Source organism: Microcystis flos-aquae FACHB-1344 (assembly GCF_014698375.1).
In the GTDB taxonomy this organism is placed as follows: Bacteria; Cyanobacteriota; Cyanobacteriia; order Cyanobacteriales; family Microcystaceae; genus Microcystis; species Microcystis aeruginosa.
This window is the reverse complement of the sequence record NZ_JACJSW010000099.1, coordinates 1-41,044: the sequence shown is the minus strand read 5'-3', so window position 1 is coordinate 41,044 and position 41,044 is coordinate 1. Positions and strand designations below refer to the sequence as shown.

General features: G+C 44.8%; 38 protein-coding genes and 1 pseudogene. 20 read left to right on the top strand and 19 right to left on the bottom strand.

Annotated elements, in window-relative coordinates:
* Nucleotides 1–476: 476 nt before the first annotated feature.
* Nucleotides 477–1,196, bottom strand: a complete 720-nt coding sequence (locus H6G48_RS08040; protein WP_079206768.1) for a TerC family protein — start codon at nt 1,194–1,196, stop codon at nt 477–479.
* A 189-nt stretch (nt 1,197–1,385) separates the two neighbouring features.
* On the opposite strand from H6G48_RS08040, the gene psaM reads away from it, so the two are divergent.
* The 3 genes from psaM (at nt 1,386) to H6G48_RS08025 (ending at nt 3,515) form a co-directional block, all read left to right on the top strand.
* The gene (gene psaM / locus H6G48_RS08035) at nt 1,386–1,478 is read left to right on the top strand and encodes a photosystem I reaction center subunit XII (protein WP_012264462.1); all 93 of its coding nucleotides are present in this window, start codon (nt 1,386–1,388) and stop codon (nt 1,476–1,478) included.
* A 162-nt stretch (nt 1,479–1,640) separates the two neighbouring features.
* Nucleotides 1,641–1,991 (top strand): slr1601 family putative cell division protein, encoded by a 351-nt coding sequence (locus H6G48_RS08030; RefSeq protein ID WP_147073229.1) that lies wholly within the window; start codon nt 1,641–1,643, stop codon nt 1,989–1,991.
* Between the two features lie 396 nt (nt 1,992–2,387).
* Nucleotides 2,388–3,515: a THUMP domain-containing class I SAM-dependent RNA methyltransferase gene (locus H6G48_RS08025; RefSeq protein WP_190720796.1), complete on the top strand. Its 1,128-nt coding sequence runs from the start codon at nt 2,388–2,390 to the stop codon at nt 3,513–3,515.
* Here the strand turns inward: H6G48_RS08025 and mdh are convergent, their stop codons facing one another.
* From mdh to murD, 4 genes are all read right to left on the bottom strand, one after another.
* Nucleotides 3,516–4,493: a malate dehydrogenase gene (gene mdh, locus H6G48_RS08020; protein ID WP_190720792.1), complete on the bottom strand. Its 978-nt coding sequence runs from the start codon at nt 4,491–4,493 to the stop codon at nt 3,516–3,518.
* 26 nt (nt 4,494–4,519) lie between these two features.
* Nucleotides 4,520–4,735: an NAD(P)H-quinone oxidoreductase subunit O gene (gene ndhO / locus H6G48_RS08015; RefSeq protein ID WP_045361132.1), complete on the bottom strand. Its 216-nt coding sequence runs from the start codon at nt 4,733–4,735 to the stop codon at nt 4,520–4,522.
* 217 nt (nt 4,736–4,952) lie between these two features.
* On the bottom strand, nt 4,953–7,604 hold the full coding sequence (locus H6G48_RS08010) for a family 10 glycosylhydrolase (protein WP_190720789.1): 2,652 nt from the start codon (nt 7,602–7,604) through the stop codon (nt 4,953–4,955).
* 186 nt (nt 7,605–7,790) lie between these two features.
* Nucleotides 7,791–9,140 carry a UDP-N-acetylmuramoyl-L-alanine--D-glutamate ligase gene (gene murD, locus H6G48_RS08005; RefSeq protein WP_190720784.1) on the bottom strand — a complete coding sequence of 450 codons (1,350 nt, stop codon included), beginning with the start codon at nt 9,138–9,140 and terminating at the stop codon, nt 7,791–7,793.
* Between the two features lie 160 nt (nt 9,141–9,300).
* On the opposite strand from murD, the gene H6G48_RS08000 reads away from it, so the two are divergent.
* Together H6G48_RS08000 and prfB are read left to right on the top strand one after the other, a co-directional pair.
* Nucleotides 9,301–10,413, top strand: coding sequence for a DUF3747 domain-containing protein (locus H6G48_RS08000; RefSeq protein WP_190720780.1), 1,113 nt, complete (start codon nt 9,301–9,303; stop codon nt 10,411–10,413).
* A gap of 182 nt (nt 10,414–10,595) precedes the next feature.
* Nucleotides 10,596–11,703, top strand: a protein-coding gene (gene prfB, locus H6G48_RS07995) for a peptide chain release factor 2 (protein ID WP_125731851.1) whose coding sequence is annotated in 2 segments (ribosomal slippage) — nt 10,596–10,667 and nt 10,669–11,703 — 1,107 coding nt in all. Because the reading frame shifts where the segments join, the coding sequence is not laid out codon by codon here.
* Nucleotides 11,704–11,897: 194 nt separating this feature from the next.
* Here prfB and H6G48_RS07990 read toward each other — a convergent pair.
* A complete protein-coding gene (locus tag H6G48_RS07990; protein WP_190720778.1) occupies nt 11,898–13,316 on the bottom strand; it encodes an ATP-binding protein in 1,419 nt (472 codons plus the stop codon).
* Between the two features lie 139 nt (nt 13,317–13,455).
* Here H6G48_RS07990 and H6G48_RS07985 point away from each other — a divergent pair, with 139 nt between their 5' ends.
* Nucleotides 13,456–13,707 carry a hypothetical protein gene (locus H6G48_RS07985; protein ID WP_002739055.1) on the top strand — a complete coding sequence of 84 codons (252 nt, stop codon included), beginning with the start codon at nt 13,456–13,458 and terminating at the stop codon, nt 13,705–13,707.
* 92 nt (nt 13,708–13,799) lie between these two features.
* Here the strand turns inward: H6G48_RS07985 and hemH are convergent, their stop codons facing one another.
* A complete protein-coding gene (gene hemH, locus H6G48_RS07980; protein ID WP_190720775.1) occupies nt 13,800–14,963 on the bottom strand; it encodes a ferrochelatase in 1,164 nt (387 codons plus the stop codon).
* 119 nt (nt 14,964–15,082) lie between these two features.
* Between hemH and H6G48_RS07975 the strand changes: the two genes are divergently transcribed.
* From H6G48_RS07975 to H6G48_RS07960, 5 genes are all read left to right on the top strand, one after another.
* Nucleotides 15,083–15,706: a class I SAM-dependent methyltransferase gene (locus H6G48_RS07975; RefSeq protein WP_190720772.1), complete on the top strand. Its 624-nt coding sequence runs from the start codon at nt 15,083–15,085 to the stop codon at nt 15,704–15,706.
* A gap of 99 nt (nt 15,707–15,805) precedes the next feature.
* Complete coding sequence (locus H6G48_RS07970; RefSeq protein WP_190720770.1) at nt 15,806–16,360, top strand: YqeG family HAD IIIA-type phosphatase; 555 nt, start codon at nt 15,806–15,808, stop codon at nt 16,358–16,360.
* Nucleotides 16,361–16,612: 252 nt separating this feature from the next.
* Nucleotides 16,613–16,843 carry a hypothetical protein gene (locus H6G48_RS26190; protein ID WP_242034574.1) on the top strand — a complete coding sequence of 77 codons (231 nt, stop codon included), beginning with the start codon at nt 16,613–16,615 and terminating at the stop codon, nt 16,841–16,843.
* A 33-nt stretch (nt 16,844–16,876) separates the two neighbouring features.
* Nucleotides 16,877–17,368, top strand: a complete 492-nt coding sequence (locus H6G48_RS26185; RefSeq protein ID WP_287737650.1) for a class I SAM-dependent methyltransferase — start codon at nt 16,877–16,879, stop codon at nt 17,366–17,368.
* Between the two features lie 58 nt (nt 17,369–17,426).
* Nucleotides 17,427–18,215 (top strand): ECF transporter S component, encoded by a 789-nt coding sequence (locus tag H6G48_RS07960; protein ID WP_125731853.1) that lies wholly within the window; start codon nt 17,427–17,429, stop codon nt 18,213–18,215.
* 198 nt (nt 18,216–18,413) lie between these two features.
* Here the strand turns inward: H6G48_RS07960 and ilvC are convergent, their stop codons facing one another.
* Nucleotides 18,414–19,406, bottom strand: coding sequence for a ketol-acid reductoisomerase (gene ilvC, locus H6G48_RS07955; RefSeq protein ID WP_190720765.1), 993 nt, complete (start codon nt 19,404–19,406; stop codon nt 18,414–18,416).
* Nucleotides 19,407–19,915: 509 nt separating this feature from the next.
* Here ilvC and pilM point away from each other — a divergent pair.
* The 4 genes from pilM (at nt 19,916) to H6G48_RS07935 (ending at nt 24,782) form a co-directional block, all read left to right on the top strand.
* Nucleotides 19,916–21,031 (top strand): type IV pilus assembly protein PilM, encoded by a 1,116-nt coding sequence (gene pilM / locus H6G48_RS07950; protein ID WP_190720762.1) that lies wholly within the window; start codon nt 19,916–19,918, stop codon nt 21,029–21,031.
* Between the two features lie 9 nt (nt 21,032–21,040).
* A complete protein-coding gene (locus H6G48_RS07945; RefSeq protein WP_190720759.1) occupies nt 21,041–21,811 on the top strand; it encodes a PilN domain-containing protein in 771 nt (256 codons plus the stop codon).
* A complete protein-coding gene (locus H6G48_RS07940; protein ID WP_190720756.1) occupies nt 21,808–22,581 on the top strand; it encodes a pilus assembly protein in 774 nt (257 codons plus the stop codon). Before H6G48_RS07945 ends, H6G48_RS07940 begins: the two co-directional genes overlap by 4 nt.
* A gap of 71 nt (nt 22,582–22,652) precedes the next feature.
* Nucleotides 22,653–24,782, top strand: coding sequence for a secretin N-terminal domain-containing protein (locus H6G48_RS07935; RefSeq protein ID WP_190720753.1), 2,130 nt, complete (start codon nt 22,653–22,655; stop codon nt 24,780–24,782).
* A 453-nt stretch (nt 24,783–25,235) separates the two neighbouring features.
* Here H6G48_RS07935 and H6G48_RS27420 read toward each other — a convergent pair.
* The 3 genes and pseudogenes from H6G48_RS27420 to H6G48_RS07920 form a co-directional block, all read right to left on the bottom strand.
* Nucleotides 25,236–25,388, bottom strand: a pseudogene (locus H6G48_RS27420) (transposase); the annotation flags it as partial.
* A gap of 349 nt (nt 25,389–25,737) precedes the next feature.
* A complete protein-coding gene (locus tag H6G48_RS07925; RefSeq protein ID WP_190720750.1) occupies nt 25,738–25,914 on the bottom strand; it encodes a hypothetical protein in 177 nt (58 codons plus the stop codon).
* Between the two features lie 339 nt (nt 25,915–26,253).
* A complete protein-coding gene (locus H6G48_RS07920) occupies nt 26,254–27,339 on the bottom strand; it encodes a class I SAM-dependent methyltransferase (protein ID WP_190720748.1) in 1,086 nt (361 codons plus the stop codon).
* 268 nt (nt 27,340–27,607) lie between these two features.
* Between H6G48_RS07920 and aqpZ the strand changes: the two genes are divergently transcribed.
* Nucleotides 27,608–28,369 (top strand): aquaporin Z, encoded by a 762-nt coding sequence (gene aqpZ / locus H6G48_RS07915; protein ID WP_242034573.1) that lies wholly within the window; start codon nt 27,608–27,610, stop codon nt 28,367–28,369.
* A gap of 37 nt (nt 28,370–28,406) precedes the next feature.
* Here the strand turns inward: aqpZ and tsaE are convergent, their stop codons facing one another.
* Nucleotides 28,407–28,877 (bottom strand): tRNA (adenosine(37)-N6)-threonylcarbamoyltransferase complex ATPase subunit type 1 TsaE, encoded by a 471-nt coding sequence (gene tsaE, locus H6G48_RS07910; protein ID WP_190720742.1) that lies wholly within the window; start codon nt 28,875–28,877, stop codon nt 28,407–28,409.
* Between the two features lie 340 nt (nt 28,878–29,217).
* On the opposite strand from tsaE, the gene H6G48_RS07905 reads away from it, so the two are divergent.
* Nucleotides 29,218–30,417, top strand: coding sequence for a lipid-A-disaccharide synthase-related protein (locus H6G48_RS07905; RefSeq protein WP_190720739.1), 1,200 nt, complete (start codon nt 29,218–29,220; stop codon nt 30,415–30,417).
* On the opposite strand, the gene H6G48_RS07900 is transcribed toward H6G48_RS07905, so the two are convergent.
* The 3 genes from H6G48_RS07900 to H6G48_RS07890 all read right to left on the bottom strand — a co-directional run bounded on the left by H6G48_RS07900 (nt 30,414) and on the right by H6G48_RS07890 (nt 32,719).
* On the bottom strand, nt 30,414–31,994 hold the full coding sequence (locus H6G48_RS07900; protein ID WP_190720736.1) for a glycoside hydrolase family 3 N-terminal domain-containing protein: 1,581 nt from the start codon (nt 31,992–31,994) through the stop codon (nt 30,414–30,416). The genes H6G48_RS07905 and H6G48_RS07900 overlap by 4 nt on opposite strands.
* Nucleotides 31,995–32,087: 93 nt before the next feature.
* A complete protein-coding gene (gene rbfA / locus H6G48_RS07895) occupies nt 32,088–32,480 on the bottom strand; it encodes a 30S ribosome-binding factor RbfA (protein WP_190357356.1) in 393 nt (130 codons plus the stop codon).
* 41 nt (nt 32,481–32,521) lie between these two features.
* Nucleotides 32,522–32,719 (bottom strand): DUF751 family protein, encoded by a 198-nt coding sequence (locus H6G48_RS07890; protein WP_002737592.1) that lies wholly within the window; start codon nt 32,717–32,719, stop codon nt 32,522–32,524.
* A gap of 558 nt (nt 32,720–33,277) precedes the next feature.
* On the opposite strand from H6G48_RS07890, the gene H6G48_RS07885 reads away from it, so the two are divergent.
* Nucleotides 33,278–33,574: a hypothetical protein gene (locus tag H6G48_RS07885; RefSeq protein WP_190720733.1), complete on the top strand. Its 297-nt coding sequence runs from the start codon at nt 33,278–33,280 to the stop codon at nt 33,572–33,574.
* 460 nt (nt 33,575–34,034) lie between these two features.
* Here the strand turns inward: H6G48_RS07885 and H6G48_RS07880 are convergent, their stop codons facing one another.
* Nucleotides 34,035–35,597, bottom strand: a complete 1,563-nt coding sequence (locus tag H6G48_RS07880) for an iron uptake porin (protein ID WP_190720731.1) — start codon at nt 35,595–35,597, stop codon at nt 34,035–34,037.
* Nucleotides 35,598–35,868: 271 nt separating this feature from the next.
* Complete coding sequence (locus H6G48_RS07875) at nt 35,869–36,432, bottom strand: thylakoid membrane photosystem I accumulation factor (RefSeq protein ID WP_190720727.1); 564 nt, start codon at nt 36,430–36,432, stop codon at nt 35,869–35,871.
* 444 nt (nt 36,433–36,876) lie between these two features.
* Here H6G48_RS07875 and H6G48_RS07870 point away from each other — a divergent pair, with 444 nt between their 5' ends.
* Both H6G48_RS07870 and H6G48_RS07865 read left to right on the top strand, forming a co-directional pair.
* Nucleotides 36,877–37,371 carry a J domain-containing protein gene (locus tag H6G48_RS07870; RefSeq protein WP_149986933.1) on the top strand — a complete coding sequence of 165 codons (495 nt, stop codon included), beginning with the start codon at nt 36,877–36,879 and terminating at the stop codon, nt 37,369–37,371.
* 9 nt (nt 37,372–37,380) lie between these two features.
* Nucleotides 37,381–37,653, top strand: coding sequence for a DUF3143 domain-containing protein (locus H6G48_RS07865; RefSeq protein WP_004163459.1), 273 nt, complete (start codon nt 37,381–37,383; stop codon nt 37,651–37,653).
* Between the two features lie 588 nt (nt 37,654–38,241).
* On the opposite strand, the gene arsS is transcribed toward H6G48_RS07865, so the two are convergent.
* A complete protein-coding gene (gene arsS, locus H6G48_RS07860) occupies nt 38,242–39,219 on the bottom strand; it encodes an arsenosugar biosynthesis radical SAM (seleno)protein ArsS (protein ID WP_190720723.1) in 978 nt (325 codons plus the stop codon).
* A 197-nt stretch (nt 39,220–39,416) separates the two neighbouring features.
* Nucleotides 39,417–40,391: an arsenosugar biosynthesis arsenite methyltransferase ArsM gene (gene arsM, locus H6G48_RS07855; protein ID WP_190720720.1), complete on the bottom strand. Its 975-nt coding sequence runs from the start codon at nt 40,389–40,391 to the stop codon at nt 39,417–39,419.
* Between the last annotated feature and the right edge of the window lie 653 nt (nt 40,392–41,044).

The window sequence follows — 41,044 nt, the reverse complement described above, 5'->3', positions numbered from 1 at the left end:
GCCATTTTCAAAGGGAAAATGTACCCAGTAGCGTCTTTTCAATTTTTTCTGAGAAGCGACCTGCAGTAAGGGTTTTGTTAATTTTTTAGTATTTCTGTATGGGGGAAGTCCAGTTATTCAAAAAAGTGCCAAAACCGTTTTCTAGTAAGGCTTTCAGTAATATTCAGCAAACCCTAGATAGGGTTTGCTGAATAAATGTGAAATATTGACGAGGTAAGGGGTTTGGGGCTTTTTTGGCGAAGCAGGTGCAAGATTTTCAAGCTAGTGACTCAAAAACCTTGCATCTTGATCGGTTGGCATCCTGTAGGGGCGAAGCATTCGGATAGAAAATCTACGGTTTCAGCGATAGGTTATTGCCCGAATGCTTCGCCCCTACTTTTTCAGCAAACCCTAGATAGTCAACAGCTTAACTGATAACTGATTCAAGGCTGTCTCCTGAATACTGGCTCGGAGAATACTGACTCCTGATGATTATTTTATGGCAATTTATCAGATTGGATGGTATCACTCTCTATTGGTTCTCGATCGTTGCGTTTTGAGAAACCCCAAGCAAAGAGGATAGCAATTAAACTAATCATAATCCATTCCGGCGGCACAAAATCGGGACTAATCACCCGCAACAGCAATCTTAAACCCACCAAACCGACGGTGACAAAACCAGCATCTTCTAGGTGGGTGTATTCCTCTAACCAGCGAATAAATAAACCCGCCATAAAGCGCAGGGTAACTACTCCGATCGTACCACCAAGCAGGATCAACCAAGTATCATCGGCCACGGCGATGGAAGTGGTGACACTATCGAGGGAAAAAGCTAAATCAGTAACGGCAATTAGGGGGATAGCTTGCCAGAGAGAGTGAAACTGGAGACTATGATGGCTGTGATCCTTGTCTTCAGGGGAGGCAAAGTAATTAAAGACTAACCAGAGCAAATATACTGCTCCCAAAAGTTCAAACTGCCAGTATTTAACCACCCAGGTGGCGGTAAGAATCAAGATCATACGGAGAATATAGGCGAAAACTAAGCCAATATTCAAGGCCTGACGTTGACGCTGATGATCTCCTAATCCCTGTGCTATGGAAGCGAGAGCAATGGCGTTATCTGCTGATAATACCGCTTCTAGGGCAATGAGAACCAACAGAATTAACGGGGTTTTTAGACTAAGGGTTAGAGATGAATCAAGGAGCGAGTCTAACATTGAGGCCGCAGGTAAAAATAAATGTAATCATGGCAATACCTCAGCTTAACGCTTTTACAACTTTCTTTTCTAGGGGAGATAACCGTCATCGGGGGGGGGAGATATGAAGTCTTGTAACGAAATGATGCAGAGGACCCCGATGATGTCGGAAAGTATTGGATGAATATCTTTATGAGGAGATAATCAGCAATGCTTTCTGATACTCAAGTTTTAGTCGCTCTGGTAATTGCTTTAATCCCCGGGATTTTGGCTTTTCGTCTAGCGACGGAACTTTATAAGTAAAGTCGCTTTCAATAAACCCTGATCCCGTCTGACCTAGCTATAGGATAGACCGATTGGGGTTTTTTCAGTGATCAGTCATCAGTTACCAGTTATCAGTGATTGGGTGTAACTTGAAGGTAATTAGCCACTTTTCTGACCGATTTTACTTATACTCATAAATCTATGACCGCAGGAACACGAAACCAAACCGACAAAAAAACACGAAAAAAGCCAAAAAGCGGCAATAAATCCCAAACCTGGCAAGTTATCGAGATTTGGATGCGAATTATTGCCTATAGTGCCATTTCCATCACGGCAGTTTTTGCGATCGCTCGTTTGCTACCCTACCAACAGATCCAACAGGCAAAACTGGAAGAAGTGCGTTTGGCAGCCCAAGAAAAGGAGGAACGCGTCAATCAATTGCGCGGTCAATTTACTCGCAGCTTCGATCCTAGTCAAGCGCGGCAAGTCATGGGGGAACAAAGTCCCCGACGGGATCCTAATCAAAGACGCATTTTTTGGGTTTCTCAGTAGATTAGCTGCCCGTGCATCTCAATTACTTGTTAAGACTTCAGGGGAGAGGAGAGAGCCACAGAGTCGGTCTGAGCATTTGTCAGGATAAAACTAATGACCACAGCGACACAATTATTAAGCATTTCTGCCTTGACAAAAGAGGATTATTATGCTCGTGATTGGGTAAAATTTTCCGATGCACTAAATCCTGTGGCATTAATCGATTTTAACTGACTTGAGGGAATCAGATAGGAATTTACAAGGAGATGAAAATTAAAATCTTTCTGTGAAAACTGATAACTCACATCTGATAACTCACATCTGATAACTGATAACTGATAACTGATAACTGATAACTGATAACTGATAACTGATAACTGATAACTGATAACTGATAACTGATAACTGATAACTGAAATGACTCGATCCTATTTTGCTACTACCGCGAGGGGACTAGAAGAAATTGCCGCTAGGGAATTAGAATTCCTAGGGGCCAAAGAAGTGAAACCAGTATTCACCGGAGTCCATTTTCAGGGGGATATCTCCCTACTCTATCGAGTCAATCTTTGGTCAAGAATTATTTTTCGGGTTTTGGTTCCCATTGCCGAAATTCCCTGTGGGGATGGGAAGGAACTGTATGATGGCATTCAAGCCATTGATTGGCGCGATTATCTCAGCAGTGAGGAAACTTTAGCGGTACAATGTACGGGAACGAACGATCGCCTCAATCACACCCATTACACCGCTTTAAGCATCAAAAACGCTATTATCGACCAACAGCGTCAACAGGGGAATCCCCGTTCTTTTGTGGATACAGAAAATCCCGACCTGCAAATTAACGCTCATATCGAGAAAAATCGCTGTGTGCTTAGTTTAGATAGTTCTGGGCACAGTTTGCATCGTCGCGGGTATCATCGGGCCATGGGAGTCGCACCTCTGAAAGAAAGTCTCGCCGCTGCTTTGGTAGAATTATCGGCATGGCAGGATGATATGGCGCTTTTAGACCCTTTTTGTGGTTCGGGAACCATTGTCATCGAAGCGACGTTAAAAGCTTTAAATATTGCCCCCGGTTTATCTCGTTCCCAGTTCGGATTTCAGAAGTGGCCAGACTATCAACCGGATTTATGGCAATCTTTGGTTAAGGAAGCTAAAGAAAAACAAAAATCTCGGCTAAATGCGCCAATTTATGCTAGTGATGCCGATTACGAGGTTTTGCATCAGGCCGAGGATAATGCCTATTTTTGTCAAGTGCAGGAGCATATTAATTTTAGCTTGCAAAGCATCACCGACTTAGAACCGGCGAGCGATCGAGGGATTATTCTCTGTAATCCCCCTTACGGCAAAAGATTGGGCAATACCGAAGAATTAGGGGCCTTATACAAATCCTTCGGTGATGTCTTAAAACAGAGGTTTAAGGGTTGGACAGCCTATATTTTATCGGGAAACAAAGAACTGACCAAACAAATCGGTCTGCGTTCTTCCCGTCGCACTCCCTTGTATAACGGTTCTTTGCCCTGTACCCTCTTAAAATATGAGTTGTATTAGCTACATCAAAACCTTGAGACTGTCAAGAGCTAAATGAACATTTTGACGAACTGAGGCGGCAGAAGTGTGTAGATCCAGACGTTCAGCATCGGTCAAACGCACTTCCAGAATACTTTCCACTCCCCGACAGCCTAGGCGACAGGGAACCCCCAGATAGACATCCTGTAAACCGTATTCACCCTTAAGATAGGCTGCGGCCGGCAGTAAACGGGATTGATTTCTCAATATCGTCTCGACCATGGTACAGGCAGAGGAAGCAGGGGCGTAATAAGCGCCGCCAGTTTGCAGTAATTTGACGATTTCAGCCCCACCGTTGCGAGTTCTCTCCACTAGACGATTAATTGTTATCTCGTCCATTAATTCGGTAATCGGCACACCACTGACGGTACAGTAACGGGGTAGGGGCAACATTAAATCACCGTGACCACCCAAGACCATGGCATGAACGTCGGCGGTACTAACCCCCAATTCCATGGCGATAAAGGTTTGTAAACGGGAAGAATCGAGGACTCCCGCCATTCCCATCACTCTTTGGGGCGGTAAACCGGTTGCTTGCCAGACTAGATAGGTCATCACATCCAGGGGATTGGTGATGACGATAAAAATGGCTTCCGGAGAATACTTGAGGCATTTAGTGGCGGCCTCAACGACGATTTTGGCATTGACATTCATGAGATCATCGCGACTCATGCCCGGTTTTCTGGCTAATCCGGCCGTAATCACGACAATATCCGAGCCTGCCGTGTCTTCGTAGTTATTAGTGCCGATAATCTCGCTGTCGTGCAGTTCTATGCCCTGAGCTTCCATCAAATCTAGGGCAATACCCTGGGGTAAACCATTGACGATATCGAGGAGAACTACATCGGCGAGGTTTTTTTCGGCGATGCGTTGGGCCAGGGTGCGTCCGACGTTACCAGCACCAATAACCGAGACTCGGGGCGATTGACAGGGGAGGAGTGTATCGTAGAAGTCAACCATGGTTTATGGATGAGGCAATATCCTCATCAGGCGGGTTCCAGTTGTTCGAGCTTTAGCCACACACTGGGGGTAGGAACATAGAATTTAATCAAAGCATAATCATCTTTTATATCCAAGACTTCTGCTGTCGAGTTGAACATATAACTGGGTAAACGGCGATCGCTGGCTAGGGCTTCGAGGCTATTTTCTAGGTTTCCCGTCACCACGCGGACTAAAGCTCCTTTCTTAATTGTAGCTGCCATGTTTTTCTCGTTAAATTTGCTTGGGGGTTTTCTTCCATAAATTGTTACATATTCGGGCGGGCCTCTGACAAGAGGGTGTGGGGTGTGGGGTGTGGGGTGTGGGGTGTGGGGTGTGGGAATGATGAATTATGAAGTGGGGAGGTGGGGAAGTGGGGAAATTGAACTAAAACCCTAAAACCCTAAAACCCCAAAACCTGCCTCCTACCTTTTGCCTTAATTAAAACTCAACCATTTGACCATAACTTAAGAGACTTTGTAGGGTGGCGAGGCGATTTTCCCAGACCTGTATTTGATAGGCAGATAAATCTTTTTGTCTGGACATCACAGATTTAAATTTATAGCTAAATCGCTTTAAAGCATTTTGAGTTAAAGTCAAATTGCGAGGGCTGGGATTATTAGCTAATTGCTCTAATAGATTAGCCATTTCGTCCACTTCTTGCCCCCAAGCTTTTAAGGTTCCCTCCTCCATTGCCCATAAATTATTTATTATTAAAAAACTCCACTCTTGACGCAGGGAATTAAACCTCGCCGCCGCCGTTTTGAAGGGTTGACGGTGGGGTAAAGGTTCGGTTTTTTTCGTAATTATCGATCCCTGAATGCGATTAAGAATTGTTTGCAAGTTGGGATTGAGATTTTCTGTGGCAAAAAGAGCGAATCCCGAAGTGGGAAGATTGCGAATAAATTGTAGTTGATCGATCGTGACTTGATCGGGTACTTTTAACAGACGGATACCGGGTATAATCAGAGCATTTCCTGCAATTTGGCGATCAAATAAAGACTTGGTTTTATCTTCTAAAGTCCCTGTATCGAGAGCATAAGTCATTAAAAATATCAGGTCTATCCATTGATTTTGACCCCATTCTTCCCAGTTTTGTTGAATACGATATAATCGTTCTTTTTGTTCTAGGGGAAACACCGCCGCCGACATTTTTAAGTGGGGGCGAATCTGTTTTAAGCGAGTAGAAACCTGCGAGACAAAAGTATCAACCTGACGGATTTTAAAGCTAGTCCATTGTTCCCATAAAGCACCCCGGGGATTTAAAGTAATTGGATCAACTCCCGTCATTTGTTTAAATAACCAGCGGCCGGATTTACCATAACCATAGGTTTGATTAGAATCTTGACTCTGGAAGGGATAGCGAATATAATCTAACTGCAAGCCATCCACATCATAATTCTTGACAATTTCCTCGTAAAGAGATAAAAGATAGTTCTGTACCTCGGGATTAGCAGGATCAAAAAAGGCCTTTTTCATGCCTTGACTGTAATCAAAAGAACCACCACTTTTATTAGTTGCCCCCCAATCGGGATTACGGGATAAAACCGGACCTAGATAATCTAATGGTTGCTCTAATACTTTATTATGAGCTTGATTAGCCGCCGCAAAAACCCACACCCAGGCGTGGATTTCCATATTGCGTTCATGGGCTAATTTAACGGCAACTTTTAGGGGATCCCAACCTCTGGTTAAAGGGTTTTGTTCGGGGGCAACTTGACTGGGATAAATAGTATAACTAGCATTAACTGTCTCGAAAAAGACCACATTAATACCCGCTGCCGCCATGCGATCGAATACTTTAGCTAAATCCTCCTCGTTTTTAGTTTCTACGATCGTGCCTCGATCTAACCACATTGCCCGTATTTCTGGTTGGGCAAATTGTCGATTAGTGGGATAATTATCCCAAAGATTTCGCCGCGCTTGTAACCAAAATTCCCGCGCTTGCGTATAGGAACCCTGAGCAATTAAATTCTGAAAATTATTTAAGGTTCCTTGGGCATTTTCTAGGGCTAAACGGAATCGTCTGGCTGTATCTGAGGTGGGGGAATTTTTCCCGCGATTATGAAATGCTTGTGCTAAGGATTTATCAGTATTGGATATATTACTGTTGCTGGCTTCTAAAGCTAAGAGAGTCACCCCATAACGCCCGATTAATCCCTGCAATTCCGCCGTCATCTGGCTAATTTGTTGAGGAGTTAGGCTGGCTCTGGGGGGAATTGCCTCGGTACTCGGACTTAATCTCGCCGTTTCACTGGGGGGATTTTCTGAAATCTGCGGTAGAGGGCGACGGGGTGCGATCGCAACGCGCTCGCTACGGGAGATCGCTGTTGGGGTATTATTAATATTATTAACTATTGTTGAGCTTCCTTGACAATAGGGCGCAATTGTGCTATTGGAAGAACTGCGATTAATGCCGTAGCGTTGCAGGGCGGTTTCTAGCCAAGCACTATCGAGGGCGAGATTAGCGACGGCATCGCTGCCCCAGCGCCAACCGAGAAAGATCGAGTTATTATTGAGGACAACGGCGGGGGGATTGTTGCGCGCCCCCCAGACGGCAACGGTTTGGCTATTAACTCCCGTGGGGATAACCACACCACCGAGGAGACTGCTGGCTAGAGGTTTTTGGTTTTTCAGTTCACCCAAATTAGTCGGCCGCAGGGTGTAAGCTTGGGAGTGAGGATAAGCCCAGTAAGCCCCAAATAGCGATCGCAATTGATCGCGCACAGCAGGTTCCGAAAGATTCCCCGCCGGACCGGTGACAATAATTTTACCACCGCGATTAAGCCAACGACTCAAGACATCAGCTTGTAAACCGGAAATAGTCTCGACGTTGGGGATGATTAGAACCTTAATTTTATTTAGATCCGCGTCGCTTTGCCACTGATTACTCTGGAGAATGCAGTAATTAACCCCGACATTTTGCAAACGTTCGGTTATAGCTGTCCATTGATTGGCATTTTCTTGACTTTTTAACACTGCCACCGGTGTCGCTAAAACTGGGATCGGCAGCAAGACACCCACACAGGACAAAAGACAGGCAATTAGGGGCTTGTTAAAAAGATGATCAAGATGGAAGGACGATCCCAGCACGTTTTTTCTCTTAATTTTTTTGGTTAACTCCTCCTGATTTTACCCAACTTAGCCGAAAAAGAGGATCTTTGGCAACAAAAATTGCGTCTTAGTCGTCGGCAACAGGGTTTTAGGGTGTTAGGGTGTTGGGGTTTTAGTTGAAATTCCCCACTTCCCCACTTCCCCACTTCCCCACTTCCCCATTCCCTACAACTGTAAACACAACTGCCGGAAGTGATCGCCGCGATGTTCAAAACTTGGGTATTGGTCAAAACTAGCGCAAGCGGGCGATAATAACACCACTTTAGCCTCTTTTGCCGGTCCTAGTTCAGCCGCGCGTTGAACTGCCCTGTCCATCGTTTCTACACATTCATAATCTTGATAACCTGCCGACTGTAAACGAAGGGCAAAATCGGCGGCAGCGTCACCAATCAGCAGCACGGTGGCGACTTTTGCCTTAATTTCAGCGATCCAAGCCCGATCATCCCCTGCTTTCGCTTCTCCCCCCGCGATTAAAATCGCCGGACTAGGGACAGATTTTAAGCCCACTGCGGCGGCATCGTAGTTAGTTGCTTTACTATCATTAATAAAGTCTAGGCCTTTATAGGTACAAACATACTCTAGACGATGGGCAACCCCGGGGAAAGTGGCGATCGCTTCGGTAATGGCTTTTTTCTCGATTCCTGCCAATCTAGCGGCGGCCACAGCCATAAGCAAATTCTGCTGATTGTGACTACCCACCATTTTCAGGAGATTAACCGGGGCAATTAACTCCCCAAAAGCCACGATCCAGTTATCTTGGAGATAAACACCACGACTAGGATCGCCCAAAAGCGCAGCTTTGCCCTGCACAGAAGTCCAATAAGCTTGTTGCCATTGACTAACACCGATTTGACGCAGATAGGGATCATCACCGTTGAGGATTTGGCGATCGCTTTTTTGCAGTAAAGAGGCTTTAATCTGATAATAATTTTCCAGGGTTTGATGACGACTGAGGTGATCGGGGGTAAAAGTTGTCCAGATGCCGATTTTCGGCGATAAATCCCGACTGGACTCGATCTGATAACTACTAATCTCCGCAATAATCCAATCGTATTTATCGGCTTTTAAAGGCAATTCACAGGCAGCATAGCCGATATTACCGCAGGAAGGGGCATTTAACCCCGCTTTTTGAAAAATAGCGGCACAGAGGGCGGTGGTGGTGGTTTTGCCGTTAGTTCCCGTAATACCCAACCAAGGGGAAGATTGCAGATAACGCCAAGCTAATTCTAATTCTCCGATCGTATCGATGCCTTTTTCTCTGGCAGTAATTAAAATCGGGGCATCCCAAGGCACCCCGGGGCTAACCACGATAAGATTAGGCAAGTCCGAAGCCTCTAGACTGAGATTTTGACCAAGATTGACAATAATTCCTTCCCTTTCCAGATTGGTTTTGGTTGCTTGTAAACTGGGAGAATCAGAGCGATCGCTTAATGTCACCTGCCAACCATCCCGTTTTAAGCATCTTGCCGCTGCTATTCCCGATCTTCCCAATCCAATAATCGCCGCTTTCGCCATCTTGTTGCCACTCTACTCAAGAGTCAATTTTTAGCAATCTCTATCCTACTGTGGATTAGGTCGAGTCATAGCTATCTTCCAAGAAAACAAAATTCTCTGGCTTACGTCTAGATCGATAAAATAAATGCAAGTACAATCTCTATAACAACGCTCCCTATTTATGAATCTAAAATCATCCTTAAAATTTACCCTATTGTTTTCACTTCTGGGGGGTTGTCTCCTGACTACACCGAGTCAAGCAACTCTCTTTGAACAAAGAGAAGTTAATCAAGAAGATTTTATCGCTATTGCCCGACCCTACGGTAACGGTAAATACGATTTACTGATTTTGCAACAAATCCCGGGTAAACGCCAATGTTGGGCGGTAAATGGCACAGAACCGACCATTGTTCAGCCTCTGCTGCTCGATTTCGATTTTACGGGCAGTTGTGAACGGGCCACCGACAGTAACGGTTATTCCCTTCGCATTCAGGGCAAAGATTACGGTTTAGAATACCTGCTGCGTATCGTACAACGCAACGGGGAATTAGTCCTCGTGGGAACCCCCCGCAATCCCAGGCAATCGGAGGTAATTATTGGACGGACAAAAGGTTTAGGGACCGGTTTAATGCAAATTTATCTCATCGATGGCTGGCGCTTTACTAAACGCAGTCTAGCCGGTCAAAATCTCAGTCATATCTATCTAACTGCCGATAGTCCCAATTTCAATCCTCCCCCGGAATTACTCGCAGGTAATAGTTATTCCCTCCCCAGAGAATCCGTCAAAGCAGAAACACCTGTTAATCCTGCTGCTAATCCCGAAGTGCGAGAATATACTTTTACCGCTGCAGAAACAGCAGTAGAGAGCAATCCTCAGCCAGTGGTCAATAATCCAGTACCAGAGCCAAATTTAACGCCACCGTCCCCAGTTACCCCTAATTTACCCCCCCTGACTCCTCCCAATTCTCAGAATAATAATGCAATTGTACCACCTCCGCCACCGCGCAACCTAGGCAATCCCAGAAGTTTATCAGACGTAATCACTTTTAATCGGGCTGCCGCTAATCCCAGTAGTGGTAATATGAGCAATAGTAGTCGCCAAGGTTTTAAAGTAGTAATCGAAGCTAAAACAGAGAGCGATCGCACTAGGGTTCGTTCTCTCTATCCCGACGCTTTCCCCACTTCCCACCAAGGTCGTCGCGTCTGGCAAATAGGCGCGTTTAGTAGTCGCGATAAGGCTGAAAACGCTTTACAAACTCTTGCCCCCCTGCGCGGATCGATCGTACCATTTTAGCGAACGCTGGAACTGCGGAACGGGGAACAGAGAGTCGATAGGGGAAATGGGAAAATGGGGGAATTTCAACTAAGACCCCAAAACCCTAAAACCCCAACTCCCTAAAACCCCAAATCTCAACTCCTGACGACCGACGACCGACTCCTAGAGTAACTGATAACTGATAACTGATAACTGAAAACATGGAAATATCGGAACTAAAAAAAGGTATCGAGATAGTAGGATTGCGCCTGGGTAAAACCCAGGACTATCTTTGACTTACCCACTTTAAGGGCGAAAATTAAAGACTTAGAACAGGTGGCGGCCGTCCCTACTTTTTGGGATAATCTCGATACGGCTCAAAAAACCCTGCAAGAACTAAATGAATGTAAATCTTCTTTAGAAACCTATCAGGGTTGGTGTGGGCAATTAGAAGATACCAAGGCAATTATCGAGTTATTAGAATTAGAATCCGATCGAACTTTACTAGAAGAAGCGACAGACAACTTAACTCATTTACAGCATGACCTCGATCGCTGGGAATTGCAACAGCTTTTAAATGGTCCCTACGACGCAAAAGGAGCGGTTTTAACGATTAATGCGGGGGCCGGGGGAACCGATGCCCAAGATTGGACAGAAATGCTCCTGAGAATGTATTCTCGCTGGGCCGAGAAACAGGGTTATAAAGTCACTTTAGCGGAAATATCAGAAGGAGATGAAGCGGGAATTAAATCGGTGACAATTGAGATTGCCGGAACTTATGCTTACGGTTATCTGAAAGGAGAAAAAGGCACCCATCGGTTAGTCAGAATTTCCCCTTTTAATGCTAATGGTAAACGTCAAACCAGTTTCGCCGGGGTGGAAGTGATGCCAATTTTGGGCGATGATGCGGTGAGGGTAGAAATTCCCGATAAAGATTTAGAAATTACCACCACTAGATCTGGGGGAAAAGGTGGACAAAATGTTAATAAAGTGGAAACTGCCGTGCGTGTAGTTCATCTTCCCACAGGTATCGCTGTACGTTGTACCCAAGAGCGATCGCAATTACAAAATAAAGAAAAAGCCCTAGCTTTATTAAAGGCGAAATTGTTAATTATTGCTCGGGAACAACAGGCTCAAGCGATCGCCGAAATTCGCGGCGATATGGTGGAGGCCGCTTGGGGCAATCAAATCCGTAACTATGTTTTTCATCCCTATCAATTGGTTAAGGATCTCCGCAGTAATGTGGAAACCACCGATGTTACCCGGGTAATGAATGGGGATTTAGATAGCTTTATTGAAGCCTATTTACGTTTGGGGGGTGCAGTTTAAAGAAATGTATCGCCGTTGTCGTCCACAAGTCCCACTCCCGTGTGGACGCGATGATAAAATCTCCTCTTGGAAAAATGTCGATTTGCGTTGAAGCACTTTTTTGCTCGCTGTATAAGGGTTTCGCCGATTTGACATCCCTAAAATGGATTTGCGTTGAAGCACTTTTTAGCATTTCCACTTCGCTCAAGGCTAGTCTAGGCCCAAAAGGGGAGATAACGAGCATAACGAGTTGATTTAGATTCAGATTCGTCAAGTTTAATCAGTCCTGCTTCTTTAGTTGCCCCAATCACTTGAGAAACAGTATTGTTTTTTGATTCATTTAAACAAAAGCGATTTCGTAAGGTTTGGTTAGACATCCGTTGATTATCGACATAGAGGAGACAACAGTGCTGATAACAAGCGCGAATACGGTCAGATTGACTCATTTTGCCAAAATCCTGATGAGCGAATAGGATAGAAGTTGTTCGGATCTCACCTACTCTAAAATCTGGTGCGGGAAGTTGAAATTTCTCGGCAGCGGAAATAACTTTATCAATACCACTGCCCTTTTCTTCACAAATGCCAAAACGACGCATTATGTCAGCTAATTGCTCATTACGGGAGCGATATTCGTCTATAAAGCGTTCTACTTTGATAAAAGGAATACCAGGGTTAGAGATTTCTACTCGATCATCATACATTTCAATCATCACCGAAGCGCCTGTAGCGAGAAAGTCCTGATGAATCAAAGCATTGGCGATCAGTTCTCGCAAAGCTTGTGGAGGAAACATTTTCACTTCTTCCCTAAGAACCTCCTCGATGACGCGATTTTGAGGGGCTAAATCGTGGACAAAATTAACTAAACCATCAAAACCCACAGCATATCCCTTAGTTCCTGTCTGTTCCAGTCGAGTTTTAATTTTACCTGTTCCCTCATAGATAATCACTCGTGGTGCTTTACGCGCTAAGGTAGGGGAAAAGCTCTCAAGTTGTCTGGCCAGAAGGATGGCAGATAAATTAGGAATTGTCCAACCTTTTGATGTTTTGTCAAGGAGTTGATCGCTTTGTAATCTTTCTAAAACAGCATCACGATGGCTAGGATAGGGAAGCTTGAGCAATTCAAAGTAGGTTTGGGTGTCTAATAGGTCAATAACCTCATCTGGACTAGCATGAGAACGAGCAGGTTGACAAAACCAATCTTGTTGATCTTCAGCAAAGATGCGCTTAAGCAGATCAGGTGTCATGGGTACTAAGTCTTCCCCTGCTCGCATTAGATAAGCACCTTCAAAGGCGATAGGTTGTCCTGTGGGACGGGTTGGCACTTCAAAAACCAAGACACGACCATCAGGGTGGGCCAATTCGGTGATTTCCACGCGCAAGCGAAGTTTTTGAACGATTAGCGATTTAATGCTGTTAATTTCTTCGGGTGTAGGAAAGGCTTGTGAACCAACAATTTTACGGGGACGTTTATCGGTAACACCTAAGATAAAATGGCCACCTCCTTCATTAGCAAGGGCGACGCAATATTTTAACAGTTTGATTGTATCAAATTGATTTTTAGCCTGTTTAAATTCTAGTCGCTCATTTTCCACTGGAGCATTTAACCAACCTTCTAGGGTCTCTAGGTTTATCATGCAGTAATCTCCTTCTGGGTGGGAATTTACGTTTGGGGGGGAACAGTGCAGGTTATACTGATTCCTAAGATGAGAGCAGCTCTATTTTCTCGCAAATTCTGTTCTTATGCTATTTGTCCTCTACTAAGAAGAAAAATCAATGGTTATTATCGAGATTACCAATGTGGAAGAAATATTGAGCGCAAAAATTGGCTCTTTCGCTGCTAAAATCGTCCAAGCTCTAGCAGATGATGAGGGGAAAGTGGAAGAGGTTCTCATCAAAGAATTACAGGCTAATTTTCAGGAAAGGGGCATTAAAGCTAATCTGTTTAGCGTCACTGGGTTAGATATGCTCGGCAATGGCAGGCTAGAAGTTAACGTTAATGTTCGTTCTGCTAATATGATGTCCTAAGAGATAAAATCGCCAATGGTTGGGTTAAATATAGTTAAACCCAACCTTATTTTGGTAGTTACCATCAAAAGCAATGGCAACGAAGCTTGAGGTTATAATAAACCAACAAAATGTAACGGTCCTTGACCGGTAATTAATTCGATAATAATTGCCAGAAAACCGATCATCGCTAATCGACCATTCCACACCTCGGCTGCCGTTGTCATCCCCCATTCCCAACGTTCCTGGGGATACATTTTCATATTCGCTTTCGGACGGGTAATTTGCTCGAAAGTGGTGGGTTTCTCGTCTAGGGATTTGACCACTAACTGGGAGAGAGATTCGATAAACATCGGGTGAGTGTTAAGAGCCGGTACTCGCTGAAAATGTTCAATTCCCGCTTCTTCCGCCACTTCTCGGTACTCTATATCGATTTCTTGCAGGGTTTCGATGTGTTCTGAGACAAAGCTAATCGGCACGACCAATAAATTCTTAATTCCCTGCTCTCCCAACCCTTTTAAAGCATCTTCAGTATAGGGTTTTAGCCATTCCACCGGACCGACGCGACTTTGATAGGCTAAAGTGTACTGATTGGGTCGGTTTAGCGTACGCATGATCGCCCTAGTGCATTCTTCAATTTGCCTTTGATAGGGATCTCCCGCTTCCTCCACATAACTTTGGGGGACACCATGGGCGCTAAAAAAGATATGTACTTGGTCAGGATGAGGACACTGCTCTAATTCTCGCGCGATCAGATCGGCCATAGCACTCAGATAAGTGGGATGATCGTACCAAGAAGGGATGAGAGTATATTCCGTCAAACGCAGATAGGGATCATCCTGCCACATTTCCTCCAGCACACGAAAACTGGAACCACTGGTACTGATGGAAAATTGGGGATAAAGGGGAAGAATAACCAATTTTTTGATATGATCCCGTTTAATCCGCTCGATCGCTTCTTCGGTGAAGGGATTCCAATAACGCATCCCGATATAAACGCTCACCTCGCGCCCCATTTCCTTGAGACGTTGTTGCAGTGCCGTGGCCTGTGCTTCCGTAATCTTGAGTAAAGGGGAGCCACCACCAATCTGGCGGTAATTTTCCTGGGATTTACTCGCTCTTAGCGTCGATATTAACCAAGCTAACGGTTTTTGTAATCCTTTGATCGGTAAACGGATGATCTCTGGGTCAGAAAAAAGGTTAAATAGAAAAGGACGCACATCCTCTAACCGCTCTGGCCCACCCAAATTTAATAATAAAACCCCAACGCGACCCATAGTGTTAACAGATAATTTTTAAATTTTCAGATTCTTTACCAAGTTTAACAATATATCGGTGGAACCGTTAAAACAAATTACAGACAATATCGAACTTAATCAAATCTTGGAGGTTGATCTTGGCGACAATTTTACGTCCCCTCAGTTATCAATATCAATGGCTTTACGATGGTATCTCCCGTCTGGCTGCCCTAGCGGTGGGTGGGGAGCCCCGTTTTCGGCAATTGGCCCTAGAAGGTTTAAAAATCGCTAAAAATGACCCTATCCTCGATCTCTGTTGTGGTGCGGGTCAAACCACCCGTTATTTAGTACCCCTATCCGATCGCTGTACCGGTTTAGATGTCTCTCCCCGGGCCCTGGAGCGAGCTAGTTTAGCGGTGCCGCAAGCGCATTATGTGGAGGGATTAGCCGAAAAAATGCCCTTTAATGCCGGAGAATTCGCCTTTGTTCATACTAGCGCCGCTCTCCACGAAATGGAACCGGAGCAGTTAGAGGAAATCCTCAAAGAAGTGTATCGAGTTCTCAGACCGGGGGGAATTTTTGCCCTCGTGGATTTTCATCGACCCACTAACCCGCTTTTTTGGCCTTCTTTGGCCCTATTTTTGCAATTATTTGAAACCCATACCGCTTGGCAGTTTATCGATAGGGACCTGATCCAATCTTTACAGGCGCTCGGTTTTCGTGATTGTCAACAAAAATTATACGCTGGTGGCAGTTTACAGGTGATTCAAGCGGCCAAGTGAAGGGATCGGCCAGGCAAGATTTTCAGAGGCAGTCGGTCATTTATACTAAGTAGGGAAGCTGAGTTCGATCGACTCGGTGCCAGTTATTTTTGAGAAGTAATGACTAGAACAAAAATTCTACAACCCGATTTAATTTTAGGGGATACGATTCTCGGTCTCAGTCTGGAGATTTTGAGTCAGCATCAAATTAAAGGATTGATTCTCGATGTGGACGATACCCTTGTTCCCCTCCAGGAAACGACGGTTTCTGACGATTTACAGCGTTGGGTCGATTCCTTGCGTCTTTATCTACCGATTTGGTTGGTAAGCAATAATCTTAGCGAAAATCGTATCGGTGCGATCGCTGATAATTTACAACTTCCCTACCTTCTCGGTGCGGTGAAACCCTCTCGACGCAAACTCCGGCAAGCGATGGCAGCCATGAGTCTCCCCCCCCAACAAATTGCTATGGTTGGCGATCGCTTGTTGACCGATGTTTTAGCGGGAAATCGTCTGGGAATGTTTACCATTCTGGTGAAACCAATGGTAAATCCCTTGACGGGGGGGGCAGCTTATCCAATCCACGATTTTGAGGTGTGGATATCACAAATTCTCGGCGTTTCCCTGCATCCGCAGCATTACTTAATAAAACCTGACCAATCCTCACAAAAGTAAATATTAAAAAATAATTAAGTATAGAGAAAAGGAGGGAAAAGTAGGAAATACTATAGATAATTTGAAATGAGGTCAGCCGAGATAAAGACCTTAAATATAACAAGGTCAATAGATGGACGGTGCCAGTTTTTGCGGATATACGCCAAAAGCTGGCACTACTGTTTTAACGAAAACTTCCTGCTATAATTTGGCCAGATTGTGAGACAATGGGGAACGATTTTTTAGTTAATTCTCCCTGGCTTCACTCTATATATGAATCGAGATTCTTCCCTGCTATCATCCTCCTCGGTTGCGGAATTCAAGCGCAATTCCTTTGATTTGGAGTCACACCTACAAAACTTTTTACAATTAGACCCAGAAATTCTACAAGCAAAATTAGCGATAGCAAAAGATTCCTTAGCGGCCTTAGCTCATCAAGAATTTTCTTGGACAAATCCAGATTATTTCTATCAGGAACAAGTCAAAGAAAAATATTTATTTTAATTATCTGCTTGGCATTTATCCAGTCAAGAATATATCGGGGAAACCCTGAGATTAATTGATGATCACGGTAGCGGAAAAGTCTTAGATTTTGGTGGCGGAATCGGTACTCATGCCCTAGCTGCCGCAATAAATTCTGGGGTTGAACAGGTGATCTATTGCGATCTTAATCCCCTACATCATGAATTTGTTCGCTTTCGTGCCGAGCAATTAAATCTCGATACTAATAAGCTCTCATTCTATACGGAAATTCCCGAACGGCTAAAATTTGACACGATTATCTGTTTGGATGTCATCGAGCATTTGCCCTCACCTACAGTCCAACTTAAAAAGTTCTATGACTGGTTAAACCCAGGAGGAAAGCTAATTATTAACTGGTATTTTTTCAAAGGATTTAATCAAGAATATCCCTTTCATCTCGACGATCCCAAAATTATTGAGAGCTTTTTTCAAACCCTACAAAAAGATTTCCTAGAGATTTTTCATCCCTATCACATTACCGTGCGCTGTTATCGAAAAAATCAATAATTGCCGGAAGAAGATCAAACCAGAGGATGATAGAAAAGTTAGAATTACCCTTGCAACTATGACCCTAGATATTATCCCCGAAGGCGAAGAACGCAAAGTGGAAGCTGTCAGTAGTGCCGCCATTGATGGTGCGCCGATCGCCTATATTGTCGTCTTAGCGGCCATTGTCACTACCCTTTCTTTTATTCCCTTCTCCATTGTCCTCGCTTCCGGCGGTAGTATGCCCCTCAGTCAAGCGGTTTTTCCCCTCTTGGGTTGGTTACTCGGCCCGATCGCTGGAGCGATCGCTAGTGGCATCGGGTCCTTAATTGGGGCTTTCCTTGCCCCCTACACGGCAGGAATTCCCGCTATTTCGGTCTTTGGGGCAATTATAGCCAGTTTTGTGGCGGGAACGATGGTTTTAGGCAAAAAACGCCGTTATTGGTGGTTAGGATTAACGTTAATTTTTCTGATTCCCCTGTTTATCTACGCTAACCGGGCGATCGGACTGAACGGCATTTCGCCACGAATCTTTATTGCCGGGGCTTTCGTCGATTGGTCAGCTTTGGTATTATTTATCCTACCAACCCGGACTCTTTTTACCCATTGGATCAAAGGCAGCAATTTGGCCCTAGTAGCGGCGGGAATTTTTGGGGGTACCTGGACCGCCAGCGGCCTCTCCCATTTAGGGGCCGTCGCCATTACCTACTCGATTTTTAACTGGCCCGAAGAAGTCTGGATCGCTTTAATTCCGATCATTCCTGTAGAAAATCTGATTCGTTCCTTTGTCGGTATGGTGATCGGTTGTGGTGTGATTGCCGGTTTACGGGCGATCGGTCTGGTTAAATCAAGAGAGGCGATCTACTAAGGGACTTGCGCTTTGATAATGTACCATTTATGGCTTGTCTGATTCTTCTACAGAGCGACTGTCTGGCTGGGATATTATTCCTACGCAGGTTCCTAAATAGGAAGTTTTCCTTTTGGGGAGTGGGGGGTCGAGTGTCGGGACGGACGCAAGGGCAAGAATTGCCTGGTTGCCTCCAACCCCCCACCGAAAAAAAGAGAACTAGCGTTTTAGCCAACTCATCATCGCCCGCAGATCTTGACCGACTTCTTCGATCGAATGTTCTGCTTCTTGACGACGCATAGCGGTGAACCCCGGTTTACCTGCTTGATTTTCGAGGACAAACTCTCTGGCGAATTGTCCCGATTGAATTTCCCCGAGGATTTTCCGCATTTCGGCCTTAGTCGCTTCCGTCACCACCCGCGGACCGCGAGTGTAGTCACCGTACTCGGCTGTATTGGAAATACTATCGCGCATTTTGGCTAAACCGCCCTCGACGATCAGATCGACGATCAGTTTCACTTCGTGTAAACACTCAAAATAGGCTAATTCGGGCTGATAACCAGCTTCCACGAGGGTTTCAAAGCCGGCTTTAATTAAAGCACTTAAACCGCCGCATAATACTGCCTGTTCGCCAAAAAGGTCTGTTTCTGTCTCCTCGCGGAAAGTGGTTTCCAAAACTCCGGCCCGAGTGCCACCGATACCTTTAGCGTAGGCCATCGCCCGATCGCGTGCTTGGCCGGTAGCATCTTGATAGACGGCGAATAAACAGGGGACTCCTTGACCTTGTTCGTAGGTGCGACGGACGAGATGGCCCGGTCCTTTGGGTGCGACCATAACCACATCAACGTTAGCCGGGGGAACCACTTGACCGAAATGAATATTAAAGCCGTGGGCAAAAGATAAAACCTTGCCTTCGCTTAAATTCGGGGCAATTTCGTGGAGATAAATCGTTTTCTGCACTTCATCCGGTAAGAGGATCATGATCCAGTCGGCAATTTTAGCGGCTTGGGCCACATCATAAACCGGAATACCGGCTTCTTTGGCTTTGATTGCCGATTTACTGCCGGGATATAGACCAACAATCACATTAACGCCACTATCCTTGAGATTTAATGCGTGGGCATGACCCTGGGAACCATAACCAATAATAGCGATCGTTTTTCCCGCTAATAAATCTAAATTGGCATCCTCATCATAGTACATTCGTGCCATCGAAATCGCTCCTTAACTTCTTTTGTCACTGTGCAAACTCCTAATTATAGGGGAAAATCACGCCCGTCAGAAGCATTTGATCGCCGGTTTCCTGGAGTCAAGAAAAAATAGTGCCTAGAAAAATTGAAATTTTCTCTAGATAATTGGGTATTCTAACTAGGCTTGGCTGGCTTGATCTAGTGGAGCAGAAAAAAAAGGGGGGGTAATGGCCAATTTTTCGCTTGGACTTGGTTCTTTCACCAAAATTGAGTACAATGTCACTATCATTAAGCACTTCCTCTCCTCTCACCTAGTTAAGATTAACCTCGATCTGAACACAGATAATCGGGTTAGTATTTAGTGCAGAAATAGCTTCTCTCCTTCTCGATTTTTACCTTTTCTGGGTAATTTACCCAGTCAGGATCGTTTATAGACTGATTTACTGCCTTGATCGACCCTAGATAAAATCAGGTCAAAAAATTATTGGCTTTGTTAATCACTAATTCTCTTAGAGCTGCCCGGGAAAATCTATGGTAAGTTTTTTTAAAAAGCTATTGACAAAAAAACCTCAAGGTGTTGGGTTAGAGATCACCCCAGAGCGTATTAACATAGCTCAGATCGCCAAACAGGGACAAAATTATAAATTAGTTAAATGTTGTTCGTCGGATATCCCGGAAGGCATCTTTGAGGAGGGAAAAATCGTCGATTCCCCCGCTTTAGCGGAATTAATCCAAGAAGTCCTCAAGGAAAATAAAATTAACAGCAAACGAGTCGCTACTGGTGTGCCGATGCGCGAGTCAATTATCCGGATTATCCCCATTCCCTCGGAATTGGACGATCAGGAATTGCACAATCTGGTCTTAAATCATGAGGCTAGTTTATACCTTCCCTATCCTCGCGAGGAAGTGGATCTCGACTACCAAAAACTACGCTACTTTCAGGATGAAGACGGGATCGAAAAAGTACAAGTATTATTAGTTGCTACTCGTCGGGAGATTACCGATGCCTATATGGAAACCTTCCAACAGGCAGGATTACAGGTAGATGTGCTAGAAATTAATAGTTTTGCCCTAATTCGGACGATTCGCGAGCATTTGCGACAGTTTAGTTCCAATGAAGCCGCCGTTATTGTTGATATAGAATTTGATAACACGGAAATTGCCATCGTGGTGGACGGCGTTCCCCAATTTTCCCGCACTGTCCCCATCGGCACTTTCCAGCTACAAAATGCCCTCTCCAGGGCGATGAATTTGCCCACCTCCCGCAGTCCTGAGATTCTTTTGGGGATGACAATTCCGATTATTGCCTTTGATAGTCTTAGCACCAATACCGGCACTTCCGGGGCCCCTACTAACGCCGGGATGACGGCACTGATGCGCGTTTTAGGGGAATTAACCGATGAGTTACGGCGATCGATTAATTTCTATCTTAACCAAAGTGATGAAATGGAAATCGTCCAGTTACTTTTAGCCGGTCCCGGGGGCGGTTTAGCGCAACTAGACGAATACTTTACTCAACGTCTCAGCGTCCCCACCATGGCAATCGATCCGATCGCATCACTGAACTTAGATACAACTCAAGAGATTCCTAATACCGAAAGACCTGGATTAGGAACAGTTCTCGGTTTAGGATTACGGGAGGTATAGACAAAAATTATGTATAGTCTTGACGTTAATTTTCTTAAGGATCGCCATCTTAACCAAACGGGCAAAGGAACCCCCGCGGTCAAGATTTCCACCGCTATTAACCTGCGTAAACAAACACCCCTGTGGATCGGTGTGGGAGTGGGGGCAGGATTATTGACACTGACGGGATTACTCGGTTTAATCGTCGGTTTGCAAACCAGCGAAACTCAGGCCCTAATTCAGCAACTGGACTCGGAATTAGGTCAACTGCAAGCCCAAAGCAAAAAGCTAGAAGACATGAAAGCGCAACTAACGGCGGTAGGAGAAGAAAATGAAGCTCTGGTGACTGTATTCAATCAGATTAGGCCTTGGTCAGCTATTCTTCAGGAAATTCGCCTGCAAACTCCCCCTAGCGTCCAGCTAACCAGTGTGCAGCAGGTGGAGGTTCCCGCTGCCCCAGATCAAGGGCAACCGAATCGGGCTACTCAGTTAAAAATCAGTGGTTTTGCCAGTAGTTACGAAGCAGTAAATGATTATCTCTTAACCCTGCAAGCTTCTCCTTTTTTACAGGGCAAGAAAACCGCGATCGAAAGTGCTGCCCTGGCCGATTTACCCGTACAGGTGGCCAATCAGTACAAAAATATTAATGTCACTTTCCCCCAAGCGGTTCAATTTGTGATCACCGCCCAATTAAGTGATACTCCCGCTACTCAACAACTGCCCAATCTCGCCCGGAATGGAGCACTCGGAGTTGTCACTAGGATTAATACTCTCAAACGCCAAGGAGCCATTCAACCATGACCTTTACCGAAGAATTTGAAGATCGGGAATTAGAGGAATTTGACGAGTATCCTATCGCTTTCGGGATAACTTTTACTCCCCGCAATAGTGGCATCGCTGCCGCTGTGCTAGGTTTACTTGGCTCTTTCTATCTGCTTTTTAACTGGGTGATGCCCGCTTATGATACCTGGCAACAGTTGCAAAACGATGCAGCTGGCAAACAACAACAGATAGATCAACAAAAAAGCGGTCTCAGACCAGCCGAATTAGCAAAAATTGAGAGTCAGTTGCAACAAAAAGAGGCAACTAAACAGCAAATACTCTCGCTTTTTGCGAAAGAAAAAGACTTAAGCACTATTCTCTTAGATATTAGTAATATCTTTAAGTCTCGCAATGTTAAGCTGATTAGTTTCCAACCCCAACGACTAGAACCGGTGGTGGTCTCCGATGGTTCCCTCGGTAGCGCAGTTAATAATAAGCTCAAACGTCAAACTCTTAACGTCAAGCTCGAAGGGAACTATGCTAACACTCAAGAGGTTATTCGGGATTTAGAAAGATTACAGCCGCTCATTTTGCTAAACAGTCTCAATACCCAGATGGAAAAGGAAGGATCGGCGGTTAAAGTGGTTAGTACCGGCAACAATAAAGCCACTATCGTTCCCCAAGGCGATAAACCCGTTACTACCACCTTTCTTCTCGATGTGATTATTCCTCTCAATGCCGCCGAATTAGCGAAATTAGCACCGCCCCCCCCCGCCGAAGGTCAACCCCCCGCTAGTCCGCCCCAATAATAGTCTTCAATCCGGTGTGAGTATTGCGTTTTTTGTCCGTTGAATCCCCCAATTGTTGAGGAGTGAATAAAGTGAATCCGTCCCGCTATGCCCTGTTTATCCCCCAAATTGCCTCGTTTTTATTGATGGCTCCCCTGAGCGCTTTGGCCGAAACCCCCATTTCCTTCGATGGTTCAGAGTTAAAATCCCCTACATTAAAAGTTGAATTTTGGCAAGAGTTAAGTAAAGAAAATTTACAAAAGTCGCCAAATCAGCTTGTCCCTTCCAGCGCGGCCGTACAAAAGGAAATCAGCGATCGCATTTTAGCCAGGGAAAAACTGCTCGCCCAAAGTGCGCCCATGGTTCCCAACCCCGAAATTATCATTCAAGGCGTACCCCAAGCCCCTGGCGCTCCCACCCTACCCCGGGCCGTCGCCCCACCGGTGGGAGATATTGCCATCTCTAACATCGATGCTAGTGCCGAAAAGGTCAAATTCGATCGCAATATGACTGTACCTCGTGTTTTACTCCGGGAAGCTTCCGCTAGAGAAGTGTTAATGACCCTTGCTAACTATGCCGGTTATAACGTCGTTTTCACCAGCGCCCAGGGGGAAGCTAACGCCACCTCTCAGACAGTTTCCTTGGAATTTACTAACGAATCGGTGGAAAACATTTTTAACGCCGTCTTGTTAATTTCCGGACTCCAAGCTAACCGTCAGGGTAAAACCATCTTTGTCGGGGCGCAATTACCCCAAGGGGCTCGTAATCTAATTAGCCGCACCCTGCGTCTCAATCAAGTTAAAGCTGTCGCCGCCGCCATTTTCCTCGCCACCCAAGGGGCGGAATACCAGCGTTTAGTTACCCAAACCGAGGATATCGTCGATCCCCTCACCGGACGAGTAACCGGTCGCCGGGATGTTGCTCCCACCCTAGAGCCACTGACCCCCCAAAACACAGAAGGATCAAAAGCTGCCCTACTTTTAACCGGTTTAAGAATTGCCGCCGATGATCGCCTGAATTCTATTAATTTAATCGGCGAACCCCGACAAGTCCAGATCGCCACATCCTTATTAACCCAACTGGATGCCCGTCGCCGTCAGGTGGTGGTTAATGTCAAAGTTATCGATGTCAACCTGCTCAATACAGACCGCTTTAACAGTAGTTTTTCCTTCGGTTTTAACGATGGTTTCTTCGTTCAAGATAACGGGGCAGCAGTGCTGAACTTTGGTAATATGAACCCACCCACTAGCTCAACTGTAGGCAGACCGGGGGCTTTCGCACAGCCTGTTGTGCCGATTTTTGATATCATATCGGGTACGGGGACAGCAGCAATTCAACCTTTTATTGACATTCAGAATGGCGCTCCTTTTGGCCGTGTTAACCAGGGACTCAATGACTTTTCAGGGGGTCTAACACCCTACTCGCGCCCTAGTTTTGGTGGGATTAGTAATCCTTTTCAGCCCGGATTGAGTAAATTTACACCAGGCGAGCCAGGCACGTTCAATCCCATCACCGGAGTCACGACACCCGCTAAACCAGATGTCTTCACCTACGAACCCCCGACCCTCTTCCAGTATCCTCAAAAATTCCTGATGACCCTGCAAGCGTCAATTCAGACAGGAAATGCCAAGATTCTCACCGATCCCTCCCTGGTGGTGCAGGAAGGTCAACAGGCCACCGTTAAGCTCACCGAGAAAGTGCTAGAAAGTGTGGAGACAAGTGTAGATCCTCTCAGTGGCGAACGCACCACTGTCCCTGTACTGGCCGATGCTGGATTAACTTTAGCGGTAAACGTCGATCAGGTGGATGATAACGGCTTTATTTCCCTGTCGGTTAGCCCTACCATCGCCTCTCCGGGGTCTCCAATTCAATTTAATAGCGGTGGTCTCACAATCAACACCCTTACCCCTCTGATTCGTCGGGAATTGACTTCTGGTTTAGTTCGTCTCCGGGATGGACAGAGTTTAATTCTTTCGGGCATTATCCAAGAGCGCCAACAGAGTTCTGAGACAAAAGTGCCGATTTTAGGCGATATTCCCATTTTAGGGGCTTTATTCCGCAGTCGTACCAATCGCAACGAGCGATCGGAGGTGATTATTCTCCTCACTCCTAAAATTATCGAGGATACGGCCACCTCTACCCTCGGCATCAACTATCAACCGGGCCAAGATGCGGCGGAAATGCTTCAGCGTCAAGGTTTCCCCGTACAACCGCGACAGTAATCAGTAATCAGTTATATAGGGCTGGCTGAATAAATCTAAAAACCTTATCCAACAAGGTTTTTAGACCTTTTGGAAATCCAAAAGTGCCTGGCATGGGAGTGATCGGGGGGAAAATTCCGGGACTTTTTCCCTGAAAATTAGGTAATTGACCACCTGAAAATCGGTAAAACCCTACACCCCACACCCTACACCCTGCCCCCAGGAAAAACTTTTTGCCGCAAGCCCTAAGTAGGGTTTGCGGCAAAAAGTCGCTCAAAGAATTATGCTATTGAGTGCCAATAATTTGTCGCCCGAGGGATAAGTTTTACTTGAGTAAAATATAGCGTTTCTCACACCTGTGTGGCACAGTCAAACCTTTGCTGATTAAGCTTTTCACCATCGACAATGTACCTCTTGCGAACAGGAAACGCTATAACTTTTAACATAATTTTTATTAAAGCGTTGGTGGCATCTTAGTTCATTTGTTCGCAGAAAAAGCCAGAAAGACAAAAAAAGCCCAAAAAACTGCCGAAGCAGTCGGGAAAGATTAACAACCAAAAAGGTAAGAGCAATGGACGTTTCTGAAGTTTCAGGTAGTTTCGTCATGCACAGATTTAAACCAAATCTTGGTGGTGATTCGGTAGTAGTGATGGCGGCTTAATCCTTTGCTTTGCTGTGCATTGTAGTCATGGATAAAATACCAAAGGGTTCCCCAACGTGATTCTCCATTTTTTTGATGCTTGATGGCTACTGGCAAAAGATAGCCACTGCTGATTGTGTCAATTGATCAAACCATTGTTAAAATGGGATCACCTTGAACCTTTCCTATTCTCTTTGAGTTGCTTGTCTAACCTGTTCGATTTCTAATTTGGGCTGGCTGAATAATGGTAAAACCCTTTTAAAATAAGGCTTTTGACCTGTTAAAATCCGATGTTCATGCTGCGAATATAGGATTAAGACCTTCAAAAACCTTGCATTATCCTTCTTTTAGTACATAAACTGGTACAAAAAAAGAGGGCAAGAAAGCCTGAAACGACCGGCTACTGACGACCGACGACCGACGACCGACTCCTAACCCCACCAACAAACTTTTTGCCGCAAACCCTAATTCTAAAGCTTGTGCTATCTGTTCAAAGTTTAATCCTAATGCCAATAAACGCTGCTAATTCAGCTTCTTGTCTGTCTTACTCCAAAGCTTCCTGATACACTTTAGAGGGTGTGGGGTGTAGGGTTTTACCGATTTTCAGGGGGTCAATTAAGCTTAGACGCACTTAAGTTACATATCTTGATAATTCAAAAAACTCTCAACCGCTTATTCCTCCTGCCTTGCTAAAACGCATCTAAGATGCGTTTTAGCTTACCTAATTTTCAGGGAAAAAGTCCCGGAATTTTCCCCCCTGATCACTGCAATATCTGGCACTTTTTGATTTTAAACAAGCCTAAAGATATTATCCAACAAGGTTTTTATATTTATTCAGCAAACCTTAATTAATTAGTCCTTGAGCATTGCGATACATTGGGCTAAAGAAGCGTTAGTTTTCAGTGCTTGCGGGTTAATATGGGTGGCGGCCGCTCGATAACCTTGTTGCACGAGAGCTGCAATTAGATCTTCCTTTTTGGGTAGAGCTAATTTGCCCCTTCTACCAATTTCCCGAAAGCTATAAAAATAGGGAGGAAAATTGTTTTCTTCCCTCATTATTTCTAACAATTTAACTACCTTTTTCCACTGCCATTGATCGGCTAAATCTGCCATTTTTTCTAGATAAAAGCGATCATGTAAACTGCCTAACCACAAGGGTCCAGTTACGGTTAAAGGTTGCCCGTCCCCAGAACAAACTATCTTGCCTAACTTCAGCCAAGGCACTGATTGATATTCCCCGCAGCTATGACAATAACCGAGAAAACCGTAGTTATGACTATTTAATTGTCTATTAGCTGTTAACCGCACCATCACCCGATAACTTTGACCAAAAAAGAAGGAAAAAATCGGCGTAATTCCTAAACCTAACCGGGCCGATTCTAATTGCAAACCGGCGATAATTAATCTTAATCCCTGTTCGTGGGCAGCCGGATGATTGCGAGCATAGGCTCCATAATCAGCTAAACTATTTTCTAGATTATGACCCGTCAACGTCCGTCCATCAGTATTAGTCAGATAAATTAAACCACCGATTTTAGTGGCTAAGGGAATGGCACTAAACAGAGATGCAGGGGAACCAAAAGCATCAATATCAACTAGATCGTAATGGTCTTTTTTAAGATAACATTCTCGGAGAACTTCTTGGGCAGATTTATAGGTTATTTTCCCTTGTTTCTGTTGTAATAAACTCTCTAAATTAGCCACTAAAGTTGGCTTAATTTCTGGATTCCCATCATTAACCCACAGCCAATCCGCACCACTTTCTAACCAATACCTGAGCGCTCGCACACCAGAGCCGCTCATTACCTCTAAAACGCGCAAACTGCCCCGCTCTTTTTGAGCAATTGCCGCCGCTAAAACTCCTAAATCTCGGACGATTTTACTCTCCGGTCGATAAAAAGTATTGTTGATATTAAATATCGCTTTTTCTTCCTGCATCGATCATCTCATAATTAGCACTCGGCGGAAAGGGTCAACCACTGCCAAAATCCATCAGACATCAAGATAGAAGATAAATCTAAAGAAAGTGTGAAATTAGCAGAAATTCCCGATTTTTTTACTATTATATCCCTAAAAAGCTGATAGTTTCCCCATGAGAACGGCAAATTGAAGGTAAAAAATAACTATTTTTTAATATCTTATAACAGTTTAATCCGGTCTGATGGGAGATAACCTAAAAGCAAAATCATTCAACCTTGATATAGAGATGAAAAAGTATCTAGCAGAGTTCATCGGGACGTTTTGGCTCGTTCTCGGCGGTTGCGGTAGTGCCGTTTTAGCGGCAGTATTTGTGGGTAAAGCCAAGAGTGTCGTAGATGGTGCTGATTTTAATATCCATCTGGGGATTTCTTTTGTGGGTGTCTCCCTCGCCTTCGGTTTAACCGTCCTCACTCTTGCCTACGCTTTAGGGCATATTTCGGGGGGACATTTTAATCCCGCCGTTTCCTTCGGTCTCTGGGCAGGTAAACGCTTCCCCGGCTCGGAACTACTTCCCTACATCATCGCTCAGGTTTTAGGGGCGATTTTAGCGGCGGTAATTATCTACATTATTGCCAGTGGTCAACCGAGTTTCGCTTTGGGAGGCAGCAATCCTCTGGCCACCAATGGTTACGGAGAACATTCTCCCGGTGGTTACAGTTTATTCGCCGCTTTGGTCACGGAAGTGGTCTTGACCTTCATGTTCTTAATCATCATTTTAGGCTCTACCGATCGACGCGCTCCGGCCGGTTTTGCTCCCATCGCTATTGGTTTAGGATTGACCTTAATTCACTTAATTAGCATTCCCGTGACCAATACCTCCGTTAACCCCGCTCGTAGTACCGGTGTTGCTCTTTTATGCGGTAATATAGCTCTCGTTGGTCAATTATGGTTATTCTGGATTGCTCCCATTGTTGGGGCCGTGGCGGCGGGTTTCCTCTACAATAGTTTCTTTGAAGAAACTTTAGAAGAAAGACAAGTTAGAGAATAAGTGGAAAGTTACCGCTAAAGTTTGATTGCTTCAAAAGTCAAGTGCTGATAGCGATTCCTGTGGGGTCGCTATTTTTTTCGTCCCCACCGACAAAATTGAGCAGCGCTCGTCGTCCTTGCTCGCCTCGATCGAGTAAAGTAATCTCTAGATAATTTTCTGGCAAAAAAGTTAAACGTTCTGACCATTCGATCGCCACTATCCCTAAATCTACCTCAATTCCCTGCCAATAATTTTCTAGGTACAGGGCCTCGATATCTTGACCCTGCAAACGATACAAATCCAAATGATACAAAGGAAGGCGGCCTTCGTTATATTCGTTAACGAGGGTGAAGGTAGGACTAGCTATAGGCTCTTGAATGCCCAATCCTAGGCCAATTCCCTGTACTAAGGTGGTTTTTCCCGCTCCCAAATCGCCTTTTAATAAAATTACACTGCCAGAGGCCAAGGTTTGCCCCAGTTTTTCCCCTAAATTGACAGTAGCTTCTCGATCGGATAAGTCGATAATCATTTTTTCCCGTTAGGATGCCAATTAATCACTTGATTCTAATATAGCGATCAGAGCAGGTTTCTGACCTTCTTGGCTCTGGGGGGCCAAATTTGGTCTTTTGATCGAGAAAAATAGAAGCAGTTAAACTAATCTCTTATCTCTTAGTCTTAACCTTTGGTCAAATGGTCGCTATCAGGGCAGAGATAGGCGATCGGCGAAACCTTCTGGTAGATTAGACTAAATGGGAGTTGGTTAACTGCTTTTATAAAATTGATTGTTCCCTAACCATCAGCATTGTCTAGGGTCGAAGGCAATAAAACAACCGAAGTTTAGGACTTTAAGCCAGAAGTTAAGAAAAAAAGTGAAATTATTATTTTTGAGTAATGGCCACGGTGAAGACGAGATCGCGATCCGGATTATTAAAAGACTGCAATCATCTCCCCACTGTCCGGATATTACTGCTTTACCCCTAGTGGGTAACGGTTATGCTTATACTCGTCTGGGGATTCCCCTTCTCGATCGAGGTCAAAAAATGCCCTCTGGGGGTTTTATCACCAGGGATGCGAAACAATTATGGCGAGATCTACGGGAGGGATTATTAGGATTAACCTCCCGTCAATACCGTCTGGTCAGAAATTGGGGCCAAGAAGGGGGAAAAATTGTCGCGGTGGGAGATATCTTACCCCTGGCCCTTGCTTGGTTGAGCGAGAGGGATTATGCTTTTGTGGGAACGGCTAAATCGGAATACTATCTCCGGGATGAGCAGGGATGGTTAGATAGTAGCTCGATGATCGATCGCCTCTGGGGTTCCTATTATTATCCTTGGGAACGCTGGTTAATGGCTCATCCTCGCTGTCGGGGGGTTTTTCCCCGGGATAGTTTAACTAGCAAAATTTTACAACAGTGGTCAATTCCCGTTGTCGATGGGGGTAATCCGATGATGGATGACCTTTTACCCTCGATAACGGGCGATTTTCCCCAAGATTGCCTAAATATTCTGCTGCTACCCGGTTCGCGCTTTCCCGAATCTCTCCACAATTGGCAGCAAATTCTCGCAGCTGTAGCGGCCATGATCGGACGTTTTCCCGATTATAAGCTGGAATTTTTGGCGGCGATCGCTCCTTCTCTCCCCCCGGAATCTTTTACGGCTGCTTTAATTTCCCGGGGTTGGCGAGAACATAGCACAAATAAGTTTATTTGTCAAGAGGTATTTATAACTATTTCTCAAAGGGATTACGCCGAATATTTAGGCCGTTGCCATCTAGCGATCGCCATGGCGGGAACTGCCACGGAACAGTTCGTCGGTTTGGGTAAACCGGCGATCACGATTGCGGGATCTGGACCACAGTTTACTGGCCATTTTGCCGAACTGCAACAGCGTTTATTAGGCTGTTCAATTCTCTTAGGCGATAGTGCCGAGTCAGTAGCAGACAAGTTAGAATATTTATTACAAAATCCCCCACAGTGGCAAGAAATCGCCGTTAATGGTCGTCAGAGAATGGGATCGGCTGGTGCCTCCGATCGCATTGCCCAATGGTTACTAGGCAATTTTTGCCCTTAAACGAAAGTATCGGTCTGATTTTCGCCGCTAGTGGGCCACTCAAAAATAGTTTCTAGGGCAATTTTTTGGGCGCTTGGTTGTTGTCCGTAGCTGAAAAGATGGGGAATTTCTCCGCTTTGTTGACGAAACCACTGGAAAACGTAGGGACTACCATAAATAATCAATGCTTGAATTTGTCCGGTTTTCAGCAAATCTTGATAGATAGCTTTCGTTTCCTCCCCTAATCCGGCACTACCCCGAAAAGGATTACCACGGATGAATACTTGTAGGAGAGTTGTTTCTGGAGAGACGAGGGACTGATTAAAGGTGCTACGGTCGATTATTTGGGTTTGATAACCCCATTGTCGGGGCATTGTCACCGCCGGACAAGAGCGATCGAGAAAGTCACAGTTGAGTAAATCATCGATAATGATTAAATTGCGGCCTTGAGTGGCTTTAATGGGTAAATTAGCGCTAACTGTTTGGGAATCTTTTAAAATATCGCTGACAATCTCTAGAGCTTGCGGTGCCGCTAAACTGCTTAAGGATTCTAAGGATGGCTGTCTTTGCCCCAATTTCTCTTTTGCTCGTTGAATACGTTGCCAAGAATCATTAATTCTCGCTTCGCTAATTGTACCCGCTTGCACGGCACTATACACCGCTTCGATCGCTTCGATCGGATCGGGAGGCATTAACAGTATATCAGCCCCCGCCTGTACCGCCCTCACTGCTATGGCGGCAGCACTGGCAATTTTAGTCACTCCTCCCATAATCAGGGCATCAGTGACGATTAAACCCTGAAAACCGAGATTTTGGCGCAGTTTTTCCCCGAGAATTTTCGAGGAAAGAGTGACGGGAAATTCGGCATCCCAAGCGGGAATTAACAGATGGCCTGACATAATACTATCAACCCCTGACTCGATCGCCGCTTGAAAGGGCGGTAATTCGATCGCTTCTAGGCGATCATGATCGTGGTTGATGATGGGAAGATCGAGATGGGAGTCATTGCTGGTGTCACCGTGGCCGGGAAAATGTTTGGCCGTGGTCAAAACTGGATAGGAATCCGCCCCTAAAATAAAAGCTTGAGCTAGATTAGCGACGATTTCAGGAGTTTCAGCGAAGGAACGAATATTGATAACCGGATTGTCGGGATTATTGTTCACATCGACAATTGGGGCTAAAATCCAGTTAATCCCGATCGCTAGTGCTTCCTTAGCGGTAATTGCTCCCATTTCCTTAGCATATTCTGTGGCTTTTGTCAAGCTTTTTTCGGCTATTTTTCCTAAAGCCATCGGGGGGGGGAACCAAGTGGCGCCGGAAAACCTTTGGCCGACTCCCTCCTCGATATCGGCGGCGATGAGGAGAGGATTATCGCTGGACCAACTTTGTAATTGTTGGCTACGGAAAGCGATTTCGGCGGCGCTGCCTCCTAATAGAATCACCCCACCGAGGTGGAGGGTTTCTAACCAATGTTTCAGGGTGGCGTTGAGGGGTTCCCAGACAGGATAGCGGATTTGTTGGTCAAAGAGATAGCCGGAAGCGCGGACTACTATCATCTGACCAATACGTTCTTTTAGGGATAAAATGCGATCGCTCACTATTCAGTTATCAGTTATCAGTTATCAGTTATCAGGTTTAAGTTTTAAGTTCCCAGTGTTGTCTAAATTTAGTTATCCTCTACTGATCACTGTTCACTGGTCACTGATAGCGGAATCGTCATCTTCTGGGGGTCGATCGCTTTTAATATGATCAAGAAGGTGTAACATTCGATCGCCGCGTTCGAGGGAAGAATCTTCTAGGAAGACCACTTCGGGGGTACGTCTGAGACGGATGCGTTGACCAAGTTCACGCCGGACGAATCCTGCGGAAGCTTTTAAACCGGCCATAGTTTCGGCCTTTGCATCTTCGTTGCCGTAGATAGACACAAAAATTTTAGCGTGTTGCAGGTCGTGGGAGAGATCCACATCGGTAACGCTAACCATACCGGCACCGACCCGATCATCTTTAATTTCCATTAATAACATTTGGCTGACCTCGCGCTTAATTAGCGAGGAGACGCGAGATACTCGACGATCGTTAGCCATAATTTTCGTCCCCTAAGAACAGCGAAACCCTTACCATTGTATCAAGCTAATCCGAGCATGGCTTTGAGGGTGAAATAAAGAAAGGCGAAAGTCCCCCCTAGAAAGCCTACAAGTGCGATCGCTGTGAGGGGATTTTTTAATAAAGGGGCCAACCAGCCGAAAAAGGCGAAGAAAATCCCTAAACTAAAGCTAATCAGATAGCGGGGGTAACGGCTCACGTTATCAAAAAAGTCGCCCATAAATTTTGTTTATCGAAAATTTGGGTTAAAACCCCGTCGTTTTACGACGGCTTTTCTTGATCTTTAATATAGCACTTAAGAACTTCCAGTGGCGCACCTCTCAGTTATCAGCTCCTGAAGGACGCAAAGCGCCCTAAAAAGAAAAAGAGAAACTAGGGACAAGCCCTGATATTCTAAATCTGGAAGTATCCTGAACTCAAACCGGAGTAACAATGGTGTCATCAGACCCGATTATCAGCTAGTGGGACTTAGGCGTTTTCGGTCAGCAAAAAAGGCTCAAACCATTACGGGACAAAGGGTTAACCTCGATTTATGATTTTCCTTGATCTATCTGGGTTTCAGCGATTTTGGGCTTCTCGAAGTAAATCCCAAGCGGGGATTGGAGTTGAGGCTTTTCTCGATTTGTTTTTTGTCTAAGTCCCACTAGGTTGCTAGGAAAGAGGAAAAAAGAATGGGCGAGACGAGGATTAACTCGTGAACCCGTGGTCGAGAATCAAGTAAAAAACCCTTCCTAGAACCACGGTACTTCCCCGATCATAACTCGGAGCCAAGAAAGCCATGACCAAATCCCGAAACAAGTCTTCAAAAACCCAAAGTAGTGACCAGAAGTTAAACATCATCAATGCCAAGGCGGCGGGAATTGACCTGGGAGCCAGAGAACATTGGGTCTGTGTCCCCCAAGAAGTGTGTCAGGAGAATACCAGGAGTTTTGGTTGTACCACTCCCGATTTGCTATTGTTAGCTGATTGGTTAGAAGAGTGTGGTATCACCAGTGTGGCGATGGAATCCACTGGAGTTGAATGGATTCCCGGTTCTTCGATTTTTGCCAATTGTTTTCAATCTAGAACGAGCTAATCAATTAAGTCTCATGCCAGATAAGGAGTTAGCCGATTTCTGCCCCCTGATCGAACCATACCAAGTAACGAAGAACCATAATTGTTATAGCTATTGCTTACACAAGTGCCACACTGCAAGGTAAAAAAATTAAGGATATGGGAATCCAAAAATATGTCACAAGACCTGAAAAAAGATATAAAGGTCAACGCAGACACAGCAGTTTTTATGTGGGTCAACATCTCTATCATTGGCTCCAGCTACATCAAATGTTCCCAAAAAATATAGAAGAGCTAATGCAAATTAGCCGCTATCGGTTGAAGGATTACATCAAGGGACAAAGAGCTATATCGCTTGCCCTATCTACCTTCTAGCTCGCTTGTTTCCCTCTCAGTATTATCCCACAAGGTTTTTAGATTAAGCTTCTTGCATAATTAATTTTTGAGGGTTCAAAAACGGCAATACCAGCTGCCTAGACAAATCAGAAAGTAAAAGTCGTGCGGATAGTACCGATAACTAAGGTGGAATTGTTGTTATTCGAGTTAGGAGAAGTAATCACGATTACCCCTGGAGTAAGGGCAATATTATCGGTGAGCTTCCACTCATAAAATCCTTCGATATGAAAGGAAGTATCGGGATCATTAGTGGAACTGCCATCATTTAATCTAATACTAGAACTAGATACCCAAGGCTGCATACCAACAATAATACCAGCCGTATTTCCTTCCTTAAATAGATCAGGAAAAGCCAAAGTTATCGCCCAATTCCAGATATCTAAATCCCCGCGTTCTAGTTGTCCATCTAAGGTGCTAAGGGTGATAGCTTTTGTGTAACCCCCCCAACCACCGAGGACAAAACCATCGACAATTCGCCAAGTAAATTGTAAACCCAAACTATTATTAATTGTCGGGACAGCCTCCCCGAATAGTTCTTCGGTGAAAAATCGGAAATTCGAGCGCTGGCTTCCCGTTCCCGTATCTAATTGGTTATAACCATGAAAGTAGGATAAAGCAATGCCAAAATTATCGTTTGGAACATAACCCAGCTGCCCTAGGGCAGTATAGGAGCCGTTAAATAAACCCCCTCCCGGGTTAGGATCGTTAGCATCCCCGGCAAGATAACCGGCGCTGAACTGGAAAGCCCCATAATTACCCTGTAAACCGAGTCCAGTTTGTCCGGGGGCAAAATAAAGGGGATTGCGGGTACCAAAAGCGGAAAGCGCCCCACTAGCACCATCTCCATCCAAAAAGTTGAGGGTATTGGTAAAGTCATCTTTAGCACCTCCCGTCGCTTCTAACCAGAGGTAGATATTTTCCGTTAGGGGGAAACTGTAGTTTAAAACTTCTAGCAATAAATCATTGCCGTCCGGTTGGGTAAAGGCTAAGGTACTTTGAAAAGTTCCGGTGGTATCGGCTAAATCGGCAATATTTCCCGTTGCTAGACGGGTATAGAGTAAATCTTTGCCTGTGAAGCTAGTATTTAATTCTAAACGGGCCCGATAACCAAAAGCTGGTACTTGGGGAATCCCTTCACCACCGTTTTTTTCTCCTGTGGCTACTCCATATAATGCCATCACCACTTCCCCAGTTAATTTAGTAGTGGTGGAAAATTGATTATTTTCCAGAAAAGCGACTCGATTTTCTAAGTTATCAACCCTAGCACCCAATGCAGCTAATTCTGTCTCGAATTCGCTGACTAATCGCTTGATTTTGTCTAGATCTTCTTTTAATACCGCTACTCCTTCTTGAATCAATCTTTCTAGGGTATTTAAGCAAGCATTCAACCCGGCGGCAAATTCCCAACGAGTTAAAGCGCGTTCACCGCGAAAAGTACGGTCAGGATAACCTACTATACAACCATACCTCTCCACGAGACTTCTTAAGGCCTCAAAAGCCCAGGCGGTGGGAGAAACATCCCGCAATTGATTGACACTTGTTACCTGTGCCATGGGGTTACTAGAGAGGTTTTCGAGACTATTAGCCAGTACCGGACCAGAAAAACCCAGTAATATGGCTGCTGTTAGGAAATTTTGCTTGATTTTCATTGCTGTCTCCCACACCTATAAGAATGATTATTGTTCTCAGTATAATCAGGTTAGCAAAATTTTTCTAGTCTGGCACTGTTGCAAATATTTTTCAAGTGTTACTCCAGATAAAATCTGAATTGTTTAGCATTTCTTGGTTCAAATAAATCTTAAATGATAATAAAAGCAATAGGTAAATAATTTTATTGTTCCTAAGAACAAGATAGAGACGCTGCTGACAGCATCTCTAAATGATTATTTTTGGTTCAATTGAGGATAAAAAACGAGGTGACTAGCGCAATTCAGCGTTAAACTCGTTAAAAGAGCGTCTTTTTAACTCTAGCGACTGCGATCGAGGCAAAAGCTCAAAAACCTTTCTTAAGACATCATCCACATCTTCATATTTAACATTGCCCAAACCATCATAAACCACTTTACCTTGTTGGTCTAAAACCACCGTTTGGGGAACCCCACCGCGATAATAGTAACCCGGTTCATCGGCACGATAGGAAGACTTTAACGGGATAGAATCGACAGTAACGGGGATAATACTGGCGGCGCGACCGTAAAACTCTTGAAAACGGGAGACAATCGCCGCAAATTGCTTACAATCGCTACTATCATCCAAATAATAGACAATAATAGCCGGAATTTTCCGTTGAAAAGTTTCCGCTAAATTTAAACGCGGTGGTACGAGGGAACCATTACCCGCATAGACCACAAAAATATTACCATCAAGGCGATCGTCATCGATCCCCGCATAGGCGCTAGGGGTTAGCCAAGGAGAGAAACTCGTCAGAGCAACAATGAGAAAGACAAGACAGATCTGAAGACGCAGCCGATAACGAGATTTCATGATCAACAGGGTTAGAATATTAAGACAATTTTTAGTTTGACATACCCCACGCCGTAAACGGACGTGGATTCTTCTAGCATCACTGCTGTGAATTTCTGGCTCAACGAGTCCACTTGAATTAGATTCCTGGCGAAATCCCACCCAGAGGTGGTTCTCTCCTCAGACTTTCGCTCCCTTACAGAAGCCTGTTTTCGTATGCCCTACGATACAGTTCAAAACCTCTAAAATAATTGGTTTCTCTGGTACTTGACGCTTAGAGCTTTTACCTATAGGAGCATTCCCCTATAGAACCCCATAACTCTAGTTTTCAAGGTGCGTTCATCCTGCGATGACTGGGTTTTTTAAGCGGTTGCTTACCCGGGCCGCTATTCTTAATATCATACATCACATAAAGTCGCCCTAAAAGGGCGAGGCTTTAAACCCAATTTTTCGGTAAAAAATCTTGTGACCTTCGAGCGCGATAATTCCCAAACCACTTCGCGAGTCATTGCCGCTAACTCGCGCTTTGCCGATACTTATTATGCCATTCTAGGACTACATCCGAGTGCTTCGGTGATCGAAGTGCGACGCGCCTATCGGGAACTCAGCAAACGATACCACCCCGATACTACCGAACTCAGCCCCGAAGTGGCAACGGTTAAATTCCAGCGTCTTAACGAAGCTTATGCCACCCTGAGTAATCCCGATCGCCGTTCCCTGTATGATTTACAGATAGGTTACTCGCGCTGGAATGTCATCCAAACTATCCCCGATAGCGATCAACCCATAGCTAATCGTAGCGCCTATCTCGATCCTACCGATCGTCCCCTATCTTCGGGAGAAATTTTTGCTTTGTTTATCTTGGCACTCACCCTGCTCGGCTGCTTGTTACTAGCGGTGATTATTGCTATGCTTCGAGGAGAGAATGCCGTCACTGTAGCCCAATTATTTTTGATTTAGATTCATGCGATGAAGATTCCCACTGCTGATACTCCCCTCTATAATCATCCCTTACCGGCGATCGAAGCATGGCTAGTTAAATTAGGTTGTCGGAAAAATACCGAGAATATCCACTGTTGGATCGTCGAAAAACCAACATGGAAAGCGGAAATCTGCCTCGATATCGAAGAAATCACCGTTCGTTACTTTCGGGCAGCCAATGACGGCAGTGACATCAATCGCGCTTTTAAATACTCCCTTAGTCGCCAAGATATCGAATCGGCAGTTTTTTCCGGTCCCTAATCATTAGTCCAACTTTTGACTATCTAGGGTTTGCTGAAAAAGTAGGGGCGAAGCATTCGGATAGGAAATCTACGGTTTCAGCGATAGGTTATTGCCCGAATGCTTCGCCCCTACAGAATGCGATCGCCGATCAAGATGCCAGGTTTTGAAGCACGATTCTCTCAAAACCTGGCACCTGTTTGGCAAGGAAATCCCCAAAACCCTTACCTCGTCTACATTTCACATTTATTCAGCCAACCCTATCTAGGGTTTGCGGCAAAAAGTTTGTTGGTGGGGTTAGGAGTCGGTCGTCGGTCGTCGGTCGTCAGTAGCCGGTCGTTTCAGGCTTTGTTGCCCTCTCTTTTTGTACTAACTTATGTACTGAAAGGAGGATAATGCCAGGTTTTTGGGGGTCCCAATCCGATTTTCGCAGCATGAACATCGGATTTTAACAGGTCAAAAGCCTTATTTTCAAAGGGTTTTACCATTATTCAGCCGACCCTATCTAAGATTACTCGTTAAGACAGCACCGGAGTTGGTAGCAGGGAGAGCTAGTCCGAGCATTTGTACTAAATTTTCCGAGACGCGGTGTCAATTCAGTACATTTGTTCAGATTGAAATCAAAGCTCCCCCACAACTGGAACCGCTGCCGGCAGTGCAACCGTAGCAATAGGAAGCGGTTTGTACCTCTGCAATTAGCTCTAAAGTACCCGCTTGTAATAAATCTGGCAGGGTTAATTTTTGGCCTTGACCGGTGCAAGCGACCAGATCTTCCATCTGATTAAAATCGCAGTCATAGATATTACCCAAATAATCAATGGAAAGCTGATTACGACACATCAAATGCTCGACAGTATCGCCATTAAAATGGTCTTCGAGGAATTGAATATAGGGTTGATAGAGTTGCCGGTGTTCCAGATGGAAGCGTGTCCTTCCGACGGGTAGGTTAGTGATAGTAAATAGATTGTTAAAAGAAATATTAAAATGTTCTTGTAAGAACTTTTTGTAATCCCGTGTCAGGGATACCTGATCCGGTGTGAGAGAAAAATTCTCTGACTTAGGAATCTGGGGATTATAGACTAAATCCACAATCAAATTCGGCTCTTGAGCGTAGCCGAGACGGTTTAACCATTGTAAAGCGGCGATTGATCGGTCATAGACTCCCAGACCGCGCATTTTATCCACATTATCGGCAAGATAACAGGGTAAAGAAGCCACCACCCGCAACTGATGGCCAGCGCAATATTCAGGAATATAAGTAAATCCTTTCTCGAAATAAATAGTTAAATTCGAGCGCACAATTACCTGTTTCCCAGCTTTTCTAGAGATTTCCACAATCGGCTTAAAACCGTAGAGCATTTCCGGAGCACCGCCGGTCATATCGACGGTTTTAATTTGGGGAAATCTTTCGATCAGTTCGATAATTTGTTCGCACACTTCTGGAGTCATTTCTTCGGAACGACCTCGACTAGCTTCCACATGACAATGGCTACAGGCAAGGTTACATCTTTTCCCCAAATTAATTTGCAGAACCGAGATTTTTTGCTTAGTTAAAGGAGTTTTTAGTTTCTCAACAAAAGGAGTCATGGGAGAGTAAACAGTAATCAGTAAACAGTAATTAGTAAACAGTAATTAGTAAACAGTAAACAGTGACCAATAACTAATCAATGATAACTGATAACTGATAACTGATAACTGGTAACTGGTAACTGATAACTGATAACTGATAACTGATAACTGATAACTGATAACTGAGGGATCGAACTTGTCTCGACGCTGCTTTTTTAACAGCAACCGCCCCCGTTATAGTGCCAAGTGGACTCGGTGATGAGGATATCTTGGGGAGAGGAGCGAGCTAAGTTGCCCGCAGTTTTATCACAGACGGCCACCGGCAATCCTTTGGCTAAAATATGCCCGGCACCATCATCGAAAATTGCCTCCGTACCAGTATAAATAGCAGTTTTGCCCGTAAAAATACAGGCCCCATCTTCGGGAATAGCCAGTTTAAAAGCAACGGAATCCAAACTTTCTAATAGGAGCGGATCGGCTAAATTATAACTCTGACAGTCCAGTAAACGATAGGGACGACGGTCCCGAATTTCTACCTGACCAAAACCAGCATCGATCAACTGTTTAATATAATCATCGTAGGTTAAGGCCCCCGATAGACACATAGCTCGTAAACGCTGATCTTCTTGCAAATGTTCGGGGATTGGACGAGTGGCGATCGGATCGCTCATCAGTAAACGTCCTCCCGGTTTTAAGACGCGAAAGGCTTCCCGTAAAGCTAACTGTAAATCGGCTGGTTTAAAGATATTAAAAAGACAATTCTGCGCCACTACATCGACGGAGGCATCCTCCACCGGCAATTCAAAGGCGGAACCATCTCTAATTTCCACAAAATCGAGACTAAACCAGGGATTTTCCAGCAGCGCTTCGCTGAGATTTCTTTGGGCTGCCCAACGCATTTCTGGCACTGGATCCACCGCAATGACTCCCCCTGGACGACGGGAAAAATAGGCGAATTGCAGTGCTTCTAAACCACCACCCACACCCACATACAAAACCCTGGGAGAATTGCCTAATTCATTGGCCTGCACCGTCGTGCCACAACCATAGTTCATCTCTTGCATAATGGCAGGGATTTTTAACCCCGGTAGTTGCAAAGGACTGCTTTGGACACAACATAGCCCCACTTCGGGAGTTTGGGCTACTTCGCTGTAAAATTTGGCAGTAGCTTCCAGATAAGTCATTTTCATCCTTTAAACTCCTTTTCTATGATCAATTCAAGGACCGACTTCGCATCCTCGCCCAACGCTATCGTAGCATTCGTACTGACCTATAAACGCTTAAAATGCGTCTTAGTTTATCTTGATGCTCCGAGATCTCGAATATAGTCATTTCAATTAAGATTGAGAATATCAATGCCAGAGTTCATAAGGGTTTAACCGGTCTAGAGTGTATCAGACTTATCTGAAATGACTATAAATCTTCTTCGGCCTGTTGATAAGAGGTTTTGGCACAAGCACGCAGACAGCACTTCCTTAATTAGGTGATTTCTGACAAAGAGTTTACCTAATCTAATCAACTTAAAAAATAAGGGTAAAATAGTTAGGGTTTGCTGAAAAAGCCTGAAATGCCGATAGGAAAAAGGTTTCGACTCAATCAAGTCGAGAAAAAAGGCCCAAAAAAAGGTAAAATGCCCTAAAAGCCCGGCACTTTTTTCATTAAGTACAGATGTATCGTCATCGACCCAGCAACTCCCCATCTAGGATGACATGGTGCTAGAATTTCGTTTCTATACTTTGCACGGCTACAACTTGCATTTTTTACTCAAGGACAATAATATAGTTTAAGAGTCATAATTAGAAGCAAAGCACTCATTAAAAACATGATTAACCTAGAATTCACG

Coding starts and splice junctions, on each gene's coding strand:
- H6G48_RS08040 (WP_079206768.1), bottom strand. CDS start 1,196: ATGTTAGACTCGCTCCTTGATTCATCTCTAACCCTTAGTCTAAAAACC.
- psaM (WP_012264462.1), top strand. CDS start 1,386: ATGCTTTCTGATACTCAAGTTTTAGTCGCTCTGGTAATTGCTTTAATC.
- H6G48_RS08030 (WP_147073229.1), top strand. CDS start 1,641: ATGACCGCAGGAACACGAAACCAAACCGACAAAAAAACACGAAAAAAG.
- H6G48_RS08025 (WP_190720796.1), top strand. CDS start 2,388: ATGACTCGATCCTATTTTGCTACTACCGCGAGGGGACTAGAAGAAATT.
- mdh (WP_190720792.1), bottom strand. CDS start 4,493: ATGGTTGACTTCTACGATACACTCCTCCCCTGTCAATCGCCCCGAGTC.
- ndhO (WP_045361132.1), bottom strand. CDS start 4,735: ATGGCAGCTACAATTAAGAAAGGAGCTTTAGTCCGCGTGGTGACGGGA.
- murD (WP_190720784.1), bottom strand. CDS start 9,140: ATGGCGAAAGCGGCGATTATTGGATTGGGAAGATCGGGAATAGCAGCG.
- H6G48_RS08000 (WP_190720780.1), top strand. CDS start 9,301: ATGAATCTAAAATCATCCTTAAAATTTACCCTATTGTTTTCACTTCTG.
- H6G48_RS07990 (WP_190720778.1), bottom strand. CDS start 13,316: ATGATAAACCTAGAGACCCTAGAAGGTTGGTTAAATGCTCCAGTGGAA.
- H6G48_RS07985 (WP_002739055.1), top strand. CDS start 13,456: ATGGTTATTATCGAGATTACCAATGTGGAAGAAATATTGAGCGCAAAA.
- hemH (WP_190720775.1), bottom strand. CDS start 14,963: ATGGGTCGCGTTGGGGTTTTATTATTAAATTTGGGTGGGCCAGAGCGG.
- H6G48_RS07970 (WP_190720770.1), top strand. CDS start 15,806: ATGACTAGAACAAAAATTCTACAACCCGATTTAATTTTAGGGGATACG.
- H6G48_RS26190 (WP_242034574.1), top strand. CDS start 16,613: ATGAATCGAGATTCTTCCCTGCTATCATCCTCCTCGGTTGCGGAATTC.
- H6G48_RS07960 (WP_125731853.1), top strand. CDS start 17,427: ATGACCCTAGATATTATCCCCGAAGGCGAAGAACGCAAAGTGGAAGCT.
- ilvC (WP_190720765.1), bottom strand. CDS start 19,406: ATGGCACGAATGTACTATGATGAGGATGCCAATTTAGATTTATTAGCG.
- pilM (WP_190720762.1), top strand. CDS start 19,916: ATGGTAAGTTTTTTTAAAAAGCTATTGACAAAAAAACCTCAAGGTGTT.
- H6G48_RS07945 (WP_190720759.1), top strand. CDS start 21,041: ATGTATAGTCTTGACGTTAATTTTCTTAAGGATCGCCATCTTAACCAA.
- H6G48_RS07940 (WP_190720756.1), top strand. CDS start 21,808: ATGACCTTTACCGAAGAATTTGAAGATCGGGAATTAGAGGAATTTGAC.
- H6G48_RS07920 (WP_190720748.1), bottom strand. CDS start 27,339: ATGCAGGAAGAAAAAGCGATATTTAATATCAACAATACTTTTTATCGA.
- aqpZ (WP_242034573.1), top strand. CDS start 27,608: ATGAAAAAGTATCTAGCAGAGTTCATCGGGACGTTTTGGCTCGTTCTC.
- tsaE (WP_190720742.1), bottom strand. CDS start 28,877: ATGATTATCGACTTATCCGATCGAGAAGCTACTGTCAATTTAGGGGAA.
- rbfA (WP_190357356.1), bottom strand. CDS start 32,480: ATGGCTAACGATCGTCGAGTATCTCGCGTCTCCTCGCTAATTAAGCGC.
- H6G48_RS07890 (WP_002737592.1), bottom strand. CDS start 32,719: ATGGGCGACTTTTTTGATAACGTGAGCCGTTACCCCCGCTATCTGATT.
- H6G48_RS07885 (WP_190720733.1), top strand. CDS start 33,278: ATGACCAAATCCCGAAACAAGTCTTCAAAAACCCAAAGTAGTGACCAG.
- H6G48_RS07880 (WP_190720731.1), bottom strand. CDS start 35,597: ATGAAAATCAAGCAAAATTTCCTAACAGCAGCCATATTACTGGGTTTT.
- H6G48_RS07875 (WP_190720727.1), bottom strand. CDS start 36,432: ATGAAATCTCGTTATCGGCTGCGTCTTCAGATCTGTCTTGTCTTTCTC.
- H6G48_RS07865 (WP_004163459.1), top strand. CDS start 37,381: ATGAAGATTCCCACTGCTGATACTCCCCTCTATAATCATCCCTTACCG.
- arsS (WP_190720723.1), bottom strand. CDS start 39,219: ATGACTCCTTTTGTTGAGAAACTAAAAACTCCTTTAACTAAGCAAAAA.
- arsM (WP_190720720.1), bottom strand. CDS start 40,391: ATGAAAATGACTTATCTGGAAGCTACTGCCAAATTTTACAGCGAAGTA.